At 68.1% G+C, this 53045-nt stretch carries 55 protein-coding genes (2 of these 55 cut by a window edge); 20 read left to right on the top strand and 35 right to left on the bottom strand.

The window, feature by feature from the left end; all coding sequences use genetic code 11:
- The 6 genes from ACOZHM_RS07195 to ACOZHM_RS07170 all read right to left on the bottom strand — a co-directional run.
- Positions 1–645, bottom strand: the 5' end (the start) of a protein-coding gene (locus tag ACOZHM_RS07195; RefSeq protein WP_421568627.1) for an RNA polymerase factor sigma-54. Its footprint begins 759 nt before the window's first position; 645 of the gene's 1404 nt are visible here — the first part of the coding sequence; its start codon is at positions 643–645; the stop codon falls past the left edge of the window.
- Positions 646–728: 83 nt separating this feature from the next.
- Complete coding sequence (gene lptB / locus ACOZHM_RS07190) at positions 729–1448, bottom strand: LPS export ABC transporter ATP-binding protein (RefSeq protein WP_421568470.1); 720 nt, start codon at positions 1446–1448, stop codon at positions 729–731.
- Positions 1448–2002, bottom strand: coding sequence for a lipopolysaccharide transport periplasmic protein LptA (lptA, locus tag ACOZHM_RS07185; protein WP_421568469.1), 555 nt, complete (start codon positions 2000–2002; stop codon positions 1448–1450). The genes lptB and lptA overlap by 1 nt, the downstream gene beginning before the upstream one ends.
- Positions 2003–2065: 63 nt before the next feature.
- Entirely contained in the window at positions 2066–2626 is a 561-nt protein-coding gene (gene lptC, locus ACOZHM_RS07180; RefSeq protein ID WP_421568467.1) for an LPS export ABC transporter periplasmic protein LptC, read from the bottom strand.
- Entirely contained in the window at positions 2623–3171 is a 549-nt protein-coding gene (locus ACOZHM_RS07175; protein ID WP_282246214.1) for a KdsC family phosphatase, read from the bottom strand. The genes lptC and ACOZHM_RS07175 overlap by 4 nt, the downstream gene beginning before the upstream one ends.
- A 41-nt stretch (positions 3172–3212) precedes the next feature.
- Positions 3213–4214: a KpsF/GutQ family sugar-phosphate isomerase gene (locus ACOZHM_RS07170; protein WP_421568466.1), complete on the bottom strand. Its 1002-nt coding sequence runs from the start codon at positions 4212–4214 to the stop codon at positions 3213–3215.
- Between the two features lie 53 nt (positions 4215–4267).
- On the opposite strand from ACOZHM_RS07170, the gene ACOZHM_RS07165 reads away from it, so the two are divergent.
- The 3 genes from ACOZHM_RS07165 to ACOZHM_RS07155 are packed head-to-tail and all read left to right on the top strand — an operon-like array spanning position 4268 to position 6140.
- Positions 4268–4501: a BolA family protein gene (locus ACOZHM_RS07165; RefSeq protein WP_421568464.1), complete on the top strand. Its 234-nt coding sequence runs from the start codon at positions 4268–4270 to the stop codon at positions 4499–4501.
- A 56-nt stretch (positions 4502–4557) separates the two neighbouring features.
- The gene (murA, locus tag ACOZHM_RS07160; RefSeq protein WP_421568463.1) at positions 4558–5832 is read left to right on the top strand and encodes a UDP-N-acetylglucosamine 1-carboxyvinyltransferase; all 1275 of its coding nucleotides are present in this window, start codon (positions 4558–4560) and stop codon (positions 5830–5832) included.
- Positions 5829–6140, top strand: coding sequence for an EF-hand domain-containing protein (locus tag ACOZHM_RS07155; RefSeq protein WP_421568462.1), 312 nt, complete (start codon positions 5829–5831; stop codon positions 6138–6140). The genes murA and ACOZHM_RS07155 overlap by 4 nt, the downstream gene beginning before the upstream one ends.
- A gap of 60 nt (positions 6141–6200) precedes the next feature.
- Here ACOZHM_RS07155 and ACOZHM_RS07150 read toward each other — a convergent pair whose 3' ends face one another.
- The 7 genes from ACOZHM_RS07150 to purM form a co-directional block, all read right to left on the bottom strand.
- The gene (locus ACOZHM_RS07150) at positions 6201–6884 is read right to left on the bottom strand and encodes a DUF3108 domain-containing protein (protein WP_421568460.1); all 684 of its coding nucleotides are present in this window, start codon (positions 6882–6884) and stop codon (positions 6201–6203) included.
- 2 nt (positions 6885–6886) lie between these two features.
- Positions 6887–7666 carry a DUF3108 domain-containing protein gene (locus ACOZHM_RS07145; protein ID WP_421568459.1) on the bottom strand — a complete coding sequence of 260 codons (780 nt, stop codon included), beginning with the start codon at positions 7664–7666 and terminating at the stop codon, positions 6887–6889.
- Positions 7667–7732: 66 nt separating this feature from the next.
- Positions 7733–8392, bottom strand: a complete 660-nt coding sequence (gene purN, locus ACOZHM_RS07140; protein ID WP_421568458.1) for a phosphoribosylglycinamide formyltransferase — start codon at positions 8390–8392, stop codon at positions 7733–7735.
- Positions 8389–9015, bottom strand: a complete 627-nt coding sequence (locus tag ACOZHM_RS07135; protein ID WP_421568456.1) for a DUF2238 domain-containing protein — start codon at positions 9013–9015, stop codon at positions 8389–8391. The genes purN and ACOZHM_RS07135 overlap by 4 nt, the downstream gene beginning before the upstream one ends.
- A complete protein-coding gene (locus ACOZHM_RS07130; protein ID WP_421568455.1) occupies positions 9012–9449 on the bottom strand; it encodes a hypothetical protein in 438 nt (145 codons plus the stop codon). Before ACOZHM_RS07130 ends, ACOZHM_RS07135 begins: the two co-directional genes overlap by 4 nt.
- Positions 9450–9456: 7 nt before the next feature.
- Positions 9457–9918, bottom strand: coding sequence for a hypothetical protein (locus tag ACOZHM_RS07125; protein WP_421568454.1), 462 nt, complete (start codon positions 9916–9918; stop codon positions 9457–9459).
- 17 nt (positions 9919–9935) lie between these two features.
- The gene (purM, locus tag ACOZHM_RS07120; protein WP_421568626.1) at positions 9936–10961 is read right to left on the bottom strand and encodes a phosphoribosylformylglycinamidine cyclo-ligase; all 1026 of its coding nucleotides are present in this window, start codon (positions 10959–10961) and stop codon (positions 9936–9938) included.
- 138 nt (positions 10962–11099) lie between these two features.
- On the opposite strand from purM, the gene ACOZHM_RS07115 reads away from it, so the two are divergent.
- Genes ACOZHM_RS07115 through hda form a run of 3 tightly spaced genes read left to right on the top strand, consistent with a single transcriptional unit; the run spans position 11100 to position 14097 of the window.
- Positions 11100–12224, top strand: coding sequence for a DUF2066 domain-containing protein (locus tag ACOZHM_RS07115; protein ID WP_421568453.1), 1125 nt, complete (start codon positions 11100–11102; stop codon positions 12222–12224).
- Positions 12221–13390 carry an AI-2E family transporter gene (locus ACOZHM_RS07110; protein ID WP_421568452.1) on the top strand — a complete coding sequence of 390 codons (1170 nt, stop codon included), beginning with the start codon at positions 12221–12223 and terminating at the stop codon, positions 13388–13390. Before ACOZHM_RS07115 ends, ACOZHM_RS07110 begins: the two co-directional genes overlap by 4 nt.
- On the top strand, positions 13387–14097 hold the full coding sequence (hda, locus tag ACOZHM_RS07105) for a DnaA regulatory inactivator Hda (RefSeq protein ID WP_421568450.1): 711 nt from the start codon (positions 13387–13389) through the stop codon (positions 14095–14097). Before ACOZHM_RS07110 ends, hda begins: the two co-directional genes overlap by 4 nt.
- A gap of 60 nt (positions 14098–14157) precedes the next feature.
- Here hda and murU read toward each other — a convergent pair whose 3' ends face one another.
- From murU to ACOZHM_RS07085, 4 genes are all read right to left on the bottom strand, one after another.
- Positions 14158–14859: an N-acetylmuramate alpha-1-phosphate uridylyltransferase MurU gene (gene murU / locus ACOZHM_RS07100; protein ID WP_421568448.1), complete on the bottom strand. Its 702-nt coding sequence runs from the start codon at positions 14857–14859 to the stop codon at positions 14158–14160.
- Positions 14856–15881, bottom strand: a complete 1026-nt coding sequence (locus ACOZHM_RS07095; protein ID WP_421568447.1) for an aminoglycoside phosphotransferase family protein — start codon at positions 15879–15881, stop codon at positions 14856–14858. Before ACOZHM_RS07095 ends, murU begins: the two co-directional genes overlap by 4 nt.
- Positions 15882–15942: 61 nt before the next feature.
- The gene (locus ACOZHM_RS07090) at positions 15943–16212 is read right to left on the bottom strand and encodes a GlsB/YeaQ/YmgE family stress response membrane protein (protein ID WP_421568445.1); all 270 of its coding nucleotides are present in this window, start codon (positions 16210–16212) and stop codon (positions 15943–15945) included.
- Positions 16213–16332: 120 nt separating this feature from the next.
- Positions 16333–17826 carry a M20 family metallopeptidase gene (locus ACOZHM_RS07085; protein WP_421568443.1) on the bottom strand — a complete coding sequence of 498 codons (1494 nt, stop codon included), beginning with the start codon at positions 17824–17826 and terminating at the stop codon, positions 16333–16335.
- A 199-nt stretch (positions 17827–18025) separates the two neighbouring features.
- On the opposite strand from ACOZHM_RS07085, the gene ACOZHM_RS07080 reads away from it, so the two are divergent.
- The 4 genes from ACOZHM_RS07080 to ACOZHM_RS07065 all read left to right on the top strand — a co-directional run bounded on the left by ACOZHM_RS07080 (position 18026) and on the right by ACOZHM_RS07065 (position 21409).
- Positions 18026–18355 (top strand): ComEA family DNA-binding protein, encoded by a 330-nt coding sequence (locus tag ACOZHM_RS07080; RefSeq protein ID WP_421568442.1) that lies wholly within the window; start codon positions 18026–18028, stop codon positions 18353–18355.
- A gap of 632 nt (positions 18356–18987) precedes the next feature.
- On the top strand, positions 18988–20043 hold the full coding sequence (locus ACOZHM_RS07075; protein WP_421568441.1) for a L,D-transpeptidase: 1056 nt from the start codon (positions 18988–18990) through the stop codon (positions 20041–20043).
- Between the two features lie 26 nt (positions 20044–20069).
- Positions 20070–20789 carry a murein L,D-transpeptidase catalytic domain family protein gene (locus ACOZHM_RS07070; protein WP_421568440.1) on the top strand — a complete coding sequence of 240 codons (720 nt, stop codon included), beginning with the start codon at positions 20070–20072 and terminating at the stop codon, positions 20787–20789.
- A 14-nt stretch (positions 20790–20803) separates the two neighbouring features.
- Positions 20804–21409, top strand: a complete 606-nt coding sequence (locus tag ACOZHM_RS07065) for a HutD family protein (RefSeq protein ID WP_421568439.1) — start codon at positions 20804–20806, stop codon at positions 21407–21409.
- Between the two features lie 22 nt (positions 21410–21431).
- Here ACOZHM_RS07065 and ACOZHM_RS07060 read toward each other — a convergent pair whose 3' ends face one another.
- The 3 genes from ACOZHM_RS07060 to lepB form a co-directional block, all read right to left on the bottom strand.
- Complete coding sequence (locus tag ACOZHM_RS07060) at positions 21432–23042, bottom strand: sulfite reductase subunit alpha (protein WP_421568438.1); 1611 nt, start codon at positions 23040–23042, stop codon at positions 21432–21434.
- A complete protein-coding gene (locus tag ACOZHM_RS07055; RefSeq protein WP_421568436.1) occupies positions 23039–24013 on the bottom strand; it encodes an FAD:protein FMN transferase in 975 nt (324 codons plus the stop codon). The genes ACOZHM_RS07060 and ACOZHM_RS07055 overlap by 4 nt, the downstream gene beginning before the upstream one ends.
- A gap of 132 nt (positions 24014–24145) precedes the next feature.
- On the bottom strand, positions 24146–24772 hold the full coding sequence (gene lepB, locus ACOZHM_RS07050; RefSeq protein ID WP_421568435.1) for a signal peptidase I: 627 nt from the start codon (positions 24770–24772) through the stop codon (positions 24146–24148).
- Positions 24773–24998: 226 nt separating this feature from the next.
- On the opposite strand from lepB, the gene ACOZHM_RS07045 reads away from it, so the two are divergent.
- Both ACOZHM_RS07045 and ACOZHM_RS07040 read left to right on the top strand, forming a co-directional pair.
- The gene (locus ACOZHM_RS07045; RefSeq protein WP_421568434.1) at positions 24999–25403 is read left to right on the top strand and encodes a hypothetical protein; all 405 of its coding nucleotides are present in this window, start codon (positions 24999–25001) and stop codon (positions 25401–25403) included.
- Positions 25404–25406: 3 nt separating this feature from the next.
- On the top strand, positions 25407–25850 hold the full coding sequence (locus ACOZHM_RS07040) for a 3-dehydroquinate dehydratase (protein WP_421568433.1): 444 nt from the start codon (positions 25407–25409) through the stop codon (positions 25848–25850).
- 96 nt (positions 25851–25946) lie between these two features.
- Here ACOZHM_RS07040 and dcp read toward each other — a convergent pair whose 3' ends face one another.
- The 3 genes from dcp to arfB all read right to left on the bottom strand — a co-directional run bounded on the left by dcp (position 25947) and on the right by arfB (position 29246).
- Positions 25947–28103 carry a peptidyl-dipeptidase Dcp gene (gene dcp, locus ACOZHM_RS07035; RefSeq protein ID WP_421568432.1) on the bottom strand — a complete coding sequence of 719 codons (2157 nt, stop codon included), beginning with the start codon at positions 28101–28103 and terminating at the stop codon, positions 25947–25949.
- Between the two features lie 104 nt (positions 28104–28207).
- A complete protein-coding gene (locus ACOZHM_RS07030) occupies positions 28208–28768 on the bottom strand; it encodes a lysophospholipid acyltransferase family protein (RefSeq protein WP_421568624.1) in 561 nt (186 codons plus the stop codon).
- 46 nt (positions 28769–28814) lie between these two features.
- The gene (gene arfB / locus ACOZHM_RS07025; protein WP_421568431.1) at positions 28815–29246 is read right to left on the bottom strand and encodes an alternative ribosome rescue aminoacyl-tRNA hydrolase ArfB; all 432 of its coding nucleotides are present in this window, start codon (positions 29244–29246) and stop codon (positions 28815–28817) included.
- Positions 29247–29400: 154 nt separating this feature from the next.
- Between arfB and ACOZHM_RS07020 the strand changes: the two genes are divergently transcribed.
- Positions 29401–29988 (top strand): DUF2059 domain-containing protein, encoded by a 588-nt coding sequence (locus tag ACOZHM_RS07020; RefSeq protein ID WP_421568430.1) that lies wholly within the window; start codon positions 29401–29403, stop codon positions 29986–29988.
- A gap of 31 nt (positions 29989–30019) precedes the next feature.
- Here the strand turns inward: ACOZHM_RS07020 and ACOZHM_RS07015 are convergent, their stop codons facing one another.
- Genes ACOZHM_RS07015 through ACOZHM_RS07005 form a run of 3 tightly spaced genes read right to left on the bottom strand, consistent with a single transcriptional unit; the run spans position 30020 to position 33050 of the window.
- Entirely contained in the window at positions 30020–30817 is a 798-nt protein-coding gene (locus ACOZHM_RS07015; RefSeq protein ID WP_421568428.1) for a pseudouridine synthase, read from the bottom strand.
- On the bottom strand, positions 30754–32412 hold the full coding sequence (gene ubiB, locus ACOZHM_RS07010) for a ubiquinone biosynthesis regulatory protein kinase UbiB (protein WP_421568427.1): 1659 nt from the start codon (positions 32410–32412) through the stop codon (positions 30754–30756). The genes ACOZHM_RS07015 and ubiB overlap by 64 nt, the downstream gene beginning before the upstream one ends.
- The gene (locus ACOZHM_RS07005) at positions 32409–33050 is read right to left on the bottom strand and encodes a ubiquinone biosynthesis accessory factor UbiJ (RefSeq protein ID WP_421568426.1); all 642 of its coding nucleotides are present in this window, start codon (positions 33048–33050) and stop codon (positions 32409–32411) included. The genes ubiB and ACOZHM_RS07005 overlap by 4 nt, the downstream gene beginning before the upstream one ends.
- A 147-nt stretch (positions 33051–33197) precedes the next feature.
- Here ACOZHM_RS07005 and ddlA point away from each other — a divergent pair, with 147 nt between their 5' ends.
- Entirely contained in the window at positions 33198–34301 is a 1104-nt protein-coding gene (ddlA, locus tag ACOZHM_RS07000) for a D-alanine--D-alanine ligase (protein ID WP_421568425.1), read from the top strand.
- A gap of 97 nt (positions 34302–34398) precedes the next feature.
- On the opposite strand, the gene ACOZHM_RS06995 is transcribed toward ddlA, so the two are convergent.
- The 3 genes from ACOZHM_RS06995 to oleC all read right to left on the bottom strand — a co-directional run bounded on the left by ACOZHM_RS06995 (position 34399) and on the right by oleC (position 37278).
- Entirely contained in the window at positions 34399–34554 is a 156-nt protein-coding gene (locus ACOZHM_RS06995) for a DUF1328 domain-containing protein (RefSeq protein WP_038691201.1), read from the bottom strand.
- A 61-nt stretch (positions 34555–34615) separates the two neighbouring features.
- Positions 34616–35626, bottom strand: a complete 1011-nt coding sequence (gene oleD / locus ACOZHM_RS06990) for a 2-alkyl-3-oxoalkanoate reductase (protein ID WP_421568423.1) — start codon at positions 35624–35626, stop codon at positions 34616–34618.
- Entirely contained in the window at positions 35623–37278 is a 1656-nt protein-coding gene (gene oleC, locus ACOZHM_RS06985; protein ID WP_421568422.1) for an olefin beta-lactone synthetase, read from the bottom strand. The genes oleD and oleC overlap by 4 nt, the downstream gene beginning before the upstream one ends.
- Positions 37279–37380: 102 nt before the next feature.
- Between oleC and ACOZHM_RS06980 the strand changes: the two genes are divergently transcribed.
- Entirely contained in the window at positions 37381–37806 is a 426-nt protein-coding gene (locus tag ACOZHM_RS06980; RefSeq protein WP_421568420.1) for a YkgJ family cysteine cluster protein, read from the top strand.
- A 34-nt stretch (positions 37807–37840) separates the two neighbouring features.
- Here ACOZHM_RS06980 and ACOZHM_RS06975 read toward each other — a convergent pair whose 3' ends face one another.
- The 4 genes from ACOZHM_RS06975 to ACOZHM_RS06960 form a co-directional block, all read right to left on the bottom strand.
- Positions 37841–38731 carry an alpha/beta fold hydrolase gene (locus ACOZHM_RS06975; protein ID WP_421568419.1) on the bottom strand — a complete coding sequence of 297 codons (891 nt, stop codon included), beginning with the start codon at positions 38729–38731 and terminating at the stop codon, positions 37841–37843.
- 80 nt (positions 38732–38811) lie between these two features.
- Positions 38812–39828 (bottom strand): 3-oxoacyl-ACP synthase III, encoded by a 1017-nt coding sequence (locus tag ACOZHM_RS06970; RefSeq protein ID WP_421568418.1) that lies wholly within the window; start codon positions 39826–39828, stop codon positions 38812–38814.
- A 112-nt stretch (positions 39829–39940) separates the two neighbouring features.
- On the bottom strand, positions 39941–40258 hold the full coding sequence (locus ACOZHM_RS06965) for a DUF4156 domain-containing protein (protein ID WP_421568622.1): 318 nt from the start codon (positions 40256–40258) through the stop codon (positions 39941–39943).
- A gap of 182 nt (positions 40259–40440) precedes the next feature.
- Entirely contained in the window at positions 40441–43284 is a 2844-nt protein-coding gene (locus tag ACOZHM_RS06960; protein WP_421568416.1) for a M16 family metallopeptidase, read from the bottom strand.
- A gap of 406 nt (positions 43285–43690) precedes the next feature.
- Here ACOZHM_RS06960 and ACOZHM_RS06955 point away from each other — a divergent pair, with 406 nt between their 5' ends.
- Together ACOZHM_RS06955 and trmL are read left to right on the top strand one after the other, a co-directional pair.
- Positions 43691–44140 (top strand): hypothetical protein, encoded by a 450-nt coding sequence (locus ACOZHM_RS06955; RefSeq protein WP_421568414.1) that lies wholly within the window; start codon positions 43691–43693, stop codon positions 44138–44140.
- A 78-nt stretch (positions 44141–44218) separates the two neighbouring features.
- Positions 44219–44698, top strand: a complete 480-nt coding sequence (gene trmL / locus ACOZHM_RS06950; protein WP_421568412.1) for a tRNA (uridine(34)/cytosine(34)/5-carboxymethylaminomethyluridine(34)-2'-O)-methyltransferase TrmL — start codon at positions 44219–44221, stop codon at positions 44696–44698.
- Between the two features lie 2 nt (positions 44699–44700).
- On the opposite strand, the gene ACOZHM_RS06945 is transcribed toward trmL, so the two are convergent.
- Positions 44701–45864: an acyl-CoA dehydrogenase family protein gene (locus ACOZHM_RS06945; RefSeq protein WP_421568411.1), complete on the bottom strand. Its 1164-nt coding sequence runs from the start codon at positions 45862–45864 to the stop codon at positions 44701–44703.
- 350 nt (positions 45865–46214) lie between these two features.
- Between ACOZHM_RS06945 and ACOZHM_RS06940 the strand changes: the two genes are divergently transcribed.
- On the top strand, positions 46215–47891 hold the full coding sequence (locus tag ACOZHM_RS06940; protein WP_421568410.1) for an electron transfer flavoprotein-ubiquinone oxidoreductase: 1677 nt from the start codon (positions 46215–46217) through the stop codon (positions 47889–47891).
- Between the two features lie 108 nt (positions 47892–47999).
- Here the strand turns inward: ACOZHM_RS06940 and ACOZHM_RS06935 are convergent, their stop codons facing one another.
- Positions 48000–51584, bottom strand: a complete 3585-nt coding sequence (locus tag ACOZHM_RS06935; RefSeq protein WP_421568409.1) for an ATP-binding protein — start codon at positions 51582–51584, stop codon at positions 48000–48002.
- Positions 51585–51662: 78 nt separating this feature from the next.
- On the opposite strand from ACOZHM_RS06935, the gene ACOZHM_RS06930 reads away from it, so the two are divergent.
- Together ACOZHM_RS06930 and ACOZHM_RS06925 are read left to right on the top strand one after the other, a co-directional pair.
- Entirely contained in the window at positions 51663–52307 is a 645-nt protein-coding gene (locus ACOZHM_RS06930; RefSeq protein ID WP_421568408.1) for a response regulator, read from the top strand.
- Positions 52308–52342: 35 nt separating this feature from the next.
- A protein-coding gene (locus tag ACOZHM_RS06925) for a phosphotransferase enzyme family protein (RefSeq protein WP_421568406.1) crosses the window boundary here: on the top strand, positions 52343–53045 show its 5' portion. It continues 389 nt past the right edge of the window; the window shows 703 of its 1092 coding nt (coding positions 1–703); its start codon is at positions 52343–52345; the stop codon falls past the right edge of the window.

Raw genomic sequence — 53045 nt, 5'->3', positions numbered from 1 at the left:
CTCCAGCGGGCCGTCGGCGATGCGACGGGCCAATGCCAGGCCCGGGGTCTCCGGGTCCAGTACGTCCAGCTGCAGCTGCAGGCATTCGCCCAGGCTGCGCGCGCCCACGCCGATTGGGTCGAAGCGCTGGATCTGGTGGAGCACGGTGAGGATGTCGGCTTCATCGGCATGAATGGCCGGAAGCAGGGTCTCGGCGATGGCCGACAGCGGTTCCCGCAGGTAGCCATCGTCTTCGAACGCGTCGATCAGGGCCGCGCCGATGTTGCGGTCGCGGGTGGACAGGTGCGAGAGGTGCAACTGCCACAGCAGGTGGTCGGCCAGGCTCTCGGTCTCGGCCACGCGCTCGGCGGCCGTGCCGTTGTCGTCATCATCGAACGAGCCGCCGCTGCTGCCGCTGCTCCAGTCGCCTTCGCCGGGTGCCCAGTCATCGGCACCGGTTGGCGGGGCATCGCTGTCGCCGCCGTTGTCGCGTTCGGCCACTTCTGGCGGACGCTCATCGGCGCCCGGCGCGGCATCCAGGGTGGGTTCGGCGTTCTCGGCCCAGTCCAGCAGTGGATTGGTTTCCACGGCTTCGGCGATTTCCAGCTCCAGCTCGGCGCTGGACATCTGCAACAGCTTGATGGCCTGACGCAGCTGCGGCGTCATGACCAGTTGTTGTCCCAGCGATGTCTGCAGCCGTGCTTTCATGCCTGTGCCGAACGGAGGGAAGGCGCTGCAGCGGCCGGCGGTCAGAGCTTGAAGGTCTCTCCAAGGTACACGCGGCGGACGTCTGCGTTTTCCAGGATTGCGTCTGGTGCCCCCTGCGCCAGCACGCTGCCTTCGTTGAGGATATACGCGCGGTCGCAGATTCCCAAGGTTTCGCGCACATTGTGGTCGGTGATCAGCACGCCGATGCCACGCTGCTTGAGGTGGGTGACGATGCGCTGGATCTCGCCGACCGAGATCGGGTCGACGCCGGCGAAGGGTTCATCGAGCAGGATCAGGCGCGGCTTGGCGGCCAGCGCACGGGCGATTTCGCAGCGGCGGCGCTCGCCGCCGGACAGGCTGGCGCCCATCTGGCCCGCCACATGATTGAGCTGCAATTCGTCCAGCAGCGAATTCAGCTCCTTCTCGCGGCCGGCCTTGTCCAGGTCGTCGCGCAGCTCCAGCACCAGGCTGATGTTGTCGGCCACGGTCAGCTTGCGGAATACCGACGGTTCCTGCGGCAGGTAGCCCACGCCCTGCTTGGCGCGGGTGTACATCGGGTCGGCGGTGATGTCCTTGCCGTCCAGCACGATGCTGCCGGCGTCGGCATCGACCAGGCCCACGATCATATAGAAGCAGGTGGTCTTGCCGGCGCCGTTGGGGCCCAGCAGGCCCACCACTTCACCGGCGTCCAGGGTCAGGCCGAATTCCTTGACCACTTCGCGCTGCTTGTAGCGCTTGCGCAGACCTTTGGCGACGAGCATTACTTCTTGCTCCCGGCGGTGGGGACGGTGGTCTTGGTGGCCGGCGCGGCGGCCGCCGGGGCGGCACCCTTGTTCTTGGGCGGAATGACGGTGCGCACGCGCTGGCCATCGCCGCCGCTGTTCATCTGGCCGGTGGCGGTGTTGTAGGTCATGGTGCCGCCCGAGTTGGTGCCCTGGGCGCTCTTCACCGTGTAATTGCCGGTGAGCACGATGATTTCCTTCTTGATGTCGTAGTCGATCTTGTCGGCCTGGGCTTCCATCCAGGTGCCGTCGTCGAGCTGCTGCTTCATCTTGGCCTGCTTGCCGGTGAATACGGCACGCACGGCTTCGCCACCCTTCATGTGGATATCGGCCTGGGCCGAACGCAGGTCGAGCGTGCCCTGGGTGATGACCACGCCGCCGGACAGCGTGGTGACGCCGTCACCGACCAGCGAACCGGCCTGCGCGCCTGCGTCGATGGTCATTTCCTGATTGCGGTCGGAGGTCTTCGCCTGCACGGCGACGGCGGGAGCCATCAGGCTCAGGGCGAGTGCGGCGGCGTAGAGGATCTTCATGACGTGGGGCTTTCCTGCCAGCGGGGGAACGGCCAGTGCCGTCGTTGGAATAGGGGGGGCGGATCATTGACGGGGGGTGTAGCGGCTCTTGACCTGACTCAGGAACTGGTACGTCTTGTCGCTGGAATTCAGCGCGAAGCCGACCCCCGACTGCACCATGCCCGGTCGGGTCATCGTCACCAACACGTCGGAGGTGGCCCGGTTTTCCTTCGGGAACACATCCAGCTGCTCGGTACGGAAGGTGGTGGGCGGAATGCTCGGCACGCGCGGGCTGTCGCCGTTGACGTTGCCGGTCAGCCGCAGCTTGTCGCCGCTGGCGCTCACCCAGCCCGTGTCACTGCGCAGCTCCCAGTGGTTGCCGTCGCGGTCGGGCAGCAGGAACAGCGGGGTCTGGATGGTCATGGTCTCGTCGCTGCGGGTGCGTTCCAGCAGCGGGGCGCGCAGGGTGGTCGATTCGCGGCCCTGCTCGTCCAGCGCGATGATCTGGAAATCGTGCAGCACGTAGTCCTTGCTGGCATCGTCGCCCACGGCGACAGGCGCCTTGTGGCGATCGCGCAGCAGTGCCCAGCCGCTGAGCAATGCGGCCACCAGCAGCAGCCCACCCAGTGCGCTGCGCCAGCTCATGCGCCAAACCTCGCCAGCACCGCGTCCACGTGGCCCTGCGCGGCCAGCAGCACGTCGCACAGTTCACGCGCGGCGCCGCGGCCACCATCGGCGCGGGTCTGCCAGTGCACGCGCTCGGCGATCCACGGGTGCGCGTTGGCCGGCGCCACCGCCAGCCCGACCGCGCACAGCGGCGCCAGGTCGGGCAGGTCGTCGCCCATGAACGCCACCTGGTCCAGGCCGATCCCGTGCTGCTCACACAGGGCGCGCACGCTGGCGAGCTTGTCGCCGACCGCGATCTGGGTGTCGATGCCCAGGTCCGCGCCCCGCTTCTGTGCCGACAGGCTGTTGCGCGCGGTGATCAGCACCGGGTGGATGCCATGCTGTTGCAGCAGTTTCAGGCCGAGTCCGTCCTGCACGTAATACGCCTTGCTCTCGTTGCCGTCCCGGTCGTAGTAGAGCCGACCATCGGTGAGCGTGCCGTCCACGTCGAAGCAGGCCAGCCGGATGCGGCCGGCGACGGCATGCAGGTGGGACGGGAAACCGGGCAGCGGGGAGTAGGGCATCAGGAGCGGTAGTCGGCTGAATGGAGGAGGGTCACTGTGGTTTAAACCACCCGGGCCCGCAACAGGTCATGAATGTTGAGGGCGCCGACCGCGCGGCCCTCGCCATCGACCACGATCAGGCCGTTGATTTTCTGGGTTTCCATCACCCGCGCGGCCTCCACGGCCAGCTGGTCGGCACCGATGGTGCGCGGCTGGCGGGTCATCACATCGACGATCCGCGCGCTGCGCACGTCCAGGTCGCTGTCCAGCGCGCGGCGCAGGTCGCCGTCGGTGAACAGGCCGACCAGGCGCTGCCCGGCGTCCACCACGGCGGTCATGCCCAGGCGCTTGCGGCTCATTTCCACCAGCGCCTCGCTGAGGCTGGCGTCTTCGCCCACCTGGGGCAGCTCGTCGCCGCTGTGCATCACATCGGTGATGTGCAGCAGCAGGCGGCGGCCGAGGCTGCCGGCCGGGTGCGAGCGGGCAAAGTCGTCGGCGGTGAAGCCGCGTGCGTCCAGCAGGGCCACGGCCAGCGCGTCGCCCATCGCCAGCGAGGCGGTGGTGCTGGAGGTGGGGGCCAGGGCCAGCGGGCAGGCCTCGGCCGGCACGCTCACGTCCAGGTGCACGTCGGCGGCCTGGGCCAGGGTGGAGCCTGGGCGGCCGGTCATGGCGATCAGCCGGTTGCCCTGGCGCTTGAACACCGGCAGCAGCATCAGCACCTCGTCCGATTCACCGGAGTAGGACAGCGCCAGCACCACGTCGGCCTCGGTGATCATGCCCAGGTCGCCGTGCCCGGCCTCGCCGGGGTGCACGAAGAACGCCGGGGTACCGGTAGAGGCCAGCGTGGCGGCGATCTTGCGCGCCACATGGCCGGACTTGCCCATGCCGGTGGCCACCACCCGGCCCTGGCTTTCCAGCACCAGCTGGCAGGCCCGGCTGAAGTCGGCGCCCAGGCGTTCGGCGACCGCCGCCAGCGCGTCGCGCTCGATCTCGAACACGCGGCGGCCACTGGCGACCAGCGCTGCGGGGTCGGCGGGTTGGGGGGGCAGGGGCGATACAGCCATGCGGGCGCCACGCGGAAGAGTAGAATGAGCGCTCATTTTATTAGGAAAGCCCGTTGGACGCCGAGACCATCCGCAATCTGATCGAAACCGGCCTGCCGGGCGCCCGCGCGGACGTGCAGGGCGATGACGGCGTGCATTTCGAGGCCACCGTGGTCTGTGACGCCTTTGCCGGCAAGCTGCCGCTGGCGCGCCACCGCATGGTGTATGCCACGCTGGGCGAGCTGATGGGCGGGGCGATTCATGCGCTGGCCCTGAAGACCGTTACCGCCGCCGAAGCCAATCGGTAAGCCGACCAACGGTCGGCTTCTACCTGACACCTTTTTCTCCTTATATCCCGGACTCCATGGCCAAGATCGTAGTGACCGGCGGCAAGCCGCTGCACGGTGAAGTGAACATTTCCGGCGCCAAGAACGCCGTCCTCCCCATCCTGTGTGCGACCCTGCTGGCCGATGCGCCGGTGGAAATCACCAATGTGCCGCACCTGCACGACGTGGTGACCACGGTGAAGCTGCTCAGCGAGCTGGGCGCCAAGGTCACCATCGACCAGGGCACCCTGTCGCGCGGCAGCGCGATCGTGGTCGATCCGCGCCCGGTCAACCAGCACGTGGCCCCGTATGAGCTGGTGCGCACGATGCGCGCCTCGATCCTGGTGCTGGGCCCGCTGCTGGCCCGCTTCGGCGCGGCGGAAGTGTCGCTGCCCGGCGGCTGCGCGATCGGCTCGCGCCCGGTTGACCAGCACATCAAGGGCCTGCAGGCCCTCGGTGCGGAGATCGTGGTGGAGAACGGCTTCATCAAGGCCCACGCCAAGCGCCTGAAGGGCGCGCACTTCACCTTCGACATGGTCAGCGTGACCGGCACCGAGAACGTGCTGATGGCCGCCGTGCTGGCCGAAGGCACCACCGTGCTGGACAACGCGGCGATGGAGCCGGAAGTCACCGACCTGGCGCACTGCCTGATCGCACTGGGCGCGAAGATCGAAGGCCTGGGCACCGCCCGCCTGGTGATCGAGGGCGTCGAACGCCTGTCCGGTGGCCGCCATGAAGTGCTGCCCGACCGCATCGAAACCGGCACCTTCCTGGTGGCCGCGGCGATGACCGGTGGCAAGGTCACGGTCAACCGCGCGCGCCCGAACACCATGGACGCGGTGCTGTCCAAGCTGGTCGAGGCCGGCGCGAAGATCGAGACCACCGAGGACAGCATCACCCTGGACATGCAGGGCAAGCGCCCGCGTGCGGTCAACCTGACCACCGCGCCGTACCCGGCGTTCCCCACCGACATGCAGGCGCAGTTCATGGCGCTCAACTGCGTGGCCGATGGCGTGGGCGTGATCAATGAAACGATCTTTGAAAACCGCTTCATGCACGTCAACGAACTGCTGCGCCTCGGCGCGGACATCCAGGTGGAAGGCCACACGGCGATCGTGCGTGGCGCCGAACAGCTCAGCGGTGCCCCGGTGATGGCGACCGACCTGCGTGCATCGGCGTCGCTGATCCTGGCCGGGCTGATGGCCGATGGCGATACCACCATCGACCGCATCTATCACCTCGACCGCGGTTACGAGAACATCGAAGAGAAGCTGTCGTCGCTGGGCGCCACCATCCGGCGCGTCGCGGCATGATCCTGCGCGGGCAGTTCACCCGCCGCCGCAAGGCGCTGCTGATCCTGGTGCTGGTGGTGCTGGGCTGGCTGGGCTACGCCTGGTATGCCGGCATCGCCATCACCCAGGGCCTGGAGCAGCAGGACATGGACTGGAATGGCGACGGCACGGTCAGCCGCACCGAGGTGCTGGAGTCGTTCTACGCCGTGGGCGTGACCAAGACCGAGGAAGGCAACCGCCATTGCAGCGCGTTCTACTGGCGCAAGACCGGCGAGCAGATCCGCGTGGACTGCAAGACGGTGTTCCAGGCGGAAACGCCCGCGAAATAAAAAAGCGCCCGCAGATGCGGGCGTTTTTTTGCGTACCGACCGTTGGTCGGTATACGCGGATCAATTGAACGACTTGATCGTCAGGTCCAGTGCGTCCTTGCCGCCGTCGCGCTGCAGCAGCCGCGCCGGCACCGGGAACTCCTTCACCACCCAGGCGATGAGTTCCTTGTTGCCGTCCACCCGCGACACCTTGGTGGCGTCATACGACTTGCCGGCGACGGTGACCTTTTCCTGCCCCACCACCTTGTACGTCATCGACTTGACCCGGCCTTCGTCGACCATGCGATAGGTCAGCGGCTTGCCGGCGACCACGTCGCGGGCGATGGCAAGGTTGATCAACAGTGCGTCCATGTCACCGGCCTTCAGGGCAACGGGGCCCGCGCGGTCCGGCTTGATGTCGCCCTTCCAGGTCGCCTGCTTCTTGTCCCAGTCGTACGTGGCCTGCACGTTGCGCTTCTTCACCAGCAATATCGAGCGGTCCTCGCTGCTTAGCGGGCGCAGGCGGCCGTTCACTTCGTCGAACACCGTGTTCTGGCTCAGGTTGGCCAACTGATTCTGCACGTTCAGGCTGTAGCGCCAGGTGTTGTTGCCGGCGCTGGCCACGGTCATCACTCCATTGGCCTGCATGCCCATGTAGCTGGCCTGGTAGTCGGCCTTGAACGGCTGCACGGCCATCGCCGGCAGGCTGATGACGGCCAGGGCGCCAGCGGCGATCCAGGACAGCGGGCGGTTCAGAATGGTCATGCTCAAACTCCTTGGTATTCGATCAGGCGCAGGTCGATCCGATCTTCGCCGTCTTCACGTTGCAGGAGGCGCACCGGGGTAGGCACCCCGTTGGCGATCCAGAGGATGGTTTCGTCGTTGCCGCCGTTGGTCCGGTAGACCCGCAGCGCGTTGTAGGACAGCTCGCCGACCTGGACGTTCTCGGTGTCCGGCGCGGCCTGGTAGGTGTGCTGGCGTACCCGGCCGACGTCGACATAACGGTACTGCAACTGTGCACCCGGCCGCGCGTCGCGCATGATGGCCAGATTGATCAGCAGCGCGCTCAGGTCGCCCGGCTGCAGCGGAATGGGTTGCGTGCGCTCTTTCTTCAGGTCGCCCAGCCACTGTGCGGTGCCGGCCTTCCAGTCGTAGGTGCCGGTGACCTTCTTGCCCAGGAACAGGCCCTTGCGCACCGTGGCCTGGCTCAGCGGCACATAGGTGGTGCCCTGCTTCTCGAACACCGTGCTCTGTTCCAGGTTCAGGCCCAGCACGCTGGCGAAGCCGCGGCGCCCCACCACCTGCATGTCCACGCGCCACTGGTCACCACCGGTGTGGGTGACACGCATGGTCGCATCGCCGGCTTCCTTGCCCTTGTAGAAGGCCTGGTAGGTGGCGGTGAACGGCTCCAGCGGTGGCGCATCCCACACCGCCGGGGGCGGCAGCACGGGCAGTTCCGGCGGCGGCGGTTCCTGCGCGTGCGCCAGGGCAACGGTGCACAGCAGGGACGCAATCAGCAGCACAGGCTTGGACAGGGTCGTTTTCATGCGCGCGCAGCAACGGGGGAGGAGGGAGGATGCCAGCGTCCGGGTCAGCGGCGCGTGTGCGTCCGGCTATCGGTGCAGCTCTCCGGCGCAATCTAGGCGCAGCGGACTGAACAGGGGGTGGCCGTCGGCCTGCAGCTGTCCGTCGCGTTCAGCCACGCGACCGGCCACCAGCCACTGCAGGCTGGCGATCAGCAACGGGTGTTCCACCGCCAGCACCCGCTGGGCCAGCTGTTCGGCAGTGTCGCCGGGCAGTACCGGCACCCGGGCCTGCGCCAGCACCGTGCCGGCGTCCAGTTCGGGGACCACGAAGTGCACGCTGGCGCCGGCCTCGGCGTCGCCGGCCTCCAGCGCCCGGGCGTGGGTGTGCAGGCCCTTGTACAGCGGCAGCAGCGAGGGGTGGATGTTCACCAGCCGGCCGCTGAAGCGCTGCACGAAGGCCTCGCCCAGGATGCGCATGTAGCCGGCGCAGACCACCCAGTCCGGTGCGAACCCGGCCAGGGCATCGCCCAGCGCGGTGTCGAACGCGGTGCGGTCGGCGAAATCCCTGGGCGACCGCGCCCAGCGCCGGTCCGGCGCGACCTTGAGCAGCGCCGAGGCCTCGGGCTTGTCCGACAGCACCGCCACCACCTCGGCGTCGAGCGTGCCGGCGGCGATCGCATCGACGATGGCCTGCAGGTTGCTGCCACGGCCGGAGGCCAGCACCGCGATACGGCTGCGAGCGTTCACTTCGATGCTCCACGTTTCAACAGGGGCCAGGTGACAAGCGCGCCGACGGTGGCCAGCAGCATGTCCGCGTGGGCATCCCACATATCGCCCTGCTGTCCGTTGTACGACTCGGCCGCCTCGGGCGACAGCAGCAGCGCAATGCCCCACTCGAACCATTCATACACCAGGCTCGACGCCATGATGGTCAGCAGCGCCAGCGCGAACGCCTGGCCAACCCCCAGGCGCGGCCAGGCGTGTCGCGCCAGCTGCAGCAGGGCAGGCGTGAAGCAGGCGCCGTAGAGGAAATGGATGAGCCGGTCGAAATGATTGCGCTGCCAGCCAAAGGCGGCATTCGGCGACCAGTGCACCGCGGCCTGCAGCCAGGCGTCATACGGGACGTTGGAATACAGCCAGCGCGCGGCAATGCAGTGGATGGCGATGAAGCCGCAGATGGCGGCGAACGCGCCGCCGCCCAGCGGCCAGCGCCGGTCGACCCACCACAGCGCGGCCAGGCCGACCACCGTCAGCGAGCTGTGCAGCCCCTGTTCCACCGGCCACAGCGGGTGGATCCAGGTGGCGGCAAACACCACCAGCACGGTGGCAAAGCTGGCGTTCTTCGCAACCCCCACGCGGCCGGCGGTCATGCAATGACCGTGCTGTCCGGTGGCAGGAAGCTGGCCTGCACTTCCGGGCGCAGCAGGGCCCACAGCGCGTAGGCGCCCAGTGCGATGCCCAGGGCACCGGCCAGGCAGGCCAGGCCGGCGGCAACCATGCACAGGCGGTGCTGTTGGCGGGCGGCGAGCCGCCGCGCGGCAATGATGCTCAGCGTGCCCAGGGCGGCGTAGACCAGCGCGGCCAGGCCCAGCAGCACCAGCAGCAGCACCGGGGCGGTATCCGGGTTGGCGCTCTTGCTCTCACTGACATAGCCGGCCACGGCGGCCAGCAGCAACAGCGGGGCGATGAGCAGTTCTACTGCGCCCAGCACATAGAACAGGATCTTGAGCGAATGCAGGTGCGAAGCGACCTGGATCTGCGTCCAGCGGCCCGGCGTGGGCAGCGGTGGGGGCGTGGTGGACATGGAAGCCTCAGGGCAGGGTAGAGGAAGGCGCGTCGAACGCGGCCTTCACCGCCGGGCGCAGCAGCACGATCAGGGTGAATACGCCCAGCACCGTTCCCAGCGGCATCAGCATGCACGACAGCGCGGCCACCACCAGGCACAGCGTGTGGCGGCGGCGGCGCGCCAGGCAGCGTCCGGCATAGGCCATGAACCCGGCCAACGACAGTCCGCACAGGATCAGGACCGAGCCGATCACGATGAAGATCCAGCCGAACAGCTGGGTCTCACCGGGCGACGCCGGTCCGCCGTTGCTGTTGATGGGCATCGCGCCGGTCAGCGAGGCGATGCCAATGCCTACATGTATCAGCGGAAACAGCGAGAACAGCCCGGTCAGGCCGGCCACGACGTAATGGAAGATCGACAGCAGCCGGAGCTGCGAGGCGTCTTCGGCAGACAGCGTCGAGGGTGCGTCGGGGAGCGGTGCGTCCATGCCGTTCTCCTGGTCGATCAGCCGATCCGGACGCGTTCGGCGCCATCGGCCGGGGTGACCTTGCCGATGGTCCACTGCGCCAGGCCCTGGGCCTCGACGGCGGCAGACACGCTGGCTACCTGGTCCGGGGCGACGATCAGCACGAAGCCGATGCCGCAGTTGAAGGTGCGCCACATCTCGCTGTCGGCCACCGCGCCTTCGCGCTGCAGCCACTGGAACACCGGCGGCAGCGTCCAGGAGGAGGCGTCGATGTCCAGGCCGAGGCCCTCGGGCACCACGCGGATGATGTTCTCGGTCAGGCCGCCACCGGTGATGTGGGCCATGCCGTGGATCGCCGCGCCGTGGGTCTTGAGCAGCGCCAGGATCGGCTTGACGTACAGGCGGGTCGGCGCCATCAGCGCGTCGACCAGCTTGACCCCGCCGTCCAGCTCCAGCTCGGCCGGGCGGCCGGCGCGGTCGTAGATGCGGCGCACCAGCGAGTAGCCGTTGGAGTGCGGGCCGGAGGAGGCGATGCCGATCAGCACGTCGCCATTGGCCACGCTGGCGCCGTCCTTCAGTTCGCTCTTCTCCACGCCGGCCACGGTGAAGCCGGCCAGGTCGTACTCGCCCGGGGCGTACATGTCGGGCATTTCAGCGGTCTCGCCGCCGATCAGCGCGCAGCCGGCCTCGGTGCAGCCGTTGGCGATGCCGCCCACGACCGCCGCCGCGGTGTCGATGTCAAGCTTGCCGGTGGCGAAGTAGTCCAGGAAGAACAGCGGCTCGGCACCCTGCACCAGCACGTCGTTCACGCACATGGCGACCAGATCGATGCCGATCGTGTCGTGCCGGCCCAGCTGTTGTGCCAGCTTCAGCTTGGTGCCAACGCCGTCCGTGCCCGACACCAGCACCGGCTCGCGGTACTTGCTGGACAGGTCGAAGAGGGCGCCGAACCCCCCCAGGCCGCCCATCACCTCCGGCCGGAAGCTGCGCTTTACCAGCGGCTTGATGCGCTCGACCAGTTCATTGCCCGCGTCGATGTCGACGCCGGCGTCGCGGTAGGTCAGGGGGGAGGGGTTGGACGGGGAATTGGTCACGGGCGTCGGCGCTGCGCTGGGGTGAAAGCGGGATTTTAACAGGCCACGTTGGCGCGCAGGCCCTATTCGGGCAACAATTCCCCCCGGATACGCTCAATGGAAGTCCTGATGCGCCGCAGCCTCTTTGTAATGATGTTCCTCGCGCTGTGCCTGCCGGTGGCCACGATGGCCCAGAGCGGCCTGCGTACCGAAGGCGACGTGGCCACGGCCAGCGGGGCCTACGAGGCCGAAGTGCCGGTCAACAGCCAGAGCGATTCCGATCGCGGCGGCGCCATGGCGCGCGCGCTGGGCAACGTGCTGGCCAAGCTGTCCGGCGACCGCAGCGTGATGACCCGCCCGGGGGTGATGCAGGCCCTGCGCGATGCCAAGAACTACGTGGCCAGCTATGACTACCGCCAGGACCAGAGCACCTCGGCCAGCGGCGCCCCCAGCTACCGCACCATGCTGGTGGCCCGGTTCCGCCAGGACGACGTGGACGGGTTGATCTCGGCCCTGGGCCTGCCGCTGTGGCCGCAGCCGCGGCCCAAGCCGGTGATCTGGCTGGCCATCGATGACGGCAGTGGCCCGCGCCTGGTCACGGTGGCGCAGGCCAATGCGGCCCGCCCGTTGCTGAACCGCGCCGTCGAGCGCGGCTACAAGCTGGGCCTGCCCACCGGCAGCGCCGCCGAACAGGCCCTGGTCGGGGCGATCTGGCGCCAGGACACCGCGGCAGTGGCCCGCGCCTCGTCGCGCTATGCCCCGCCGATGCAGCTGGTGGGCAAGCTGTACCGCGACAAGAGCGGCGGCTGGGTGGCTGACTGGGTGTTCGTGGACGGCGGCAAGGAGCTGAACAAGTGGACCGTCAAGGACACCGACGCGCGCCGTGCGATGTCCAGCGGCGCCGACGGCGCCGCCGATGCGCTGGTGCGCCGTTACGCCAAGGCCGGTGCGGCCACCGGGGCGGCCGGCACCTACACCATCGCCGTGACCGGGCTGGACAGCGCCGAGGACTACATGCGCCTGGCTGCAGGGCTGCGTGAGAACCCGGTGGTGCGCAACATCACCCCGCTGCGCGCCTCGGGCAACCGCCTGGAGCTCTCGCTGGAAATGACCGCCGGCCTGGCCGGGCTGAACCGCATGCTGGGCGACAACGGCGTGATCGTGCCGCTGGCACCGCTGCCGGTGCCGATCGACGAAGACGCCACCGGCAGCACCCCGCCGCCGCCTGCCAGCAACGAGTACCGCCTGCGATGATCCTCACCCCGGAAGCCGAAATCGCGCAGTTCCTGCGCCGCGTCAAATACATCCTGCTGGCCCTGGCGATCGGTTGGGTGGTGTGGCTGCTGGCCCCGATCCTGACCCCGTTCGTGCTGGCGCTGGCGCTGGCCTGGCTGGGCGACCCGCTGGTGGACCGGATCGAGGCCACCGGCCGCTCGCGCAACACCGGTGTGGTGCTGGTCTTCGTGGCGATGGTGCTGGTGATCACCGCCGCGCTGCTGATCCTGGTGCCGATGATCGAGCGCCAGATTTCGACCCTGATCGCGGCCATTCCGCAGGCCCAGCAATGGCTGATGCAGAACGCCATTCCGTGGTTCGAGCAGAAGACCGGCATGGAAATCATGCCGTGGCTGGAGCCGGACCGCCTGATCGACTGGGTGCGCAGCCACTGGGAACAGGCGGGCGGCTTCGCCAAGACCTTCTTCGGCTACGTCTCGCGTTCGGGCTTTGCGATGGTGACCTGGGTGGTCAACATCCTGCTGCTGCCGATCCTGGCGTTCTACTTCCTGCGCGACTGGGACAAGCTGGTTGAACGCGTGGCCTCGACCATCCCGCGCAACCACGTGGGCACCATCACCAAGCTGGCGCGTGAGTCCAACGAGGTGCTGGGCGCGTTCATCCGTGGCCAGTTCCTGGTCATGGTGGCGCTGGGCCTGATCTATGCGATCGGGCTGTCGCTGGTGGGCCTGAAGCTGGGTCTGTTGATCGGCTTGATTGCCGGGCTGATCAGCTTCATTCCGTACCTGGGCGCCACCACCGGCATCGTCATGGCCGTGTTGGCCGCGCTGGTGCAGGCGCAGGGCTTCGACCTGAAGCTGCTGATCCTGGTCGGCGTAGTGTTCACCGTGGGCCAGCTGCTGGAAAGCTACGTGCTGACCCCGCGCATCGTCGGCGACAAGATCGGCCTGCACCCGGTGGCGGTGATCTTCGCGGTGATGGCCGGTGGCCAGCTGTTCGGCTTCCTGGGCATGCTGCTGGCGCTGCCGGTGGCGGCGGTGAGCAACGTGCTGCTGCGCTATGCGCACCTGCGCTACCGCGAGAGCGAGCTGTATGCCGGTGAGCCGACCGCGATCGTGCTCGATTCGTACATCGACAAGCCGACCCTGATCGTCGATACCTCCAAGGGTCCGGATCTGAAGTGAGCGTCGTTCCGCAGCTGCCGCTCGCCCTGCGCTACCCGCAGGACGAGCGACTGGAGACCTTCATCGGTGCACCCGACGGTGCGCTGGCGCAGCTGCGCGCGATCGCCGTGGGCGCGGATCAGCACTGGGTGTACCTGGAGGGGGCGGCCGGCACCGGCAAGACCCACCAGGCGCTGGCGATGTGTTCGCTGGCCGAACAGGCCGGCCGCCAGCCGACCTACCTGCCGCTGAAGGCGGTGGTGGGCCGCACCCGCGCCGCGCTGGAATCGCTGGAAGGCCGCGACCTGGTCGCTCTGGATGGACTGGATGCAGTGGCCGGGCAGCGCGACGACGAAGTGGCGCTGTTCGATTTCCACAACCGCGCGCGCAGTGCCGGCGTCACCTTGTTGTATACCGCGCAACACGCGCCGGACCAGCTGGGCCTGGTGCTGCCTGACCTGCGTTCGCGCCTGCAGCAGTGCGTGCGCGTGGTGCTGCAGCCGCTGGACGATGAAGGCCGCGCGGCGGTGCTGCGCGAGCGTGCGGCGCGGCGCGGGTTGTCGATCGACGAGCCGGCCATTGAATGGCTGCTCACCCGCACCGGGCGCGAACTGGGCAGTCTGGTGAGTCTGCTGGATTGGCTGGACCGCGAATCGCTCGCCGCGCAGCGGCGCATCACCGTGCCGTTCTTGAGGCAGGTGGTGGAAGAGGGTTCGCACCGGTTGTAGAGCCACGCCATGCGTGGCTGCTCTTCCTGTCGGCACCGTGCAGCCACGCAGGGCGTGGCTCTACGTCAGGGTTGCATCCAGATCTGCCAGCCGCTGCGGCGTGCCTACGTCGGTCCAGCATCCTTGATGATGCTGCCCGGTGACCCGGCCGTTCGCCATGGCGTGGCGCATCAGCGGGGCGAGGCCGAACTGCGGCGGGTTCGCTGCGGCGCCGTCGGTGTCGCCGATCACGGCGCGCCATCCGTCGAGAATCGCGGGCCGGTACACGCCCACACCGGCATAGGTCAGGCGCGGCGCATCGCCTGCATCGCTGACCGTGCCGTCCCCGCGCAGGATGAAATCCCCGCGTGGATGCTGCGCCGGGTTGTCTACCAGCACCAGGTGCGCATCGCCCTGCGGTTGTGGGGGCAACGTGGCGAAGTCCACGTCCGTCCACACATCGCCATTGACCACCAGGAACGGCGCATCGCCCAGTACCGGCAGCGCATTGAGGATGCCGCCGCCGGTTTCCAGCGGCACTGCACCTTCATCGATGAAGTGCAGGCGCACGCCCCAGCGGCTGCCATCACCCAGCGCGGGCGCGAACTGATCACCCAGCCACGAGGTGTTGATCACCACGTCGCGGAAGCCCGCCGCGGCCAGCCGCTCAAGATGCCACACGATGAGCGGCTTGCCACCGGCCACCAGCAGCGGCTTGGGCGTGGTGAGCGTGAGCGGACGCATGCGTTCGCCCTTGCCGGCACTGAATATGATCGCCTTCATGCGCGGCTCGATACCGGCAGCGCCAGCGCGGCCATCGCCGGCTTGATCCGCTCCTGTAGCAGCGTGTTCAAGCCCGCCAGCTCCGGATGGCGCGGCAATACTTCATCCAGGTAGCGGATGAAGCGCGGCGCATCGTCGAAATAATGGCCCTTGCCGTCGCGGTCGCGCAGGCGCACGAACAGACCCAGGATCTTCAGGTGGCGCTGCACGCCCATCCAGTCGGCATCGCGCAGGAACTGCGGCCACGGCCGCACCGGCAGCCCGGCCGCCTGCGCCTGCGCGTGGTAGCGCGCCAGCCAGGCATCCACGCGTTCCAGTGGCCAGCTCAGGAAGGCGTCCTTGAACAGGCTCACCGGGTCGTAGGCGATCGGTCCACGCACCAGGTCCTGGAAATCCAGCACGGCCGGGCCGCCGTCGACCGGCATCAGATTGCGTGGCATGAAGTCGCGGTGGGTGAGCACCTGCGGCTGCTGCAGCGCGTTGTCCATCAGGCGGCGATGCGCCAGCTGCAGCTCCTCGAGCTCGCCGCAGTCCAGCTGCAGGCCCAGGTGGCGCTGAAGGAACCACTCGTCGAACAGGCCGGCGTCACGCTGCAGCAGCGCCTCGCCGAACGACCCCATGCCCTCGGGCACCGGGATCGACTGCAGGCGGATGAGCTGTGCGAACGCCGCATCCATCCACGCATCGGCGTTGTCGTCGTCGATGTGCCGCGCCAGCGTTGGGCCGCCCAGGTCTTCCAGCAACAGGAAGCCCTGTTCCTCGTCGCGGGCCAGCACACGCGGCACGCGTACGCCGTTGGGTTCCAGCAGGTCATGCATGCGCAGCCACGGGCGCACGTCTTCCAGCCCGGGCGGCGAGTCCATCACGATGTGGCTGCCGCGCGCGCTGGTGGCGCGCCAGTAGCTGCGGAAACCGGCATCGACCGAGGCGCGGTCCAGGTGCAGGTCGGGGTCGCCCAGTGCGGCGACGGTCCACTGCCGGCGTTGGTCGGCGCGCAGCGGGTCGGAAGCAGGATCGTTCATGGACAGGTACGTCGAAGCGGCGCCGGGTGGCGCGCGTGGAAGGGAAGGACGGAGAGGATGATCAGCGTTTGCTGCTGAAGAGCCGCAGCACGGCCAGCACGGCGATCGCGCCGAGGGTGGCGCCGATGAAGCCGGCCGGTTCACCGCGCGAATACCAGCCCATGTACTGGCCGAACCAGCCGGCCACCAGGGCACCGACGATGCCGAGCACGATGGTCAGCAGGCAGCCCATGCGGTTGTTGCCGGGCATGAAGAAACGCCCGAACAGGCCGACGATGAAGCCGACCAGGATGATGTAGAGCCAGCTGGAGCTGCCGAACAGACCGTCCATCGCATGATTCCTGCAGGAGATGGACGCAGCCTATCAAAAGGCTGCGTCCCTCCGCGTGCACCCTACTGCCGCGCGTTGCCCGGCAGCCACGTAGCGCCGGGCTCTGCCCGGCAACCGGGTTCAGCAGCAGCCATGCCCGCCGTGGCGGGTGCCGCTGTCGGCCGCCACCGGCGAACCGCTGGTCTCGCCACGCAGGCTGGCTGCGTAGTGCTCGCTGATCACCTTGGACACGCAGGCGGTCACCCGCTTGCCCATCGGGATGTGCAGGAACTCGTTCGGGCCGTGTGCGTTGGAGTGCGGGCCGAGCACGCCGGTGATCATGAACTGCGCGCCCGGGAATTTCTCGCCCAGCATGCCCATGAACGGGATCGAGCCGCCTTCGCCCATGTACATCGCCGGCTTGCCGAAGAAGGTCTGGCTGGCATCGTCGATCGCCTGGGTCAGCCACGGCGCCATGTCCGGTGCGTTCCAGCCCGACGAGGCCTTTTCCAGGTCCAGCTTCACTTCCGCGCCATTCGGCGGGTCGCGCAGCAGTGCTTCCTTGAGCAGCTCGCCGCAGGCCTTGCCGTCGGCGGTCGGGGGCAGGCGCAGCGACAGCTTCACTGCGGTGTACGGACGCAGCACATTGCCGGCCGACGCCAGCGGCGGCATGCCATCCACACCGGTCACCGACAGCGCCGGGCGCCAGGTGCGGTTGAGCACCAGCTCGGTCAGGTCGTCGTTCATCGGCTTCAGGCCGTCGACCATCGGGAACTTCTCGAAGATCTCGGTATCGACCACCTCGGCAGCGCGCTTGGCCTGCACCTGGCGTTCTTCCGGGATCTGCACGTGCATGCCGTCGATCAGGATGCGGCCGGTGTTCTCGTCCTCGATGCGCGACAGCAGCTGGCGCAGCAGGCGGAAGCTGGACGGCACCACGCCGGAGGCATCACCCGAGTGCACGCCTTCGTTGAGCACCTTCACCGAGAAGTTGCCGCCGGTCAGGCCGCGCAGCGAGGTGGTGCACCACAGCTGGTCGTAGTTGGCGCAGCCCGAATCCAGGCACACCACCAGCGACGGCTTGCCGATGCGGTCGGCCAGGTGGTCCACGTACGCCGGCAGGTCGTAGCTGCCCGATTCCTCACAGGCCTCGATCAGCACCACGCAACGGGCGTGCGGCAGGTTCTGTTCCTGCAGCGCCAGCACGGCGGCCAGCGAGCCGAAGATGGCGTAGCCGTCATCGGCGCCGCCGCGGCCGTACAGCTTGTCGTCGCGCAGCACCGGCAGCCACGGGCCCAGGTCGGCGTCCCAACCGGTCATTTCCGGCTGCTTGTCCAGGTGCCCGTACAGCAGCACGGTATCGTCGCCGGTCTCGGCGCCGGTAGCGGGAATTTCCAGCAGGAGCAGCGGCGTGCGGCCTTCCAGGCGCACCACCTCCACCGTCAGGCCGGGCAGCTTCTGTGCCTTGGCCCAGGTTTCCATCAGGGTGACGGCCTGTTCCATGTACCCGTTGGCGACCCAATCTGCGTCGAACATCGGCGATTTGTTGGGAATACGGATGTATTCGACCAGTTGCGGGACGATTTCGTTGTCCCACTTTTCGTTGACGAATTGGCCGAGTTTGGCGCTGTCCATCTGCAACTCCGAAGGCATTGATCTGATCCCGACATTCTACGCCTGCGCGCAGGGTAGGTATTTCCCTACATCACGTCAGGTATTTGGCTGGCTGTGTGAAGACGATGTGGACGATAGGCTATGTGTATGTGGCGAGGGACACTGACTGCTCCGACGGGATGCCGGCAGGAGTCGGTTCCGGGTCACAGGGAGCTGCACGGTGGGGCCTTGGATTTCGTGGAAGGCGCTTGCGCTGGGACTGCTGTTGACCGGAGCCGCTTTGGCGGCAGACCGCATCAACATCAATACGGCAGATGCGTCGACGCTGCAGCAGGGATTGACGAACGTGGGGCCGCACAAGGCCCAGGCGATCGTCGCGTACCGGCGACAACACGGACCTTTCCTCCGGGTCGAGGACCTGGCACGGGTGAAGGGGATAGGGACAGCAACGGTCGAACGGAATCGACGACGGATGACGGTGGGGGCCAGGACGGCACCCGCGGCGGAACCGCCCAGGAGGGCAGTTCCGGCACCCGTACCAAGGCGCTGACCAACAGGATGGGTCGCGACCGGCATGACGCCGGTCATGGCGGACAGGCACGACGCCTGCTCGCAGCGACAGCCGCACGGAGGCGGCACGCAGGGACGCGGCGCGGAAGGAATGGCGCGGATCCGCCAGGACGGTGGCATCCAGACCCGGGAAGGGGAGGGATGGCGGAAAGATATACGGCCGAGTGCAGGGAGCATGGCCGGCACCCACACTGGGCAGGACGCACAGGGGGAAGGCGGGAAGCCGACACGGATGTGATGATTGCCCGGTCTGCACAGGGATGTGTGACCGGGCAATTTTGTTTTTTGGGGTTGGATTTCCGGATGTTGGCGCCGGTGGGTTTCAGCTCCGGTGGGTTTAAACGTCGGTGGGTTGGCCGTTGCCGCGGTGATGCGGTGGTGGATGCTTGTGCCGCGCTGCGCGCGGTTGCCACGCAACAGAATCATGCCCCTAACGAGGCGGATGTTCCCCGGCGCGTGGCGACGCGTTCATCGGTATGGCGCACGTCTGTCATGGGGCGCGGCGTGGCACTACGAATTTCTACGTGCGCAGGACGATGGCGTTTTTCCATATCGTGCATCATGCGTAGCGACACGCCATGCGTGTCCTCGACCCACCCGAAGGAAGGCCACATGCTCACGCGCCGCACGCTGCTCACACTCGGACTTGCGTCCCTGTTGGCCACGGCTGTATTTCCTGTACTCGCCGCCAGCCCGCCTGCGCCCGCAGCAACCCAGGCGCAGCCCGGCCCCACCGACCTCAAGCCCGGCCAGTTCCTCTGGCATCCGGAAATCTCTCCTGCCGGCCCGATCGTGCTGGTGGTCAGCCTGGACGAGCAGCGCGCCTACGTGTACCGCAACGGCATCGCCATCGGCCTGAGCACGATCAGCTCGGGCAAGGCCGGGCATGAAACCCCGACCGGTGTGTTCACCATCCTGCAGAAGGACAAGGACCACAAGTCCAACCTCTACAACAGCGCGCCCATGCCCTACATGCAGCGCCTGACCTGGGACGGCATCGCGCTGCACGGTGGCAACCTGCCCGGGCACCCGGCCTCGCACGGTTGCGTGCGGCTGCCGCAGGCCTTCGCGCAGAAGCTGTTCGGCGAAACCAAACGCGGCGACACCGTGGTGGTGGCCGATGCCAAGTCCGCACCGATGACGCTGGCCTACCCGGCGGTGCTGGCCCCGGTGAACAGCACCGGCAAGGCGCTGCTCGAAACCACCGACGCACCGGACCATTACTGGAACGACAGCGCCGCACCCGCCGGCCAGGTCGGCATCCTGGTCAGCCTGCACGACCAGCGCCTGTACGTGCTGCGCGATGGCGTGCTGATCGGCGAATCGCGCCTGGAAGCCAAGGCGCTGCCGGCGTTCGAGGGCACCACGTTGTTCGTGATGCAGGACGGCTACTCGGATGCCGCCAGCCCGCTGGACGCCAGCCAGAAGCTGCACAAGTGGACCGCCTACCCGCTGCTCGGCCAGAGCGCGGGCAACGCCAGCCCCGACCTGCTGGCCACGCCCAGCCTGCCCTTGGCCTTGCCGCCCAGCTTCGCCACGCAGTTGTACAAGGCGCTGGTGCCGGGCACCACCCTGCTGGTGACCAGCCTGCCGGCGGTGCGCCCGGTGGCGGATGAACAGAATCTGCAGCCGGTGTTGGAATCCGACGCGGGTGGGTCCACCTTGTAAAGATGGCCCCCGCCGGTACCGTGTAGATGCGCTTGCTTTCCCTTGCCCCCGTTGTCCTGTGCGGGCTTGTGCTGACCGCACAGGCCGGCACCGCCCACGCGGCACCCGCGCCGGCACCGCGCGCGCTGCCGCCGGCGCAGCTGGCCGACATGCTCGCGCGCGCCGCGCCCAATGCGGACCGCAAGGTGTTGCAGCTGGCAGCGCGGGCCATGACCTGCGCGTTGCGGCGGCCCGAACTGGGCATCGACCCGGGCCGGTTGAGCGTCATCGACTATTCGCGTCCGTCCACCGAGCAGCGCATGTGGGTGTTCGACCTGACGCGCCAGAAACTGCTGTTCGAGGAGTGGGTGGCGCACGGCCGCAACAGCGGCGGCAACCAGACCGAACGCTTCTCCAACCGCGATGGCAGCTTCATGTCCAGCCTGGGCGCGTTCACCGCCAAGGAAACCTACATGGGCGGCAATGGCTATTCGCTGCGCCTGGAGGGGCTGGAGCCGGGCTTCAACGACAACGCGCGCGACCGCGCCATCGTCATCCACGGTGCGCCGTACGTGAACCCCACCATCGCGCGCTTGCAGGGGCGGCTCGGCCGCAGCCTGGGCTGCCCGGCGGTGCGCCTCACCGTGGCGCGGCCGTTGATCGACAGCCTGCGCGACGGTGCGCTGGTGTTTGCCTATTATCCGGACAAGGAGTGGCTGGAACGCTCGCAGCTGCTCGGCCCGAACTGCGGTGGCAGCACCGGCTGAGGCACAATGGCGGCATGTCAGAGACCACTGCCCTGAGCGCTGCCACCCGCGTCATTCCGAGTTTCGAGTACCGCCGCGAACGCTGGCGCAACGGCCTGGGCTGGACCCGCGAGATCCTGCGCGTGCCCGACACCGACGCGTGGCAGGTGCGGCTGTCGATTGCCGAGATCGAACAGGACGCGGCGTTTTCTTCCTTCCCCGGCATCGAACGCGAGCTGGTGCTGCTGCGTGGCGAAGGCCTGCGCCTGCGCTTCGCCGACGGCGCGGTGCACACGCTGCTGCCGCCGCACGATCGCCTGCGCTTTGCGGGCGAGGCGGAGGTGCATGGCGAGCTGGTGGATGGCGTGACCCACGACTTCAACCTGATGTGGCGGCGCGATGCGATCGAGGCCGAGCTGTTGCACCGGCCACTGGTGGGCAGCATGTTCTTCTTCACCGAACCCGGTACGGCGTGGGCGATCCATCTGCTCGCCGGGCAGGCCGAATTCGAAGGCGAGCCCGATCTACCGCCGCTGCAGCAGGGCGATACCGCGTGGCTGGCTGCAGGGCCGCGCAGACGTTTCGCGCTGCGTGGCGGTGGCGAGTTGCTCGCCATTCGTTTGAGCGGGAGTGACGCCTGATAGAACCGACTGGGTCGTGCAATCAATACACGTCGCGGCGGTAGCGGCCTGCCACGATCAACGCCTCTTTGCCTTCGCGGCCCAGCGCCTGCTCGATCACCGCATCCACGGCCGGGGCCATGCCCTGCAGGCTGCCGCAGACGAGCATCGTGGCGCCCTCGCGCACCCACTGGCGCAGCGTGTCCAGCTCCGCGCGCAGGCGGTCCTGCACGTAGCGGTGCTCTCCGCCGTCGCGGCTGAACACCGTGTCCAGCCGCGCGATCATGCCGTCGCGCTGCCAGCGCTGCAGGTCGTCGCCGAAATGGAAATCGTGCGCGGCGGTGCGCTCGCCGAACAGCAGCCAGTTGCGGCGCGCACCCGCATCGACCCGTGCGCGCAGGTGCGCGCGCAGCCCGGCGATGCCGGTGCCGTTGCCGATCAGGACCAAGGGCACGTCGTGCGCGGGCGCGTGGAAATTGGGGTTGCTGCGGAAGCGCAGGTCGATGCGCCCACCCAGCGCCGCGTGATCGCAGAGCCAGCCGCTGCCCAGGCCCGGGGTGCCGTCCGGGCGCAGCAGGCGGCGCAGCAACAGCAGCACCTGGCCTTCGCCCGGCATGCTGGCAATGGAGTATTCGCGGTGCGGCAACGGCTTGAGCGTGGCAACCAATGCCGCATCGTCGGCCGGTACCGAATCGGGCAACACCGGCAGGTGCGAACGGGCCAGGTAAGCGCGCAGCGGCTGCCCGTTGATGAGCGCGCCGCCGTCGCGCGCGTGCGCGGCCAACCACGCCTCGACATCGGCCGGGCCGTGCTGCGGTCCGATCTCCACCACGTCGCCGGCCTGCCACGCGGGCAGCACGCCGTCGGCCGGCACCAGGCCCACCCGCCACGTTGCGGCGCCGGGGCTGCCTGCGTTTTCCAACTGGCGCTCGTGCAGCTGCCAATGCGCGTACTGCGCCGGCGTCCAGTCGGGCAGGTCGGTCGCGCCGCCACCGAGCTGGCCCAGCAACTGCTGCCAGTGGCGCAGGGCGGCCGGGTCGGCGTTGTCCACCTCCACCGTGTCGAACAGCGGGTGTGCGCCGTGCTGGCGCAGCCACGCATCGAGCTGGTGGCCGAACGCGCAGAAGTGGCCGTAGCTGCGATCGCCCAGCGCCAGCACGCCGTAGTGCAGGTCCGGCAGCGCCAGGTCCTGCGGCATCACCCGGCGCAGGAAGGGCAGGGCATGGTCGGGGGCGTCGCCCTCGCCGGTGGTGCTGGCGATCAGCAGCATGCGGCGGGTCTGCAGCAGCAGCGGCGCATCCAACTCGTGCAGCCCGCGCACGCGTACCGCCACGCCGGCAGCGCGCAACACCTCGGCGCTGCGCTCGCAGAGCTGCTGGGCGAAGCCGGTCTGGCTGGCCCAGGCCAGCAGCAGCGGCGCCGCCTCGCCCTCGGGCGCGGCGTCATCGCGGCGGCGGCCGCGCCACCACAGCAGTGCGCAGAACGCGGCATAGGCCGCCAGGCTGCCGGCCGCCCAGCGCCACTGCGAGGCGAGTGGCGCGCTTTGCCACCACGGTTCCTGCAGGTGCAGCCGCAGCAGCAGCCAGCCCAGCACTGCCAGCAGCAGCATCACCAGCACGTTGCCGAGCACGGCGCGCGAGGGGCGGGCGCTCATGCGGCCGCCTGCTGCGCCAGCAGCTGTTCGAACGCGGGGCTCAGGTGTTCCTCGATGCCACGCGCGCTGCGGGTGATGAAGCGCGCGGCAAGGCCGTTCGTCGTGGCGAACTCCAACCCGGTCTCTGCGCCCATCACGGTCAGCGCGGTGGCCCAGCCATCGGCGTGCATGGCGTCGCGCGCCACCACCGTCACCGCGGCGGCGGCCCGGCTTACCGGTGCGCCCACGCGCGGGTCCAGGGTGTGGCTGTAGTGCGTGCCGTCATGCATGTACTGGTGCCAGCGGTCGCCGGAGGTGGCCACGGCCAGGTCGTCCAGCGCCAGCACGCGGGGTGGGTATGACAGCTCGGCCTCTTCCTCGGGACCGGCTTCGACCAGCACGCGCCACGGCTGCCCGTCTGGCTTGCGGCCGTAGCCGTGCAGTTCGCCGCCCACTTCCACCAGCGCTGCCGCGACGTCGTGCTCGCGAAGCCAGCGGTGGATCAGATCCACCGCAAAGCCCTTGGCGATGGCCGACAGATCCAGTTCCAGGCCACCGGGTTGCAGCAACGTGTTGTTGTGCCACTGCAGTCGCCGCCACCCGCAGCGTGCGCGCGTGGCGGCAAGCAGGTCAGGGTCGGGCACGTGCTGGGCATGCGCGTGGGCGCCAAAGCCCCACAGCGCTACCAGCGGACCCACGGTGGGATCGAATGCGCCGTCGCTGCGACGTGCGATATCCAGCGCACCCTCGACGACCTCGGCGAACAGTGCCGGCAGCGGCAGCGAGGTGCCGGCCGCTGCGCGGTTGAATTCGGAAATGTTGCTGCCTGCCTCCCAGGTACTCATCTGCGCCACCACGGCATCCAGCTGCGCCTGGATGCCCGCATGCAGCGGGTGCAGGTCGCGGCCAACGGGCGCGGTCAGCTTGACCTGCCAGGTGGTGCCCATGGTGTGGCCACCGAGGCTGGCTATGTCGAGAACGGGAGCGGTCATCAGGTCCAACATTGAAGAACGTAGCGCCGGGCTCTGCCCGGCAAAAACGGGAAACCGGGCGTTGCCCGCAGAACGTAGTGCCGGGCTCTGCCCGCAGAACGTAGTGCCGGGCTCTGCCCGGCAACGCAATCCCTACAGCGCCTGCCAGGTAAAGCCTTCGCCGCGCCGGTAATAGACGCGCGTTGCCTTTCCGTACAGCGTGCTGGCGTCTACCAGCCCGAAGTAACGGCCGTCGGCGCTGTTACCGCGATGGTCGCCGAGCATCAGCACCTTGCCCGTAGGCACGGTCAGCCCGGTGATGTCCGGGCCGCCGCCCTGCGCCAGGTCGAGCCGAGCCAGGATGCGCCCGAAGTCTTCCACCTCGCCCAGACCCGCCTGCGCCAGCGGCTGGCCGTTGATGCTGAGGTGCCCATCGAACAGGTCCACCCGGTCGCCGCCGACCGCGGCAACGCGCTTGATCAGGCGGGTGCCGTCCTGCGGGGAATCGAACACCGCCACTTCCCCGCGCTGCGGCGTGCCGGTGTGCAGCAGTTCCACCGAGGTGAACGGCAGGCGCAGGCCATAGGCGCGCATGTCCACGACCACGCGGTCGCCCGGTTCCAGGGTGGGCTGCATGGAGCCGCTGGGCACCTGGTAGTGGTTGGCCAGGCTGTCGCGCGCGGCGGCGAGCAGGCCGAGCATGACCAGCAGCGGCAGGGCTTCCTTCTTCAGCCAGTGGAGCAGGCGGTTGGATTGGGGTTCGGCGGCGGCAGTGGTCATGTGGCGATCCTTGCGGGTGTGAGTGGGGTCTGACCGGTGGTGTGCGCCCCGAGTTCCCATAGCGACGAGCGACGTTGGCAACGGCGTTGCCGCTGCCTGCGTCACCTACCGCTGCGAAAAGCTACGCATTGTTTACGCGTCTCCGGCATGCGGGTCATCGCCACTTTATGCCCTCCACGCGCATCGTGGCGACACCGCGCCCCCGGGCGCTTTGTCGAGGTGTTCCATGACCATCCTGTTGCTCCGGCAGCCGTCGCCGGACCCGCTGCCGGTGCCGGCCCAGCTGGCCGGCCACGCCGTGCACTGCCAGGACTGCGCCACGTTGCCGGCGCTGCTGCAGTGCCTGCGCCAGGCCCGGGAGAGTCAGCCGGCGTGGGTGCTGATCGAGACCGCCGCCGCCGAACCGGCACAGTGGGCCGCGCACGGCCGCGCGCTGTGTGCGGCGCTGGAGGCGTTGCCGTCGCCGTATATCGAGATGGCGGCCAACGACGACGACGGCCTGGACGCGCACCTGCACCCGCAGCACGCGCCCGTGGCGCGGGTGGTATGCAGCAGTGGTCGCGAGGACGCCTGCCGGCTGTCGCTGGCGATCGCCGCACGCCGGTTGCTGACCGTGGAAGGGAGTGCCTGAGCCATGTCGATCTTCATCATTCGTGGCCCGGAAGCGAGCGGGCCGTTGATCCGTACCGCGCAGCCGTTGCCGGCACCGGTGCTGAAGGCGCTGGTGCACCGCGCGATCGATGCGGGCACCACGGTGGCGATTCGCGCGTGTGGTTCGGAACAGGAACTGCTGGATGCGCTGCGCGTGGCGGATCACAGCCGCGGCGAGGTGACGCTGCTGGACCCCGGCGCATGCGTGGGCAGCCCGCGGCTGCAGCGGTTGCTGCCGCATCTGCACAACGTGTACGTGGAAGTACATGACGATGACAGCAGCGCGCCCGAAGCGTGCCTGCCGGCCGATGTCGGCCATCGCATCGGCGTGGCACACGGGTACTGCGCGCAGAGTTACATGCATGCGTTGGAGATCGCGCTCGATCACCTCGGTTGCAGCGAGGTGGGGTGCCGCGTGGGCACGTAGGGCCGGACACACGAACGGCAGGGTTTCCCCTGCCGTTCGTTTTCAGCTCGGCCACGTACCAACTAACAGTTGGTACCTACCGTGATCCCTACGGGATCACTTCAAACCGCGATTGACCAGCAGCGGTTCCACCGACGGATCCTTGCCGCGGAATTCGCGGTACAGGTCGGCCAGCTCCACGCTGTTGCCGCGCGAGAGGATCTTGTCGCGGAACACCTGGCCGTTTTCAGCGGTCAGGCCACCGTGCTCCTTGAACCACTCGAACGAATCGTGGTCCAGCACTTCGGCCCAGAAGTAGGCGTAGTAACCAGCCGAATAGCCGCCGCCCCAGATGTGGTCGAAGTAGGTGGTGCGGTAGCGCGGCGGTACCTGCGGCAGGTCGACCTTGAACTTCTTCAGCGCGGCCGCTTCAAACGGTGCCACGTCCTGCAGCTTGGCGTCGGCCGGCTGGGTGTGCCAGGCCAGGTCGAGCAGTGCGGCCGACAGGTACTCGGTGGTCGCGTAGCCCTGGTTGAAGGTACGCGCCTTGAGGATCTTGTCGACCAGCGCCTGCGGCATCGGCTCGCCGGTCTTGTAGTTCTTGGCGTAGTTGGCGAAGACCTTCGGGTCCAGCGCCCAATGCTCGTTGAACTGCGAGGGGAACTCGACGAAATCGCGCGAGGTGCTGGTGCCGGCAATGGACGGGTACTTCACGTTCGAGAACATGCCGTGCAGCGCATGGCCGAACTCATGGAACATGGTGGTGACGTCGTCGAAGCTCAGCAGCGCCGGCTGGCCAGCAGCGGGCTTGGTGAAGTTGCAGACGTTGTAGACCACCGGCTTGTCGCCGGTCAGGCCGTTCTGCTCGACGAACACGTCCATCCATGCGCCACCGGACTTGCTGTCGCGCTTGAAGTAATCGGTGTAGAACAGCGCCAGCGAGGTGCCGTCCTTGTCGAACACTTCATACACCTTCATGTCCGGGTGGTAGGTCGGAATGTCGGTGCGCGGCTTGAAGGTGATGCCATACAGCTGGGTAGCGGCGTAGAAGACGCCGTTCTGCAGCACGTTGTCGAGTTCGAAGTACGGCTTGATCTGCGACTCGTCCAGGTCGTACTGCGCCTTGCGCACCTGTTCGGCGTAGAAGTCCCAATCGGACGCGGCCAGCTGGAAGCCGCCCTTCTGAGCGTCGATCACCTTCTGCATCTCGGCGATCTCGCCGCGCGCCTTGTTGGTGGCGGCCGGCACGGTGTCGGTCAGCAGCTTGAGCGCGGCGGCCGGGGTCTTGGCCATCTGGTCGGCCAGGCTGTAGGCGGCGTAGTTCTCGAAGCCGAGCAGCTTGGCCTTCTGCGCACGCAGCTGGGCCAGGCGCTGTACGGTTTCGCGGGTGTCGTTGGCATCGCCGCGCTCGGCGCGGGTTTCGGAGGCCTTGAGCACGGCGGCGCGCTGCTCACGGTTGCTCAGCGAGCCCAGCACCGGCTGCTGCGTGGTGTTCTGCAGCGGCAGCAGGAACTTGCCTTCCAGGTTGCGCGCCTTGGCGTCGGAGGCGGCGGTGTTGATCTCCTCCTCGCTCAGGCCGGCCAGCTTGGCCTTGTCGTCCACTACCACGGCGGCAGCGGCGGTGGCGGCCACCAGGCGGGTGTGGAACTGGGTGGCCAGCGTGGTTTCTTCCACGTTGAGCTTGCGCAGGCTGGCCTTGTCGGCGTCGTTCAACTGCGCACCGGCGCGCACGAATTCCTGGTAATCACGCTCGACCAGGCGCGTCTGCACCGGGTCCAGGCCCAGCGAGGCGCGCTGGTCGTAGATGCTCTTGATGCGCGCGAACAGCTTCGGGTCCAGGCTGATTTCGTCCTGGTGCTCGGCCAGCTTCGGGGCGACTTCTTCCTGGATCTTCTGGCGCGCTTCGTTGGTGTCGGCCTGGACCAGGCCGAAGAACACGCGCGACACCCGGGTCAGGGTCTCGCCGCTGCGCTCGAGCGCTTCGATGGTGTTGTCGAACGTGGCCGGTTCGGGGTTGTCGGCGATCTTGCGCACTTCGGCCAGGTGCTGCTTCATGCCTTCGTTGAAGGCCGGCAGGTAGTCACTGTCCTTGATGCGGTCGAACGGCGGCGCCTGGAACGGCAGCGTGCTGGCGCTCAACAGGGGGTTGGTGGACGCGTCGGCCGGCTGCTGCGCGGCGGGGGTCTGGGTGTCGGACACGGGGGTGGACTCCTTGCCGGAACAGGCCGCCAGCGCAAGGCTGATGGCGGCGGCCAAGATAACGGTACGCGACATGAAACGGGCTCCTGGAATGAGGTGAGGCGGCGAAAGCCGCAGCCGATCACCCTACTCCCATTGCCCGCGCCCGGCATGTGCCGGACGTGGCGCCTGGCCTTGCCTCAGATGGTGCCGCGGTTCTTGCCGTGCCAGGGTTTGTAGTACTCGCGGATGGCGGCCATGTCGGCCACGTCGTCGCCGGTGGAATAGAACAGCGGGCCAATGCCAATGGTCTTTTCCGGGTAGTGGAAGTAACAGGCCAGCACCGGCACGTCGGCCATGCGGGCGATCTTCAGGAACCCGGCCTTCCAGTGGGTCACCGCCTTGCGGGTGCCCTCCGGGGTGATGGCGTACCAGAGGCGGTCGGAGTTGCGCAGCAGGCTCACCGCCTGCTCCACCGTGCCCTGCGGCGAGCTGCGGTCCAGCGGGATGACCCCCAGGGTGCGCAGCAGCGGCGACAGCGGCCACCAGAACAGCGAGGCCTTGCCCAGCACCTTCACCTGCATGCCCAGCGCGATCTTGGCCGCCATGCCCCAGAAGCCGTCCCAGTTGGACGAATGCGGGGCGACGATGAAGACCAGCTTGGGCACGTCCGGGAAGGTGCCGGTGACCTTCCAGCCGCCCAGGCGCAGGGTGCAGCGTGCCAGCCAGCGCAGGAAACGGTTGGGTTTGACCTGCGGCATGTTGGGCGGCACGGGCGGCAGCAGCGGACTACGGTTGTTCAAGCAATCACTCCCAATTGCGTGTGGTGCGGCCGCGCTTGATCTGCGCGCGGCCTTTCTTTTCATCCAGCCGGCGCAGCTTGGAGCCATACGAGGGCTTGGTGGCCACACGCGGCTTGGGCACGCTGAGGCTGGCCTGGATGAAGGCGGCCAGGCGGTCGCGCGCGTCTTCGCGGTTGCGGTCCTGGGTGCGGAAACGTTGGGCATCGATGACCAGCACGCCCTCGCCGGTCATGCGGCGGTCGCGCCGCGCCAGCAGGCGGGTACGCAGCGGCTCGGGCAGCGAGGGCGAGCCGGCCACGTCGAACCGCAGTTCGACGGCGCTGGACACCTTGTTGACGTTCTGCCCGCCGGCACCGCTGGCGCGCACGAACCGTTCGACGATCTCCGTGTCCGGAATCGCCAGATGCGCGTTGATGGTGACAGGCCCATTTCCCATGGGCGGCATTGTAAAGGCAGGACCGCCGCCTGAGGTGACCGCAATGTTCACCAATGACGTCGATAAGGCGCATAAAAGCCGGGTACGGGCCGGAACCGTCGGGACGGGAGCAGGTCTTTGAAGGTGCGCACGGCTGCTTGACCGTATCAACGGTATGCTCGGCGTTCCACGCAACGCAGGATGCACCTCCATGATTTCGACCCGTTCGCCGGCCCGCCGTGGCCTGATCCGCCTGGCCCTGACCCTCGCGCTGGGCGTGGCCGCCATTGCCCCGACCCTGGCCGCGCCGCCGTCGGACGCGGACATCAACCGCCTGCTGGCCGCGTCGCGCGCGCAGAGCATGCTCGACACCATGTTGCCGCAGATGGAGGCGATGCAGCGCCAGCAGTTCCAGCAGATGGCCGAGCAGCGCCAGCTGGACGACACCCGCAAGGCGCAGCTGCAGCGCATTGAACAGCGCAGCAGCGAGACCATCCGCAAGGCGTTGTCCTGGCAGCAGCTGCGGCCGATGTACGTGGACCTCTACAAGAAGACCTTCAGCAAGGAAGACGTGCTGGCGATGGCCGAGTTCTACGAGAGTTCGGCCGGGCAGAGCCTGCTCGACAAGACCCCGGCGCTGATGCAGAACGTGATGGTGGCGATCCAGGAAAAGCTGCAGCCGCTGTTCGTGGACCTGCAGAAGGACCTGGAGGCGATCGTGAATGAAGAAACCCCGCCGGCGGCCGCGCCCGCGAAGAAATAACGTAGCGCCGGGCTCTGCCCGGCGTTCGTCATCACCACCCAAACAAATCCATCGCCTTGCGGAACTCACCCTCTGCCGGCGCGCTCACATCCATCGGCGTGCCATCCGGATGCGGGAAACGCAGGCGCTCGGCGTGCAGCAGCATGCGGTGGATGCCCTGCATGCGGAAGCTGCGGTTGTGGCGGCCATCGCCATGGCTGGTGTCGCCGATCAGGTGATGCGACAGATGCTTGAGGTGCCGGCGGATCTGGCGGAAGCGCCCGGTCTGCGGCTGGCAGCGCAGCAGCGCGTAGCGCGAGGTGGCGAATTCGCCCACCGGTACCGCGATCTCACCCACGGCCACGCGCTGGAAATGAGTGATGGCCGGCTTCTTGACCGGCTTGCCGGGGCCACCATCCAGATCATGGTCGACAGTGAACGCTTCTTCCGCCGGCCAGCCACGACAGATGGCCAGGTAGTCCTTGATCACCTCGCCGCCCATCAGCGCCTTGCCCAGCACGCTGGCACTCTCGCGGTCGAAGGCCAGCAGCAGGCAGCCACTGGTGGCGCGGTCCAACCGGTGGACCAGAAAGATCGGCTTGCCCAGCTGCTCGCGCAGCCGGTCGGCAAGGAAATCATCTTCACCACGCGCCAGCTTGCTGTCGTGGACCATCAGCCCGGCCGGCTTGTTCACCACCGCCAGCCGCTCGTCCACGTGCAACAACTGCAACGGCGGCAGCGCCACCGGCGCCTCGACGTGAGCGTCGGCGGACACGTCAATATCACTCACCGGCGCCACCACGCACTGCCCAGCGAGAACAGGCCCGCCGCGCCGCTCACCCAGCTCCATACCGGCGCATCGCCGAAGTACCAACCGCCCGGCTGCATGCCATACAGCACCGCCGCGACGATCAGCAGGCCCACGCCGGCGATGGCGGCCACCGCACGCTTCTGCAGCTTCTGCAGATTGGCGTTGAGCGCCACCAGGTCCTGCGAGCGCATCGACAGTTCGTGCCCGCCTTCCACCTGCTGGCGCAGCCAGGCATGCACCAGGCGCGGCATGTCGGGGGTGTGGGTCATGATTTCCGGCAGGCGCTTGCGCAGTTCCTTCAACACCCGGCGCGGGCTGTAGCGCTCGCGCAGGATGCGTTCCAGCACCGGACGCGCCACGGCCCAGATATCCAGCTGCGGGTCCAGCTGGCGGCCGACGCCTTCGATGTTGAGCAGGGTCTTCTGCAGCAGGATCAGCTGCGGCTGCAGCGTCAACTCGTAGCGCTGGGCCACGCGGAACAGCTTGATCAGCACTTCGGCCAGCGAGATCTGCGACAGCGGGCGGGTGAAGTACGGCTCGCACACCGAACGCGCGGCCGCTTCGAGTTCATCGATGCGCACGTTGTTCGGCATCCAGCCCGCTTCGACATGGAGCTCGGCCATGCGCCGGTAGTCCTTGTTGAAGATGGCCATGAAGTTCTCGGCCAGGTAGTACTGATCTTCTTCGGACAGCTGGCCCATGATGCCGAAATCCAGCGCGATGAAGCGCGGGTTGTCGCGGCGTGCCGGATCGGTGTCGACCCAGATGTTGCCGGCGTGCGCGTCGGCGTGGAAGAAGTTGTCGCGGAACACCTGCGTGTAGAACACGCGCACGCCCTTGGCCGCCAGCGCCTTGCGGTCGATGCCGGCCTTGTCCAATGCGGCGATGTCGTCCGACGGAATGCCCCACACCCGCTCAAGCGTCAGCGCGCGTTCGGCGGTATGGCTCCAGATCACTTCGGGCACATACAGGTCGTCCGAATCCACCCAGTTGCGGCGCAGCACGCTGGCATTGGCGCCTTCGCGCTGCAGGTCGAGTTCGGCGGCCAGGGTGTTTTCCACCTCGGCCACCACTTCGCGCGGGCGGATCTTGTCGGCGCGCGGATGGGTGCGTTCGACCAGCGCGGCGGCCGATTTCAGCAGCGCGATATCGGCATCGATCTGTTTCTCGATGTCCGGGCGCAGCACTTTGACCACGACCTGGCGGCCGTCGGCCAGCGTGGCCGCATGCACCTGGGCGATCGAGGCCGAGGCCAGCGGTTCCAGGTCGAAGCTGGCGAACGCCTCGCTGACCGGGCGGCCCAGCGCGGCTTCGACGATGCGCTGCGCGGTGGCGCCGTCGAACGGCTTGACCCGGTCCTGCAGCAGGGTGAGTTCGTTGGCGATGTCGGCCGGGATCAGGTCGCGGCGGGTGGAGAGGATCTGGCCGAACTTGACGAAGATCGGGCCCAGGTCCTGCAGCGCCAGGCGCAGGCGGGCGCCGCGCGACTGTGCGGCGATGTCCGCCGAGGCGCGCGGCACGAACGGCTTGGCCAGGCGCAGCCAGCCTTCCAGCGGCGTGCCTTCCAGCAGGTCGTCCAGGCGGTAACGCAGGATCACACGACCGATGCGGGTGGCACGGAACATGGCCTTCATGCGCGCACCTGCGCCAGGCGCTGCACCCGGGCGGCCATGCGTTCGACGTCGTCGCGGATCACGTCCACGTCGTCATGAAAGGCATCCAGTTCAGCTCGGGCTACCACGTCGCGCGACTCCTCGGTGACAAAATCAGCGGCGCTGTGCGCCAGGTCGGACGCGCCACGGCGCGCATGCTGCAGGGCCGAGCGCAGGGCGTTGGCGATCTGTACGCCCAGCACCTCGCCGAACACCCGCACGAACGGCTGCTGCCAGTCCGGGTCGAACCGCGTGGCCAGCTGTTGCAGGCGGCGCGCCAGTTCGGCGTCGCCGGACACCTTCACCCGCCCCGCCGGTGCGTCGCCACCGCGGCGCGCATTGGCCAGGAACGGCAGCTGTGCCAGCACCCCACCCAGCGTGCTGCGCACGGCCAGGTCCGGCTCCTGCTGCGGGTCCACGGGCCCCACGGTGAGGCGTTCGCCCTCCACGCCAATGCGCATGGCCAGGGACGGCGATTCGAGGGTCAGGGCGATGTGGCGGCCATCCAGCGCGACCAGCGCGCGGCGGGTATCGGGGTCCAGCGCCAGGGTGCGGTTGAGCGCGAGCTGCAGCGCATTGCCGGCCAGGGGCTTGAGGGAGGAGAGCAGGGAGCGGGGCATGGCGACATTCTACCGCGCTGCCCGGTAGAGCCACGCCATGCGTGGCTGACGCACCGTCGGCAGTTCCAGCCACGCATGGCGTGGCTCTACGGGAGAAATCCTTTCATGATGGGCATCCTCACACGCATGGCAGGAGCGACAGCAGGCATGGGCAAGATCCGGGTAGGCATCATTTTCGGTGGCCGTTCGGCCGAACACGAGGTCTCGCTGCAATCGGCGAAGAACATCCTGGATGCGCTGGACAAGGAGCGTTTCGAGGTCACGTTGATCGGCATCGACAAGCAGGGCCAGTGGCACGTGAGCGACCCGGACCGGTTCCTGCTGCATGCCGCCGACCCCTCGCGCATCGCGCTGAACCGCTCCGGTCAGGGTGTGGCGGTGCTGCCCGGCGCCGAGCGGCAGCAGCTGGTGCCGGCCACCCCGGCCGCCGCGCTGGCCCAGATCGACGTGGTGTTCCCGATCGTGCACGGCACGCTGGGCGAAGACGGCTCGCTGCAGGGGCTGCTGCGCATGGCCAACCTGCCCTTCGTAGGCTCCGGCGTGCTGGGCTCGGCGGTGGCGATGGACAAGGAGGTGGCCAAGCGGCTGCTGCGTGACGCCGGGCTGGCCGTGGCCCCCTTCGCCTGCTTCACCCGGAGCACGGCCGGCGCGGCCGACTACAACGCGTTGACCGCGCAGCTGGGCACGCCGCTGTTCGTCAAACCGGCCAACCAGGGCTCGTCGGTGGGCGTGAGCAAGGTTCGTACGGCGGCGGAATTCCAGGCTGCGCTGGCACTGGCGTTGGACTACGACCACAAGGCACTGGTGGAGTCGGCCATCGACGGCCGCGAGATCGAATGCGCGGTGCTCGGCAACGCATCGCCCGAGGCCAGCGTATGTGGCGAAGTGGTGGTGCACGACGAGTTCTACTCGTATGACACCAAGTACATCAGCGAGAACGGTGCGGACGTGGTGGTCCCCGCCGACATCAGCGACGCCGACCAGCAGCGCATCCGGGACATCGCAGTGCGCGCCTACCAGGCGCTGGACTGCGCGGGGCTGGCACGGGTGGACGTGTTCCTGACACGTGACGGCAAGGTGGTCATCAACGAGATCAACACCCTGCCAGGTTTCACCCGGATCAGCATGTATCCCAAGCTCTGGGCGGCCAGTGGGCTGGATTACACCGCGCTGATCAGCCGGCTGCTGGAGTTGGCGCTGGAGCGGCACGCCAGCGAACGGGCGTTGCGCAGTTCGATCACCGGCCCCTGACGCAACAACGGCCTGGCGCTCTTGCGAACGCCAGGCCGTTGGAGGCTGCGCTGGGTCATGGTTGCCCGGAGAGAAGGGGCGCGCATGACCCTGCGCACTAACCCCGCTTGCGGAACATCGACACCACGGCCAGGATCAGGAAGACCACGAACAGGATCCAGGCAATGTTGCTGGCAGCGCCGGCGATGCCGGAGAAGCCGAGCACCGCCGCAATGATGGCGATGACAAAAAAGATTACGGCGTAGTGCAGCATGTCGATCCTCGCGTAGTGCGTGCCGGATTGGCGTGCTGCCATCTTCACCAACGCCCGGTGTTCAGGAAGTGATGGATTTCTCGACGTGCGATGAAGCCTTCAGCCTCGTGAGTCCCTCGTCAATGCTCACCTGCGGCACATAGCCGAAGTCGCGGCGGGCCGGTTCCATGCTGTACCAGTGCGGCGTGCACAGCTGCTCGGCGAGGAAGCGGGTCATTGGCGGTTCGCCACGCAGGCGCAGCAGCGGCCACAGACGTTCGGCCACCGCACCGATGCGGTAGGCGGTCTTGAAGCTGATCGACTTGTGCACGGCCGGTGCACCCACGGCGGCGAGCAGCTTGTTGAGCAGCTCGCGCATCGGCAGCGGTTCACCGTTGGAAATGAAGTAGGCCTTGCCCGCACACGCCGCGCCCGGCGCCAAGTGTTCGAAGGCAAGGAAATGCGCCAGCGCGGCGTTGTCGATGTAGGTGGTATCGACCAGGTTGGTGCCGTCGCCGACGAAGCGCAGCCGCCCCGCGCGGGCACGTTCGGCCAGGCGCGGCACCAGCTGCTGGTCGCCCGGGCCCCAGATCAACCGCGGACGCAGTGCGACGGTGGCCAGGGTGGCATCGTTGGCGGCCAGCACGCGCTGCTCGGCGATGGTCTTGGTGGCCGCATACGGCGCCTGGAAGTTCTCGCCGTACGGCACTTCGTCGGCACCCAGCCCCTCCACCGGATGGGTGGCGCGGTGGGTAACGCTCGGCGTGGAGGTGTACACCAGTGTGCGCACGCCGTGGGTGCGGCAGGCGGCGATGACGTTGTCGGTGCCGACCACGTTGGCCTGGTGGTAGCTGTCATAGCTGCCCCATGCACCGGCCTTGGCGCCGTTGTGGAAGACCGCATCGACGCCGGCCACGGCGTGGCGCACCGCGTCGGCGTCGGCGAGATCGCCGCGGATCTGGCCCACGCCCAGCGCGGCCAGCGGCGGGTAGTCGCCCCGGTTGAAACTCAGCACCTCATGCCCGCGTTCGACCAGGCCACGGCACAGCGCCTGGCCAAGGAAACCACCACCACCGGTGACAAGGATCTTCATGCGGGTTGTTCCATTCGGGTTGCGGCCCAGACCGCGAGCTTCTCGCGGCCGATCTTGGCGTTGTGGCGGATGTCGACCGGGAAGCCCGGGTGCAGCAGGAAGCGTTCGATGCGCAGCGTGCCGGCATGCGCGGCGGCTTCGTCGCGCAGCCGCTGCTGCAGTGCCGGCGAATCGGCCGCGCCCGGTTGCAGTTCATAGCAGAGCACCGGCAGCTGCGCACCGGCCGCCCCCACCCCGACCAGCGCGGTGCGGGCGATGCCTTCCAGCGCGTTGAACACGGGCTCCACCTGCTCGGTGTACAGCGGGCCGTGCGCGGTTTCCAGGCGCTGGGTCTTGCGCCCGCAGAACCACAGCCGGCCGTCGGCGTCGAAGTAGCCGACATCGCCCATGCGGTGCACCACGCGGGTGCTGCCATCGGCCAGGGTCTCGGCGATCTTGGCCGCGGCAGTGGCCTGCGGGCGGTTGAAGTAGCTGTCGGTGGCGGTCGGGCCGGCCACGGTGATCTCGCCGACCACACCGTTGGCGACCTCGCGCGCCTGCGACCAGTCCGGCAGCGGCGCGTCGTCGATGGCGATGATGCGCACCTGGTTGGGCGGCACCACGCGGCCCACGCAGGTGCCGGCTCCGCCCTCGGTGGCCGCGCGCGTGCTCTCCAGCTCGCGGCCTTCGATCACCGCCACCGGCAGGCATTCGGTGGCGCCGTACGGAGTCCAGAACTGGGCGTCGTCGGGCAGCAGGCGGCGGATGCGCGCCACCACGTCCGGTGGCACCGGCGCGCCGGCCGAGGTCACCCGGCGCACGCCGGGCAGCGGCTGGCCATGGTCGGCCAGCACCCGCATCAGCGCGGGCGAGCCGAACAGCTGGGTGACCCCGAAGCGGGCGATGGCGTCGTGCAGCTTGCGCGGGTCGGCCTTGGCCGGGCGGGTCGGGTCCATGTCCGGAATGACCGAGGTCAGGCCCAGCGCCGGATCGAACAGGGCAAACGGTGGGAAGGTGGGCAGGTCGATGCCGCCGGCCTCCATGCCGAAGGCGGCGCGCAGCAGGTCGACCTGGCCGACGAAATGGCGATGGCGGTAGACCACGCCCTTGGGCACGCCGGTGGAGCCGCTGGTGAACAGAATGGCGGCCACATCCTCGCCATCGGTGGCGGCCATCGGCTGCGGGTTGCGCGCGCCGTCGGCCTCCAGCCGGGCCAGGGTGGTGCCACCCCAGCCCCAGCGCCGCCCCACGGTGACCAGCGTCTTCGCCGCCGGGCACCAGCGCAGCACCAGCCGCGCGACGTGGGCCAGGCCGATGCCGATGAAGGCCTGCGGCTGGGCCTCGCCCAGGCACTGCTTCAGCGCGCGCTTGTCGATGCCCGGGTCCACCAGCACCGGCACCGCGCCGTTCTTGAACAGCGCGAACATGAGCAGGAAGAACTCCGGGGAGGGCCGCACCATCACCACCGCGCGCACGCCCCGACCGATGCCGTAGGCGGCCAGGCCGGCGGCCATGGCGTCGCTGCGGGCGTCCAGGGTGCGGTAATCCAGGGTCACGTCATAGCGCGCCATGCCGTCCGGGCCCAGCCGGCCGGGGCAGCGGATGGCGATCTGGTCGGGGCGTTCGCGGGCCAGTTCGGGCAGACGCGCGGCGATGTTGATCGGGCTGTTCATCCGTTCATTGTCGCCGCTGCAGAAAAATCTTGCGCGGCGGGCGTAGCCGTGGAAAATTCGCGCCTCGCCCTTCCACCCCCTGCCGCCCGAGGCGGCATGCCCATGTCCCATCCCTGCATGACCTGCGGTGCCTGCTGCACCCAATACCGCGTGGCCTTCCACTGGATGGAATCGGACGAGGTCACCCCCGGCGGGGTCCCGCACCAGCTGACCGAGCCGCTCGACCCACACCGCCTGTGCATGCGCGGTACCCATTCCAAGCCGGTGCGCTGCGTGGCGCTGGATGCGGAGATCGGCGTGTATTCACGCTGCAGCATCCACCCCAACCGCCCCAGCGTGTGCCGCGAGGTGGACGCGTCGTGGGAGTTTGGCAAGGCCAGCCCGCAGTGCGACAAGGCGCGGGCGATCCACGGGCTGCCGGCGTTGAGCCTGGCCGATTGGCGGTGGCGCGACGGCGCCGACAATGATGACGATCATCCGGACGACAACGGCAACAGCCCATCACCGCAGGCGCCGATCGCGGCGTGATGGCCGCGCGTGACGACCGTTGGTCGTTACCCCGTCAGATCGGATTCGAATCCAGGAACGCCCGGATCTCTGGCACCAGCACTTCCTGCTTGTCTTCCAGCACGTAATGCCCGGCATCCTCGAACGCGTGCACCTGGGCCTGCGGCAGCGCCGCCTGGAAGCCCTTCAGGAAGTGGTGGTCGAACACGAAGTCGCGCAGGCCCCAGCCGATGAAGGCCGGGCGGTCGGCGAACGACGGCAGCGCCTGGCCGGCGCGTTCCAGCAGCGACCAGGCCTTGTCGGCCGGGCTCAGCGGAATGTCCTGCATGAAGCGGATGGTGCTGATCCGGTTGGCATAGCTGTTGTACGGCGACACGTAGGCGCGGCGCACATCCGCCGGCATCTTCCGCTCCACGCCCAGCCACGAGGCGCCGGACGAGAACGCGTTGAAGGTGCGGATGATCCACTCGCCGATCTTCCAGTGGCGGCCCAGCGCGATCTGCCACGGCATCTGCTTGGCGGCCGGCATCGGGAAGGCGGCGGTGTTGAGCACCACCAGGCGCTTGACCTGCGCGTGGTGCGACAGCGCCCAGCCGAAGCCGATCATGCCGCCCCAGTCGTGCACGGCCAGGGTCACCGGGCCGGTGATGCCCAGGTGCGCCAGCAGCGCATCCAGGTCGTCCACGCGCGACTGCAGGGTGTATTCGTAGTGCGCGTCATCGGGCTTGTCCGACAGGCCCATGCCGATATGGTCGGGCACGATGCAGCGGTAACGGTCCGACAACCCGGCCACCAGGGTGCGCCAGTAATAGCTCCACGACGGATTGCCGTGGACCATCACCACCACCTCGCCATCGCGCGGGCCTTCGTCGAGGTAGCTCATCGACAGGCCCGGGCGGACCTCGAAGCGCTGGGGATGGGCGGGGTAACCGGGAAGCTTGGGCATTGAATCGCACCTGTGAAAAGGGCCGGTAGAACCGGCCCTCGACTATTGAAATAACCCGCAACCGGGGCTGCGGTGGCCGGTTACCAGACCACTTCGGCCATGGAGCAGTTCAGGCCCGAACCGATGCCGAGCAGGGCAATGCGGTCGCCCTTCTTCAGCCGGCCCAGTTCCTTGAGCTTGCTCAGCACGATCGGCACCGAGGCCGGGCCGATGTTGCCGTGCTCGCCGAAGATGGTCATCACCTTCTTCGGGTCGATGCCGAAGTTCTTGATGAAGGCGGCGGTGTGCGGCTGGCTGACCTGATGGATGACGAACTGGTCCAGTTCCTCCACCGCCCAGCCCAGTGCTTCGCGGGCGGCCAGGAAGGTCTTCTGCGCCAGCTTGATGCCTTCGATCAGCAGCATGCGGGTGTCGGTGACCATGCGGTCCAGGTTGCCCCGGCACAGCTGGTTCCACTCGGTGGCCGAGCGGGTCACGCCACCGCGGTAACGCGGCGCGTCGGGCACCAGCTCGGTGCGGGCCATGACCATGGCCGCGGCGCCGCAGCCCAGGGTCAGGGCGGCCATCTCGTTGCGGAAGTCGTCGGCGGTCACGCCCGGCAGGGCCATGCGCTCGAGGGTCTTCTCGTAGACGAGGTTGGCGGTTTCGCCATCGACGATGAGGGCATAGTCGATCTCACCGCGTTCCAGCATGCGGGCGGCGATGTCCATGCCGTTGATGAAGGCCAGGCAGGCATTGGCGACGTCGAAGGTCATGCACTGGTCGCTGACGCCCAGGTTGCCCGAGACGATGCTGGCCGTGGACGGCTCCAGGTAGTCCCGGCTGACCGAGGTGTTGACCAGCAGGCCGATCTTGTCGGCGCCGATGCCGGCGTCTTCCAGGGCCTTGCGGGCCGCCAGCGTGGCGGCGTCGGACGCGAGCATGTCCGCGTCCCAAAGACGACGGGCATGGATGCCGGCGATGTCGCCGAGCACGTCGGTACGGATGCCCAGGCGATCCAGCGTCGGCTGCAGACGTTCGTTGATTTCCTTGGACGTCAGCGTATGCGGCGCGTCGATGTGCGCCAGGCCGGCGATCGATACATTCTTGAAGAGCATCAGTTAGCGCCAAGGCTCAGGCAAAGGGGGCGCTATTGTAAGCCCCACGGCCATTCACCGCACCTTTACGGATTCAGCTTCAGGCGTATGGTCGCCGGGAGCGGTGAAGGGTTCAGCGCGGGGGGCACTGGAAGGCGATGAAACGCTGGCTGCCTTCGGCCGGCTGGCCCACGGCCTGGACCGCATTGGCGCTGGCGCTGTGGGCCTCGTTGCGGGCCAGGGTCTCCAGCTCTTCCTGCACGCGCAGGGGGTTGCGGTTGTAGAGGCCGACCTTGCTCTTGACCGACACCACCACCTCGCCCTTGTTCACGCAGCCCGACGCGACCGGCCCGGCCGGCAGCACCTGCACGGCCTTGCCCTGCGGTTCGATCGGCACCCAGGTGCAGGCGGTGGCGCTGAGGGTCAGGGCGGAAAGCAGCAGAAGGCGCATGGTGGGGATGCTCGTGAAGGTCATGAGGGGGATTCTGCCTGAACGGGCTGAATCGCGGGTGCACAGGTTCCCGAGGGCCGGCCAACGGCCGGCGCTACCGTCAGGCCTTCATGACCCCGGAACGGAGAGCGGCCGGGCAGAGCCCGGCGCTACGGTGGGTGGCCGGGCGGCGCCCGGCTGCATTATTTAGCCGGCTTGCCGTCCGCATCGATCACGGTGACCTCGCCCAGGTTCAGCGCGCGCACCGGTGCTTCGGTCTGCTTGAGGTCGCCCACCACCACCCAGGTCAGGGTCTTCGGGTCCAGCGTGGCGGCCGCCTGCTGGACCTGCGCCGGGGTCAGTGCCTCGATCTCGGCCTTGCGCTTGAACACGTAATCGTCCGGGCGCTGGTAGCGCACGATGCTGCTGATGGTGCCCAGCACGGCGTTGGCGGTCTCGTAGGCGCCCGGCAGGCTCAGGTTCTGGATGTTGCGGATGCGGGTGACCTCGGCCGGGGTGACCGCTTCGGCACCAGAGGCGAAGTCGGCGATCTCCTTCTGCATCTCCTTCATCGCTTCGCCGGTCTTGTCGATCTGCACCGGCGCGACCGCCATCCACGGGCGCTGGCCCAGGGTGCTGCTGGCCATGGTGCGGGCACCGTAGGACCAGTGCTTCTCCTCACGCAGGTTCATGTTGAGGCGCGAGGTGAAGTCGCCGCCCAGCACGCCGTTGGCGATGTCGAAGCGGGTGGCACCCGGATCCATGGTGGACGGCACGACCTGGCCGGCGAACAGATTGGCCTGCACGGCACCGGGCTGGTCGATCAGGTACACGCGGGCCTTGGCCGGGCGTGCGACGTCGACCGGTGCCTTGACCTGCGGCGCGGCGGTGGTGCTCTTCCAGTCGCCGAACTGGCGCTCCAGCAGCGGCACGATTTCCTTCAGGGTGGTGTCGCCCACCACGATCAGGGTGCCCTGCTCCGGGCGCAGCCAGTCACGGTGGAAGTCCACCAGGTCCGCACGGGTCAGCGACGCGATGTCGGCTTCCTTGCCGCTGCCGGTGAACGGAATGGCGTAGGGATGGCCCGCGCCGTACAGCAGGGTGGGCAGCACGCGCATTGCCGCGGCGTTGGGGTTGACCTTCTCCTGCTGGATGCCGGCGATCCAGGTCGCCTTGACCCGGTCGATCTCGGTCTGGTCGAAGCGCGGCTGGCGCAGCATGTCCGCATACAGCGCCAGCGACGGCGCCAGGTTTTCCTTCAGCGCGGACAGATACACGCTGGTGCTGTCCAGCGTGGCCGAGGCGCCCAGGGTGGCGCCCAGCGCGTCGGCAGCGTCGGCGAACGGCAGCGCGCCCAGCTTGCCGGCGCCTTCGCCCATGAGGTCCATGGTGAAGTTGGCGGTGCCGGACTTGCGGCCCTGGTCGGCGGTGAAGCCACCCGGGAATTCATAGCTGAACTGCACCACCGGAATGTCGTGGCGTTCGGCCAGGATGACCTGGGTGCCGTTCTTCAGCGTGGCGCGGTGCAGCTGCGGGAACTTCAGGTCCGGGAAGGTCTTGGTCTGCGGTACGCCGGCACTGCGGTCGACCACGGTCGGGCCGGTGCTGAACTTCGGGTCCACGGCCGGCACGGTGAAGGGCTTGGGGCTGGCCGACGGCAGTTCCGGCAGCGCCACGCGGGCGCCCGGCTCCACTACGAGGGTGTGGTCGCCCACGCCCAGCCACTTGGCGCCCACGGCGCGCACGTCGGCGGCGGTGGACGCATCGATGGTGGCCAGCGAACGGCGGAAGCAGCCGGGGTCGCCCTCGAACACGGTGCATTCGGCCAGCGCGTCAGCCTTGCCGCCGAAGCCGCCGATGCGCTCGATGCCACGAATGAAGCCGGCACGGAACGCGGTCTTGCCACGGCTCAGCTCGTCGGCGGTGGGGCCGTCCTTGACCAGGCGGCGCACTTCCTCGTCGATGATCGCCTCGACCTTGGCCGGGTCCACACCTTGCTTCACGGTGGCCATGATCACGAAGTTGGAGCCCAGCTGCGAGCTGTAGGCACCGGCACTGATGTTGTCCACCAGTTTGTCCTGGTGCAGCAGGCGCTGGTCCAGGCGCGAGGACTTGGCCCCACCCAGTACCTGCGCGAACAGCTGCAGCTGGTCCAGGTCGGTGGTGCCGGTCTGGGCGACGTTCCAGGCGCGGTAGATGCGTGCCTGCGGCACTTTGTCGGTCATGGTTTCGCGCGTGGACTTCTCGCGCTTGGCCACGTCGACCTTGGGCTGGGCCATGCTCGGGCCGGCCGGGATGTCGCCGAAGTAGCGGGCGACCTTTTCCTTGGCGGTGGCCACGTCGATGTCACCGGCCAGCACCAGCACCGCATTGTTCGGGCCGTACCAGGTGCGGAACCAGTTCTTGACGTCCTCCAGCGAGGCCGCGTTGAGGTCGTTCATCGAGCCGATCACGCTGTGGTGATACGGGTGGCCCTCTGGGTACATGGAGCGGGTGAGCTTGTCCCACACCTGGCCATAGGGCTGGTTCTCACCCTGGCGCTTTTCGTTCTGCACCACGCCGCGCTGTTCGTCGAGCGCGGCCTGGTCGATCGCGCCGAGCAGGTGGCCCATGCGGTCGGACTCCATCCACAGCGCCATGTCCAGCGCGGTGGTGGGCACGTTTTCAAAGTAGTTGGTGCGGTCGGTGTTGGTGGTGCCGTTCTGGCCGGTCACACCCACCTGCTTGAAGGGTTCGAAATACTCACCGGCGTGGTTCTCGCTGCCCTGGAACATGAGGTGTTCGAACAGGTGCGCGAAGCCGGTGCGGCCGGCCGGTTCGTCCTTGCTGCCCACGTGGTACCAGATGTTCACCGCCACGATCGGCGCCTTGCGGTCGGTGTGCACCACCACGCGCAGGCCGTTGGGGAGAGTGAACTCCTCGAAGGGAATGTCGACCTTGGCCACCTGGGCCGGCTTGGCCATGACCGGTGCCGGGGCAAGGGTGCCCAGCGCGGCGGAGAGCGCTACAGCCAGCAGCGCAGCACGCGGTCGAAGTTGGACGGTCATTCCGGTTCCTTGGTCATGAAAGTGAAGGCAGATGCTAGCCCGTGACCCCGGGGAATGGCATCCGCCAACAGTCATTGCTGGTGTAGGGGAACTTTCCGGGCCCTTCGCAACCCGTCGGCGGCGGCATGGCCGCCGGCTGAACCGGCCTGCGGACGGTTGCCCGTGGATGGATCGGACAGGTGTCCGGACACCGGACACTCCTGAAAACGCAAAAAACCCTTGTAAATCAATGGATAAAAGTTGGCACGCGACCTGCTTGGTACTGGGTGTGAAAGGAAGACGATCAAACGCAACATGACTGATCGCTGAACAGAAACCGAAATCTGCACATTCCGCTTGCATCCCCAGATTCGGTGTACTACCTTACTACCACACCACCGCTCACCAACACTAAACAGGCCCCGTCATGAACACCAAGACCATCGCAATCGCCATCGCCCTCGCCGCCGGCTCCGCGTTTGTTTCGAACGTGCATGCCGCTTCCACCATCACCACCCTGGACACCGTGCAGGTCCGTCCGTCGGCCGACCAGATCGCCCAGGCCAACGTCGAACGCACCAGCAGCATCCCCACCCTGGCCCTGGTGGAAGTCCGCCCGACCGCCGGCCAGATCGCCGAGTACCGCGCCGAACTGGCCAACAGCCAGCGCGTCACCACCCTGGCCGCCGTCGAAGTCCGCCCGACCGCCGAACAGCGCGACGCCCTGGCTGCCGAGCAGAACGCCCGCGGCACGGACTACATGGGTGCCCTGGCCTCGGCCGCCGGCACGCTGGCCCGCGACGTGATCATCAACCTGCCGACCCTGCAGGTGCGCCCGTCGCCGAACGACCTGCAGGCGCTGGCCCTGATTCGTTGAGAGCGGCTGAGGAGTAACGACTGACAGTCGTACCTACCGTCGTTACCTACCATCATTCGGCGCAGTTACACTGCTTGAATGACCGCCACGCCCACGTTCCATGTTGTGTTGTTCCAGCCGGAGATTCCTCCGAATACCGGCAATGTGATCCGCCTCTGCGCCAATACCGGCGCGCGACTGCACCTGATCGAGCCGCTCGGTTTTGACCTGAGCGACAAGCAGCTCAAGCGCGCCGGCCTGGATTACCACGAATACGCACGGCTGCAGGTGCATCCAGATCTGGACACCGCCCTGCAGGTGATTGCTCCCAAGCGCCTGTTCGCCCTGAGTACTCGCGGCAGCGTGCGCTATGACACCCAGCAGTTCGAAGACGGCGATGCCTTCCTGTTCGGCCCGGAAACCCGCGGCCTGCCCCAGGACGTGCTCGACGCGCTGCCGCACGGCCGCCGCCTGCGCCTGCCGATGCAGCCGGACAACCGCAGCCTCAACCTGTCCAACACCGTCGCCGTGGTGATGTACGAGGCCTGGCGCCAATCGGGTTTTGCCGGCGGCGCCTGACGTCAGAACGCGTTGATGCCGGTCAGCTCCCGCCCGATCACGAGCTGGTGCACGGTCTCGGTACCCTCATAGGTGATCACCGATTCCAGGTTGAGCGCATGCCGGATCGCCACGTGTTCGGTGGTGATGCCGGCGCCGCCCAGCAGGTCGCGGCATTCGCGGGCGATGTCGATCGCCATGCGGCAGTTGTTCCACTTGGCCAGGCTGACCTGCTGCGGCTGCAGCTGGCCCGCATCCTTCAGCCGCCCCAGCTGCAGTGACAGCAGCTGCGCGGTGGTGATGCGCCGGGCCATGTCGGCCAGCTTGATCTGCGCACTCTGCGTAGCAGCCACCGGGCGCCCGAACAGCACCCGCTCCTTGGTGTAGTTCAGCGCCTCGTCCAGGCAGGCCACGGCCGCGCCGATCGGACCCCAGCTGATCCCGTAGCGGGCCTGGTTGAGGCAGCCCAGCGGCCCCTTCAGGCCCTGCACGTTGGGCAGGCGGTTGCGCTCGGGCACGCGTACGTTGTCGAAGAACAGCGCGCCGGTCAGCGAAGCGCGCAGGCTCATCTTGTGCTTGATCTCCTGGGTGGTGAACCCCGGCATGCCCTTCTCCAGCACGAAGCCCTGGATGCCGTCTTCGGTGTGCGCCCAGACGATGGCGATGTCGGCCACCGGCCCGCTGGTGATCCACATCTTGCTGCCGTTGACCACCCAATCGCCGCCGTCGCGGACCGCGCGCGTCTTCATCGCCGCCGGGTCCGAACCGCCGTGCGCCTCGGTCAGGCCGAAGCAGCCGATCACCCGGCCGGCCGCCATGTCGGGCAGCCAGCGCTGGCGCTGCTCCTCGTTGCCGTAGGCGAAGATGGGGTACATGCACAGCGAGCTCTGCACCGACACGAAGCTGCGCAGGCCCGAATCGCCACGCTCCAGCTCCTGGCAGATCAACCCGTAGCTGACCGCGTTGAGCCCACCGCCACCGTACTGCTCGGGCAGGCTGGAGCCGAGCAGCCCCAATTCGGCGATCTCGGGAATCAGCTCGTCCGGGAACCGGCCCTGGTCGAAGGCATCGCCGATGATCGGCAGCACGCGTTCGTCGGTGAAACGCGCCACCGTAGCCTGCACTGCACGTTCCTCTTCGGTAAGCAGCGAGCGGACATCGAACAGATCGTACGGATTGAGGGCCATGGGCAGGAACATCGCGGGGCGGCAGCAGGGCCCCCATTGTGATGCCTGGCGCGGAAGGCGGCCAAGGTCCGGCGCAGCAGGACGTTGCCCGGTCTGCGCCTTGATGCTCGACTGCCAAGCCACGCACGGCGTGGCGCTACGCGTGGTCCTTCCCAGTACGGTGACGCTCCACGCTGGATTGATGCGCCGCACCATAACGCCGCCAACGTCGGCGATCTAGGCGTAAACGCCCGGTGCCGGTACCCTGATGGCTTGATCCAGCCGTTGCGCAGTGCCCCGTCGCGCGCGATTCCCAGGCAACCGCCGCCCGCTTTGACCGGGACGGCACTACCCACGAGTTACGCATCACCATGAGCGAAGAGACCACTGCCCTGCCCCCGCGTGAAGCCATGGAATTCGACGTGGTCATCGTCGGCGCCGGCCCCGCAGGCCTTGCCACCGCGATCCGCCTGCGCCAGCGCGCCATCGAGGCCGGCCAGGAACTGTCGGTGTGCGTGCTGGAGAAGGGCTCCGAGCCGGGCGCCCATATCCTGTCCGGCGCGATCATGGACACCCGCGCGCTGACCGAACTGTTCCCGGACTGGGCCGAGCGCGGCGCGCCGCTGAAGCAGAAGGTCACCCGCGACGAATTCCTGTTCCTCAGCCCCGAGGGCGCGCGCAGCACGCCGCATGCGCTGCTGCCGGAGTGCTTCCACAACGAAGGCAACTACATCATCAGCCTGGGCGAGGTCACCCGCTGGCTGGCGCAGCAGGCCGAGGCGCTGGAAGTGTCCATCTTCCCCGGCTTTGCCGCCGCCGAAGTGCTGTATGACGACGCCGGCGCGGTGATGGGCGTGGCCACCGGCGACATGGGCATCCGCAAGGACGGTTCGCACGGGCCGAACTTCGAGCGCGGCATGGAACTGCATGCCAAGTACACGATCTTCGCCGAAGGTTCGCGTGGCCACCTCGGCCGCCAGCTGATCGCGCGTTACCAGCTGGATGCGGGCAAGGACCCGCAGGCCTACGGGATCGGCATCAAGGAACTGTGGCAGATCGACCCCGCCAAACATGAGCCGGGCCTGGTGGTGCACACCGCCGGCTGGCCGCTGGACAGCGACACCTACGGTGGCTCGTTCCTGTACCACGCCGACGGCGGCAAGGTGGCGGTGGGCTTCGTGGTCGGTCTGGATTACCGCAACCCGTGGATGAGCCCGTTCGAGGAGTTCCAGCGCTTCAAGACCCACCCGTCGATCCGCAAGCACCTCGAAGGTGGCAAGCGCATCGCATACGGCGCGCGTGCGATCACCGCCGGTGGTTTGCTGTCGCTGCCCAAGACCGTGTTCCCCGGCGGTGCACTGGTCGGTTGCGAGGCCGGTTACCTCAACGCCAGCCGCATCAAGGGCAGCCACGCCGCGATCAAGACCGGCATGCTGGCCGCCGATGCCGCCTTCGATGCGCTGGCCGCAGGCCGCCAGCGCGATGAACTCAGTGCCTACCCGGCCGCGTTCGACAGCAGCTGGCTGCACGACGAACTGAAGCAGTCCAAGAACTTCAAGCAGTGGTTCAAGAAGGGCCGCACCGTCGCCACGCTGATGACGGGCATCGAACAGTGGCTGCTGCCCAAGCTGGGCATCCGCAACCCGCCGTGGACGCTGCGCCACAGCAAGGCCGACCACGAGTGCCTGGAACCGGCCGCGCAGCACACGAAGATCGTGTACCCCAAGCCGGACAACGTGCTCACCTTCGACCGCCTCAGCTCGGTATTCCTGAGCAGCACCAACCACGAAGAAGACCAGCCCAGCCACCTGACGCTGAAGGATGCCAGCGTGCCGGTGCGGATCAATCTGGCCGAATATGCGGGTCCGGAAGCGCGCTACTGCCCGGCCGGCGTGTACGAATTCGTGGGCACCGAAGGCCACGAGCAGCTGCAGATCAATGCGCAGAACTGCGTGCACTGCAAGACCTGCGACATCAAGGACCCCACCCAGAACATCGTGTGGGTGACCCCGCAGGGCGGCGGCGGCCCGAACTACCCCGCCATGTGAGGCGCGGCGCCTGCGGCCTCGCGGGCGCAGGCGCACAGGCGTAGAGCCACGCCATGCGTGGCTGCGCGGGAATGATCGGCACCGGATGCAGCCACGCATGGCGTGGCTCTACCCATCCAGCGAATCCAGATAACCCTGCAACGCGTGCTCGAACGCGGTGATGTCGGGCGCGCTCGCCGCCGTGCCCTCCGTCTGGATCTGCTGCATCAGCACGCGCGCCTGCGCGGCCAGCGCTTCGGCGCCCAGCGTGCCCAGGCCGCCGACGATGCGATGCAGGACCTCCACCGCCGTATTGCTGTCGCCCTGCTCGCGCGCCTCCAGCCCACGGCGCAGGTCCTCCGTGGTGGCCTGGCGCATGCTGTCGATGAGTACTCCGGCCACGTGCTCGGAACCGAACCGGCGCACGATCGCCGCGCGTGTCGGCGCGACCGCCGGCACGCCGGCATCCACGCTGGGGGCGACGGCCAACGGGTCATCGTCCGCATCGTCCGACGGCAACCAGCGGCGTAGTGCCTGGCGCAGCGTGGCCAGGGCCACCGGCTTGGCCAGCAGGTCGTCCATGCCGGCCTCGCGGCAGCGCTGGCGGTCTTCGGCCAGCGCGCTGGCCGTGAGCGCCAGCACCGGCAGCCGTTTCCCGCTGCCGCGTTCGCTCTCACGGATACGCCGCGTCAACGTGTAGCCGTCCATCACCGGCATGCGGCAGTCGGTGATGACCAGGTCGAACGTCGACGCCTGCAGCAGCGCCAGCGCGGCCTCGCCATCCACCGCCAGCTCATGCTGCAGCCCCAGCTGCTGCAGCCGCCAGCGCATCAGCGCCTGGTTGGTGGGATGGTCTTCCACCACCAGCACGCGGCGGCGCGCCTGCCCGGGTGGCAGCGGTGCCACCTCGGTGCCGGGCCGCTGCTCGTCCTGTTCGGCCTCTTCGCCCGGTACCCGCGGCAGGGTCAGCAGCACCGACACGCGCGTGCCTTCGCCCGGCACGCTGTGCATGTCCAGCCGGCCCCGCATCAGCCCAACCAGCCGCTGGCAGATGCTCAGGCCGAGCCCGGTGCCGCCGTAGTGGCGGGTGATCGCCACGTCGGCCTGCGCGAACGGCTTGAACAGGCGCTCGCGCTGCTCGGGCGAAATACCGATGCCGGTATCGGTGACGGTCAGGCGCAGGGTCTGCGCCACCTCGTCGTCGCGGTCCACGCCCAAGGTGATGCCGACCGCGCCGCTGTTGGTGAACTTGATGGCGTTGCTGAGCAGGTTGAACACGATCTGGCGCAGGCGCATGCCGTCGACCAGATGCTGCGGGGCCACGGCCGGTTCGACATCCAGGCTCAGCGCCAGGCCCTTGCTCGACGCCTGCGGCGAGAGCAGCTGCTGCACGTTGTCGAGCAGGCTGCGCAGCGCCACCGGCTGTGGCTCCAGCGGCAGGGCGCCGGCTTCGATGCGCGAGTAGTCCAGGATGTCATCGAGGATCTGCCGCAGCATCTGCGCCGAGTCTTCGATGACGCCGATGATGCGCCGCTGCTCACCGTCCAGGCCGGTATGCGACAAGGCCTCCACCATGCCCAGCACGCCGCTCATCGGCGTTCGGATCTCGTGGCTCATGGTGGCCAAAAAATTCGACTTCGCGGCGGTGGCGCGCTCGGCATCGGACTTGGCCGCATCCAGCGCATCGGCCTGCGCGCGCGCCTCGGTCACATCCACCCAGTAGCCGCTCCACATCACCGCACCGTCGGCGGCGGCATACGGCAGCGCGCGCGACCGCACCCAGCGCACCACGCCATGCGGGCTGGTGCGGAATTCCATGTCCAGTGCCGAGAAGTCGCGGGCCGCCTTCGCCATCGCGCGGCTCACAGTGTCGCGGTCGCGGGGATCGATCTGCTCGGCCAGCCGGGTCTGGTCGGCCATCACCTCCGACGCGCTGACCCCGAACATGGTCTGCAGGTCGCCGGTGATGTACGGGAAGGTGATGCGGCCATCGCTGTCGCGTCTGGCCTGGTAGACGATCGCCGGCAGGTTGTCGGTGACTTCCACCAGGCGCTGCTCCAGGCGTCGTCGCATGCCGACCTCGCGGCGCAGCCGCCAATACCCCCAGCCATGCACCACGATGCCGGTGAGCAGCACCAGCGACAGCGGCACCGCCCAGCGCGCGACCGAGCGCCAGTCCAGCCCGCTGCGGTATTCGGCCAGCAGCCAGTCGCCGCGGATCGCCGCCTGCTCGCGCGGGGTGATGTTGGCCAGCACGCGGTCGAAGGTGGTGGCCAATGGGGCGTACTGGCGCTTCACGGCCAGCGACAACTGGTCATTGAACCCCGCCGGCGCGGCGACATGCAGCTTGGCCGGGTACAGCTCGCGCACGACCCGGTCGACCATCGCCAGGTTGCCCACATAGGCGTCGGCATCGCCATTGGCCAGGCGCGCCAGGGCCTGCTCGACCCCGCGCGCAGGCACGATGCGTGCGCGCGGCGCGTACTGCAGCACGTAGCCGCGCAGGCGCTCGGGGTCGGAGAGCAGGATGCTGCGCCCGTCCAGATCGCCCAGGCCCAGCACCGAGCGGCTGTTGCTGGGGGTGACGATGACATTGGGCACGCTGACGAAGGGCTGGCTGAACACCCAGTCATCGCCCACGTAATGCGCGTCATTGGGCATGCCCATCACCACGTCGACATCGCCGCGGCGCATCTGCTCGCGCACCTCGAACCAGTCATGCGCCGGCACGCGGGTGAGCTGGGCGCCGACCATGCGCAGTTGACGCAGGTAATCCCCGGCCACGCCACTGGGCTCTCCCGCCGCATCGATGAACGACAGCGGCGCGCCGTTGGGCGCGTACCCCATGCGTAGCGGCGTTGCCAGCACGCGGCGTTCGGCCTCGCTCAGGATCAGGCGCGACTGCGCCGACCACTGCAGCGGTGGCAGCCAGCGTCGGTACACGGCCTGGCGCTGCGCCGTGGTGAGCGTGGACAGCGCGCTGTCCAGCGCTTCGGCCAGCGGCTGGCGCGCATTGGGGACGCCAAAGTGCAGCCGTTCCGGCGGCAGATCGCTGGGGCGCATCAGGGCGATGTCGTTCATGCGCTCCTGGCGGATGAGCGTACTGGCCACGTGGGCGTTGCCGATATAGATGTCGGCTTTGTCCTCGGCCACCATCGCCAACGCCGCACGGGTATCGGCCGCCATGACCTGGCGGGCGCCTGGAAACCGTGCACGCACCTGCCCGCTGGTCAGGAATTCCTGCTCGGTGACCACGCGCAACCCGACCAGATCGGGGTCGGCCGACGCGCGGCTGTCGCCCTCCCGCGCGACCAGGGCCAGCGGCGCATCGGCATAGGCGCCGGTGTACACCATGCAGCGCGTACGGTCCGGCGTGAGCGTGATGTTCATCACCACATCGACCTCGCCCCGGCACGCCGCATCGAGCACATCGGCCCAATCGCGATACATGCGGACCTTGACCTGAACGCCAAGTTGGCGCGTAAGCAGCATCAAATAGTCGTAACCGAGCCCATCCGGACGACCGTTGTGCATGAATTCAAAGGGTGGCCAGCCGCTGTCGTACAGGCCCAGTATGATGGTAGGGTTCCGCTCGATCCACTCGGCCTGGCGCGGCGACAACGAGGGCGCTGGCGCAGGCGACGCGATGGCCGAGGTGACCAACGCGATCACCAGCCCCAGCGCGACCAGCCAGCGGACAACGGAGGTACGCATGCTGTCTGATCTCCCAGGAATGAACCGCCCACCGCAGCGCCCCCTCAAGGGCCGCTGCCTTACAGGCAATACTAGTCCATGACCCTGCGCATAATCATCGCCGACGACCATCCTGTGGTCCTCATTGGCACCAAAAACGTGATCGAAACCAGCGGCGTGGGCCAGGTGGTGGCTCAAGCAAGCAGCGCCGACGCGTTGTTCGAGGCATTGCGCGATCACCCGTGTGATGTACTGGTGACGGACTACTCGATGCCGATACCGGGTAGCCAGCAGGCTGACGGTTTTCCCATGGTTGGCATGATCCGGCGACGTTTTCCGGACCTTCCGGTGCTGATGCTCAGCGTCTCCAACAACCTGGCGATCCTGCGCATGGTGGTCTCCACCGGCGTGCTGGGGCTGGTGGACAAGGCCTCGTCGATGGATGAGCTGCCGCTGGCGATCCAAACCGTTTACCGCGGGCAGCCGTACATCAGCCGCACATTGAAGGCCCGCATTGACGCGATCGGCACGCAGGGGGTGGACGAGGACCGAGCCCGTCAACTGTCGCCACGCGAAGTGGAGGTACTGCGCCTGCTCAGCAGCGGCCTGAAGGTGAAAGAGATCGCCCTGCACCTGCACAAGAGCGTCAGCACCATCAGCAGGCAGAAGGGCGATGCGATGCTCAAGCTGGGCCTCAAGGGCGATGCGGAACTGTTCGACTACCTGCGCGACGGCCATCTTTGAACGACCACCGCGTACAAGGCCTCGATAACGACGAGGTGACCGCAGACTGGCCGGCCATCGGTGACGGTGAGCTGGCCTGGCTGCGCGAACACCACGCCGCGCTGGACGGCGACTGCCGGCTGCTGTGGCACAGCCCGCGGCCGTTCTCCGCTGCGGCGCTGGTCGACTGCGGGGGGCGGCGCTGCTTCGTCAAACGCCATGCCGTGCAGGTGCGCCCGGCGCGCGTGCTCGAGGAGGAGCACCGCTTCATGGCGCATCTGGCCGGCGCAGGCCTGCCGGTCGTGCAGGTGTTGCCCGCCCGCTCGGGCACCACCGCGCTCGAACACGACGGCTGGACCTACGAGGTCCATGCAGAAGGCGCGGGAGAGGATCTGTACCGCAACTACCCGTCGTGGACGCCGCTTGCCCATGCCGCGCAGGCGCACACGGCCGGCGCGATGCTGGCCCGGCTGCACCGTGCCGCCGCCGACTACCACGCGCCGCAGCGCGGCACCCACCTGCTGGTGGCGCGCGACGACCTGATCCGCGCCGCCGACCCGGTGGCGGCACTGCGCCAGCAACTGGCCGAACGCCCCGGCCTGGCCGCCTACCTGTCGCGCCAGCCGTGGGAACAGGACCTGCAGCGCGCGGTACTGCCCTGGCAGCGCGCGCTGGCCGGGCGCCTGCAGGCGGAGCCGGTGCTGTGGGGCCATAACGACTGGCACGCATCCAACCTGCTGTGGAGCGGCCACGGCCCGG

This window comes from Stenotrophomonas sp. PD6 (assembly GCF_049199305.1).
Classification (GTDB): domain Bacteria; phylum Pseudomonadota; class Gammaproteobacteria; order Xanthomonadales; family Xanthomonadaceae; genus Stenotrophomonas.
The sequence above is the reverse complement of the archived record's forward strand: the minus strand, read 5'-3'. Positions and strand labels throughout refer to the sequence as shown.

Excerpts from the sequence above, each read along its gene's own strand:
- lptB (WP_421568470.1), bottom strand. The coding sequence starts at position 1,448 with ATGCTCGTCGCCAAAGGTCTGCGCAAGCGCTACAAGCAGCGCGAAGTG.
- lptA (WP_421568469.1), bottom strand. The coding sequence starts at position 2,002 with ATGAAGATCCTCTACGCCGCCGCACTCGCCCTGAGCCTGATGGCTCCC.
- lptC (WP_421568467.1), bottom strand. The coding sequence starts at position 2,626 with ATGAGCTGGCGCAGCGCACTGGGTGGGCTGCTGCTGGTGGCCGCATTG.
- ACOZHM_RS07175 (WP_282246214.1), bottom strand. The coding sequence starts at position 3,171 with ATGCCCTACTCCCCGCTGCCCGGTTTCCCGTCCCACCTGCATGCCGTC.
- ACOZHM_RS07170 (WP_421568466.1), bottom strand. The coding sequence starts at position 4,214 with ATGGCTGTATCGCCCCTGCCCCCCCAACCCGCCGACCCCGCAGCGCTG.
- murA (WP_421568463.1), top strand. The coding sequence starts at position 4,558 with ATGGCCAAGATCGTAGTGACCGGCGGCAAGCCGCTGCACGGTGAAGTG.
- ACOZHM_RS07155 (WP_421568462.1), top strand. The coding sequence starts at position 5,829 with ATGATCCTGCGCGGGCAGTTCACCCGCCGCCGCAAGGCGCTGCTGATC.
- ACOZHM_RS07150 (WP_421568460.1), bottom strand. The coding sequence starts at position 6,884 with ATGACCATTCTGAACCGCCCGCTGTCCTGGATCGCCGCTGGCGCCCTG.
- ACOZHM_RS07145 (WP_421568459.1), bottom strand. The coding sequence starts at position 7,666 with ATGAAAACGACCCTGTCCAAGCCTGTGCTGCTGATTGCGTCCCTGCTG.
- ACOZHM_RS07135 (WP_421568456.1), bottom strand. The coding sequence starts at position 9,015 with ATGACCGCCGGCCGCGTGGGGGTTGCGAAGAACGCCAGCTTTGCCACC.
- ACOZHM_RS07130 (WP_421568455.1), bottom strand. The coding sequence starts at position 9,449 with ATGTCCACCACGCCCCCACCGCTGCCCACGCCGGGCCGCTGGACGCAG.
- ACOZHM_RS07125 (WP_421568454.1), bottom strand. The coding sequence starts at position 9,918 with ATGGACGCACCGCTCCCCGACGCACCCTCGACGCTGTCTGCCGAAGAC.
- ACOZHM_RS07115 (WP_421568453.1), top strand. The coding sequence starts at position 11,100 with ATGCGCCGCAGCCTCTTTGTAATGATGTTCCTCGCGCTGTGCCTGCCG.
- ACOZHM_RS07110 (WP_421568452.1), top strand. The coding sequence starts at position 12,221 with ATGATCCTCACCCCGGAAGCCGAAATCGCGCAGTTCCTGCGCCGCGTC.
- murU (WP_421568448.1), bottom strand. The coding sequence starts at position 14,859 with ATGAAGGCGATCATATTCAGTGCCGGCAAGGGCGAACGCATGCGTCCG.
- ACOZHM_RS07095 (WP_421568447.1), bottom strand. The coding sequence starts at position 15,881 with ATGAACGATCCTGCTTCCGACCCGCTGCGCGCCGACCAACGCCGGCAG.
- ACOZHM_RS07090 (WP_421568445.1), bottom strand. The coding sequence starts at position 16,212 with ATGGACGGTCTGTTCGGCAGCTCCAGCTGGCTCTACATCATCCTGGTC.
- ACOZHM_RS07085 (WP_421568443.1), bottom strand. The coding sequence starts at position 17,826 with ATGGACAGCGCCAAACTCGGCCAATTCGTCAACGAAAAGTGGGACAAC.
- ACOZHM_RS07075 (WP_421568441.1), top strand. The coding sequence starts at position 18,988 with ATGCTCACGCGCCGCACGCTGCTCACACTCGGACTTGCGTCCCTGTTG.
- ACOZHM_RS07070 (WP_421568440.1), top strand. The coding sequence starts at position 20,070 with ATGCGCTTGCTTTCCCTTGCCCCCGTTGTCCTGTGCGGGCTTGTGCTG.
- ACOZHM_RS07065 (WP_421568439.1), top strand. The coding sequence starts at position 20,804 with ATGTCAGAGACCACTGCCCTGAGCGCTGCCACCCGCGTCATTCCGAGT.
- ACOZHM_RS07060 (WP_421568438.1), bottom strand. The coding sequence starts at position 23,042 with ATGAGCGCCCGCCCCTCGCGCGCCGTGCTCGGCAACGTGCTGGTGATG.
- ACOZHM_RS07055 (WP_421568436.1), bottom strand. The coding sequence starts at position 24,013 with ATGACCGCTCCCGTTCTCGACATAGCCAGCCTCGGTGGCCACACCATG.
- lepB (WP_421568435.1), bottom strand. The coding sequence starts at position 24,772 with ATGACCACTGCCGCCGCCGAACCCCAATCCAACCGCCTGCTCCACTGG.
- ACOZHM_RS07045 (WP_421568434.1), top strand. The coding sequence starts at position 24,999 with ATGACCATCCTGTTGCTCCGGCAGCCGTCGCCGGACCCGCTGCCGGTG.
- ACOZHM_RS07040 (WP_421568433.1), top strand. The coding sequence starts at position 25,407 with ATGTCGATCTTCATCATTCGTGGCCCGGAAGCGAGCGGGCCGTTGATC.
- dcp (WP_421568432.1), bottom strand. The coding sequence starts at position 28,103 with ATGTCGCGTACCGTTATCTTGGCCGCCGCCATCAGCCTTGCGCTGGCG.
- ACOZHM_RS07030 (WP_421568624.1), bottom strand. The coding sequence starts at position 28,768 with ATGCCGCAGGTCAAACCCAACCGTTTCCTGCGCTGGCTGGCACGCTGC.
- arfB (WP_421568431.1), bottom strand. The coding sequence starts at position 29,246 with ATGGGAAATGGGCCTGTCACCATCAACGCGCATCTGGCGATTCCGGAC.
- ACOZHM_RS07020 (WP_421568430.1), top strand. The coding sequence starts at position 29,401 with ATGCTCGGCGTTCCACGCAACGCAGGATGCACCTCCATGATTTCGACC.
- ACOZHM_RS07015 (WP_421568428.1), bottom strand. The coding sequence starts at position 30,817 with ATGGAGCTGGGTGAGCGGCGCGGCGGGCCTGTTCTCGCTGGGCAGTGC.
- ubiB (WP_421568427.1), bottom strand. The coding sequence starts at position 32,412 with ATGAAGGCCATGTTCCGTGCCACCCGCATCGGTCGTGTGATCCTGCGT.
- ACOZHM_RS07005 (WP_421568426.1), bottom strand. The coding sequence starts at position 33,050 with ATGCCCCGCTCCCTGCTCTCCTCCCTCAAGCCCCTGGCCGGCAATGCG.
- ddlA (WP_421568425.1), top strand. The coding sequence starts at position 33,198 with ATGGGCAAGATCCGGGTAGGCATCATTTTCGGTGGCCGTTCGGCCGAA.
- ACOZHM_RS06995 (WP_038691201.1), bottom strand. The coding sequence starts at position 34,554 with ATGCTGCACTACGCCGTAATCTTTTTTGTCATCGCCATCATTGCGGCG.
- oleD (WP_421568423.1), bottom strand. The coding sequence starts at position 35,626 with ATGAAGATCCTTGTCACCGGTGGTGGTGGTTTCCTTGGCCAGGCGCTG.
- oleC (WP_421568422.1), bottom strand. The coding sequence starts at position 37,278 with ATGAACAGCCCGATCAACATCGCCGCGCGTCTGCCCGAACTGGCCCGC.
- ACOZHM_RS06980 (WP_421568420.1), top strand. The coding sequence starts at position 37,381 with ATGTCCCATCCCTGCATGACCTGCGGTGCCTGCTGCACCCAATACCGC.
- ACOZHM_RS06975 (WP_421568419.1), bottom strand. The coding sequence starts at position 38,731 with ATGCCCAAGCTTCCCGGTTACCCCGCCCATCCCCAGCGCTTCGAGGTC.
- ACOZHM_RS06970 (WP_421568418.1), bottom strand. The coding sequence starts at position 39,828 with ATGCTCTTCAAGAATGTATCGATCGCCGGCCTGGCGCACATCGACGCG.
- ACOZHM_RS06965 (WP_421568622.1), bottom strand. The coding sequence starts at position 40,258 with ATGCGCCTTCTGCTGCTTTCCGCCCTGACCCTCAGCGCCACCGCCTGC.
- ACOZHM_RS06960 (WP_421568416.1), bottom strand. The coding sequence starts at position 43,284 with ATGACCGTCCAACTTCGACCGCGTGCTGCGCTGCTGGCTGTAGCGCTC.
- ACOZHM_RS06955 (WP_421568414.1), top strand. The coding sequence starts at position 43,691 with ATGAACACCAAGACCATCGCAATCGCCATCGCCCTCGCCGCCGGCTCC.
- trmL (WP_421568412.1), top strand. The coding sequence starts at position 44,219 with ATGACCGCCACGCCCACGTTCCATGTTGTGTTGTTCCAGCCGGAGATT.
- ACOZHM_RS06945 (WP_421568411.1), bottom strand. The coding sequence starts at position 45,864 with ATGGCCCTCAATCCGTACGATCTGTTCGATGTCCGCTCGCTGCTTACC.
- ACOZHM_RS06940 (WP_421568410.1), top strand. The coding sequence starts at position 46,215 with ATGAGCGAAGAGACCACTGCCCTGCCCCCGCGTGAAGCCATGGAATTC.
- ACOZHM_RS06935 (WP_421568409.1), bottom strand. The coding sequence starts at position 51,584 with ATGCGTACCTCCGTTGTCCGCTGGCTGGTCGCGCTGGGGCTGGTGATC.
- ACOZHM_RS06930 (WP_421568408.1), top strand. The coding sequence starts at position 51,663 with ATGACCCTGCGCATAATCATCGCCGACGACCATCCTGTGGTCCTCATT.